Below are 55,633 nucleotides of genomic sequence, written 5' to 3'. Positions count from 1 at the left end.
TTCGGCCGGCAAGCCGCTTGAAGACGCGACCGTGCGCCAGGCGATTGCGGATGCGGAAGCGGAGCTTGCGAAATCCGGTCGTCTGCTGATCCGCCCGTCCGGCACGGAGCCGCTTATCCGCGTGATGGCGGAAGGCGACGATCGCGGCCAGGTCGAGCGCATCGTCGACGAACTGGTCAATGTCATCGGCAGCGTGCGCAACGCCGCCTAAGCCGGTACCAATCGACTTCCCTCCAGGGCCGGTGCGAAGCGCCGGCCTCTTTTTTCCCGTTGCCTGTTGCTTTTGCCCGGTAGTGTCGCCGCGGTCCGGGCCATTTTCCCGTTAGAACTCCGCTGGGGAACAGAACCTGCAACCATCACGACAAAAGAGAGTGTTGTTCTGCCGTTCTATTTAGCTCTACCTTATGTGATCTCGGGCAGCAGCCAGTAAACTGCACGACAACTACAAGAATATGCCGATTCCTTAACAAACGCGGTAAACGTTTGTAGTTAATCGGAACTTAACCTTTGCTCCTCATTATCCACAACAACAACGGGATTTGGGCACCGCTTTCACGGTGATCCAAGCAACGGAATCTATTGGAGTGGGCCATGAAGAGAATTTTGAGTGGCGTTGTTGCGATCTTGCTCAGCGGCACGGCAGCTTTTGCTGCGGATGTCTATCAACCGCCTATCGAGCCGGTGCCGGAACAGCCGGTCGAGGTCATCCAGACCAGCGGCTGGTACCTACGCGGCGACGTCGGCTACGCCTGGAACAATCTGCGCGGCGCGAACTACTACCAAGGGGGGCCTGGCGGCTCCATCACCAGTTTCGAAACCGCCGATATCGATGATTCCTGGGTCGCCGGCGTTGGTGTCGGTTACCAGTTCAACAACTATCTGCGCGCCGACATCACGGCCGACTACTGGGGCGGCGCCGACTTCACTGGCTCGACTTTGGGCAACTGCGGCAGCGTGGTCGGTCCTTGCCGGTCGCGTGACGTCACCTCCGTTTCCGCCTGGAGCCTGATGGCCAATGCCTATGTCGACATCGGCACCTACGGCGCCTTCACGCCTTACGTCGGTGCCGGTATCGGTGCCACCCACGTCAAGTGGGACAAGCTGCGCAACACCAGCTGCAGCATCGCCGATCCCAGCCAATGCGACCCGACGACCGGTCATGACGGCGAGAGCAAGTGGCGCTTCACCTATGCGCTGATGGCCGGTACTGCCATCGACCTCACCTGCAATCTCAAGGCCGACGTCGGCTACCGCTTCCGCCAGGTCGACGATGGCGACATGTTCGGCTACGCCAACGGTGGCGGTCCGGGCTCCGACGAAGGCTTCTACATCCACGAGGCGCGCGCTGGTCTGCGCTACTCGTTCGGCAGTGTCTGCGAAGTGCCCTACGAGCCGGAGCCGATCGTCTACAAGTGATCGGCCAGACCAGATGATACGAAAGGCCACCTTCGGGTGGCCTTTTTCGTTGCCGCCATTCTTTGCTTGTTTCCTAACAGGCATGGTTAACCGGGGGTTAACCAGTCGCTGCCAATAGTTAACGCTGAACGAAGCGGTGACGGCAGTGCGCCATCCCGCACCGATAGCAGTGGTGAAAGGGCATGGGCATGGATTGGCGAAACGGGTTCTGCGGGGCCGCTTTTGGTGCCGGCCTGCTCCTTTCCGGCGCGGCATTCGCTGCCGATGAGGATCTCCTGAATGCGCCGGAGATCACCATCGAAAAAGAATCGGCTGGCGCGAGTGCGATCTATCTGCGCGGCGATATCGGCTATGCGCCTTGGCGTAGCGAAGGCGATCCCTATTACCGGACCTTCGATGCGGGCACGTCGACCTACGACAGCACCACCTTCGACAACGCCCGTTTCGACAAGCCGTTTTCCGGGTCGCTTGGCGTCGGCTACCAGTTTACCGACACGTTCCGCGCTGACCTGACGGCGGAGTATTTCGAGGGCCGGTTCAACGGTTCATCCTCATCGGCAAGCCCGTGCGCGGGGCAAGGGGCGGGAACATCCTGCGCGTTTTCGACCGGGGCCGACTATTCCGCTCTCGGCCTGATGGCGAACGCCTATGTCGACTTCGGCACGCTCGCCGGCTTTACCCCCTACGTTGGCGCCGGTCTCGGCGTGACGCGTCTCAATTGGGATACGGCGGTCGAACGGGCCACCTGCGTTGCCGGTGGCGGCGCCTGCGCCGGAGCGGCCGGCTCCACCTCTTACGAGGGGCGCGACAGCTGGCGGTTCACCTATGCGCTGATGGCCGGCGTTTCCTACGACCTCAGCGATCAGCTGAAGCTCGATGTCGGCTACCGCTACTCCCATATCGCCGACGGCGAGATGTTCGGCTTCGGCACTGAGGCGCTTGCGGGCGCACGTGGCGACAAGGGCTTTGACGACGGTCTTTCCCGTCACGAAATCCGAGCGGGCCTGCGCTTCTCGTTCTAGCGCCATCGGCCGCGGGAAAGTCGAGCAGGTTCGCTGCGTTCTTTCCCTAAGTGATTCAACCTGTTGCCCACATGAAGGCGTTGCCTGGCAATAATCGTTCGGCGGTGGCTGTCTGTATTTTCATATGTTGCCCGCGACGCCATTAATTTTGTCGATTGCGACAAAGCGCTTGACTTCCGATCCCGCCGCCAATATCGACGACGGCGGGACACCCTTCCCCAACGAAGGGCTATCTATCTGGAAGGATAGCACATGGCAAAGCCTGCACAGCCGGACCTCCGTCCGTACAATACCCATTTCTCTTCTGGCCCTTGCTCGAAGCGCCCCGGTTGGACGCTCGACGCTCTCTCCGATGCTCCGCTCGGTCGTTCGCACCGCGCCAAGATCGGCAAGACGAAGCTGAAGCAGGCCATCGATCTTACCCGTGACATTCTTGAAGTGCCGGCCGACTACCGTATCGGTATCGTGCCCGCTTCCGACACCGGCGCCGTCGAAATGGCGCTCTGGTCGCTGCTCGGTCCGCGCGGCGTCGACATGGTCGCCTGGGAAAGCTTTGGCGCCGGCTGGGTGACCGACGTGGTCAAGCAGCTGAAGCTCGCCGACGTACGCAAGTTCGAAGCCGGTTACGGCGAACTTCCCGACCTTTCGAAGGTCGATTTCGACCGCGACGTGGTCTTCACCTGGAACGGCACGACCTCGGGCGTGCGTGTGCCCAACGGCGACTTCATCCCGGCTGACCGCAAGGGCCTGACGATCTGCGATGCGACCTCTGCCGCGTTTGCGCAGAACCTCGATTTCGCCAAGCTCGACGTCGTCACTTTCTCCTGGCAGAAGGTTCTTGGCGGAGAGGGCGCCCATGGCGTCATAATCCTGTCGCCGCGCGCCGTCGAACGGCTGCTGACCTACGTGCCGGCCTGGCCGCTGCCGAAGATCTTCCGCATGACCTCGGGCGGAAAGCTGATTGAAGGCATCTTTACCGGCGAAACCATCAACACGCCGTCGATGCTTTGCGTCGAAGATTACATCGATGCGCTGCTTTGGGCGCAGCAGGTCGGCGGGCTCAAGGGCCTGATGGCCCGGGCTGATGCCAATGCGCAGGCAATCTTCGATTTCGTCGCCGCCAACGATTGGATCGCAAACCTGGCGGTCAAGGACGAGACCCGCTCCAACACCTCGGTCTGCTTGAAGATCGTCGACAAGGACGTGCTCGCGCTCGACGCCGACGGACAGGCGGCCTTTGCCAAGGGCGTGGTTGCGCTCCTCGAAAAGGAAGGCGTCGCCTTCGACATCGGCCATTACCGCGATGCCCCGTCCGGTCTTCGCATCTGGGCCGGCGCCACGATCGAGGCCGCCGACATGACGGCGCTGATGCCATGGCTAACCTGGGCTTTCGAGAGCCAGAAGGCAACGCTGGCACAGGCCGCGGCCTGATCGGACAAAGGGTGAGGACAATGAACTTCGCCCGCATCTCACACTGATTTGAGTGATCCGCTTCGCTCCCCATGGGAGCGAGGCCTGGCTACCCGCATTCCCATTCAGACCTGATCTTTAAGGAGGCCTCCCATGGCACCTCGTGTTCTCGTATCCGACGAACTGTCGGAAACCGCCGTCCAGATCTTCCGCGACCGCGGCGTCGAAGTCGATTTCCAGCCGAAGCTCGGCAAGGACAAGGACAAGCTCGCCGAAATCATCGGTAACTATGACGGTCTTGCCATCCGTTCCGCCACCAAGGCGACGGAAAAGCTGATCGCCGCTGCGACCAACCTCAAGGTCATCGGCCGCGCCGGCATCGGCGTCGACAATGTCGACATCCCGGCCGCTTCGCGCCGCGGTATCATCGTGATGAACACGCCCTTCGGCAACTCGATCACGACCGCCGAACACGCGATTGCGCTGCTCTTTGCCGTTGCCCGCCAGCTTCCGGCTGCCGACACCTCGACGCAGGCAGGCAAGTGGGAGAAGTCCCGCTTCATGGGTGTCGAAATCACCGGCAAGACGCTCGGCGTCATCGGCGCCGGCAACATCGGCTCGATCGTCTGCTCGCGCGCCATTGGCCTGAAGATGCATGTGCTTGCCTACGACCCGTTCCTCTCCAAGGAGCGCGCCGAGGAAATGGGCGTCACCAAGGTCGAACTCGACGAACTGCTCGCCCAGGCTGACTTCATCACCCTGCACGTGCCGCTGACCGACAAGACCCGCAACATCCTGAGCGCCGAAGCGCTTGCCAAGGCCAAGCCCGGCGTGCGCATCGTCAACTGCGCCCGCGGTGGTCTCGTCGACGAGAAGGCGCTTGCAGAAGCGATCAAGTCGGGCCATGTCGCCGGCGCCGGTTTCGACGTTTTCGAGGTCGAACCCGCAACCGAAAGCCCGCTCTTCGGCCTGCCGAACGTCGTCTGCACGCCGCATCTCGGCGCTTCGACCACGGAAGCCCAGGAGAACGTCGCGCTGCAGGTGGCCGAACAGATGTCGGACTACCTGGTCAAGGGTGCGGTCTCCAACGCCATCAACATGCCGTCGATCACCGCTGAGGAAGCGCCGATCCTCAAGCCGTTCATCCGGCTTGCCGATGTTCTCGGCGCCTTCGTCGGTCAGGTGACCGAAAGCGCGATCAAGGAAATCGAGATCCTCTATGACGGCTCGACCGCCGGCATGAACACCAAGGCGCTGACGAGTGCTGTGCTTGCCGGTCTGATCCGGCCGCAGGTCGCCGACGTCAACATGGTTTCGGCGCCGGTCATGATCAAGGAAAAGGGCATCATCCTGTCCGAGGTCAAGCGCGACAAGACCGGCGTCTTCGACGGCTACATCAAGCTGACGGTGAAGACGGCGAACCAGACGCGGTCGGTCGCCGGCACGGTGTTCTCGGACGGCAAGCCGCGTTTCATCCAGATCAAGGGCATCAACCTCGATGCGGATGTCGGCAACCACATGGTCTACATCACCAACACCGACGTTCCCGGCATGATCGGCTTCATCGGCATGACGCTCGGCGATGCGGGCGTCAACATCGCGAACTTCCAGCTCGGCCGCGAGAAGGAAGCCGGTGACGCGATCGCGCTGCTCTACGTCGATGGCGCTGTTTCCGAGGCCGTGCTTGACAAGCTGCGTGCCAATCCGGCAATTCGCCAGGCAAAGCCGCTGGTCTTCAACATCGATTGATACCAGCCCAGCAAGTGGCAGCACGGTCTGCCACTTTGCCGACCCACTCGCGGGACATATCGAGGACGCACCGGCCGACCGCCGGTGCGTTTTCCTGTTTCGAACGCATGTGACGAGATATGACCGAAATGACATTCCGCTGGCGTGAGGCAAGCCTGCCCGACCTCGCATCCGTATCGGAGATCCAGCTCGTGGTTCACCAGGCCTTTCCCGAGGATGACGCCGTGCTCGCCGACCGCATCGCGCTCAGCCCTGCCGGTTGTTTCATGCTGGACTCAAAGGGCCTGTCGCGCGGCTATGTGTTGAGCCACCCCTGGCTTCGCGGTGCGCCGCCGTCGCTGAACAGCATGCTTGGCGAAATCCCTGAGGCTGCCGATACCTGGTACATCCATGACCTCGCCCTTCTGCCCGAAATGCGTGGCTCCGGGGCAGGGGGCGGCGTGTTGCCGATGCTTGCCGATGTTGCACGGACGGAAGGGTTCCGGTCGATGTCGCTCGTTTCCGTCAACGGATCCCGCCGCTTCTGGGAGCGACAGGGCTTCGAGGTTCGCATGGACGAACGGCTGGTGCAGAAGCTTTCAAGTTATGGCGATGATGCGCTCTATATGGAGCGGCATCTCGTCTGAATGAAAATGGCGCCGATTGGCGCCATTTTCGTCTCGGGATGGATCAAGCTGCGCGCTGCGCAGCGGACCGCCATACCTTCTCCTCGACGGTAAACTGGGCGAGCCGACCGGATAGCACGTTGCTTTCGCCGGCGAGCGCCTGGCTTGCGGCCGAGGTCTGCTCGACCATGGCGGCGTTTTGCTGGGTCATCTGGTCCATCTGGTTGACGGCGGTGTTGATCTCCCGCAGCCCGACCGACTGTTCGCGGGCGGCCGTCGCAATGGCGACGATGCGGTCGTTGATCTCGTTGACCCGCCGCTCGATGTCGCCGAGCGCCGAGCCGGTCGCCTCGACCAGACGCACGCCGGCCGAAACCTCGACACCCGACGCGGTAATGAGCCCCTTGATCTCCTTGGCCGCCGTTGCCGAACGCTGCGCCAGTTCCCGCACCTCCTGCGCGACAACGGCAAAGCCCTTGCCGGCATCACCGGCGCGTGCCGCCTCGACGCCGGCGTTCAGCGCCAGGAGGTTCGTCTGGAAGGCGATGTCGTCGATGACGCCGATGATCTCGCCGATCTTCGAAGACGAGTTTTCGATGCGGCCCATGGCGGTGATTGCGTCGCGAACGACCTCGCTCGAGGTGGCCGCACCCTTGCGGGCCTCCGCGACCATGCGGGTCGCCTCCTCGGCGCGGTTGGTGGAGTTCTGAACTGCTGAGGTGATCTCGTCGAGGGCGGCTGCGGTTTCTTCGAGCGACGCTGCCTGCTGCTCGGTGCGCTGCGACAGGTCGTTGGCTGCCCTGCTGATCTCATTGGCATTGCCGGTGACAACTGAGGTGGAATCGGCGATCGCGCTCACCGTCGAGCGAAGTGCGGCGACGGCGGTGTTGAAGTCCTGGCGCAGCTTTTCGTAGTCGGCGCCGAGATCGGGGACATGGGTCGTCAGGTCGCCGCTCGCGAGCCGCTCGAGCGCACCGCCGATCGTGCTGACGACATGGGCTTGCACGCGGGCGGTCGCCTGCTGCATTTCCTCGTTGGCGCTGCGCTCGCCGTCGAGCGCCACCTGCTGTTCGCGCTGGCGAACTTCGAGCGCGTTGCGCTCGATCACCGAGGCGCGCAGCACGACGAGGGCATCGGCCATGTGGCCGATCTCGTCGCGGCGGTCGGTATCCGGAACTTCCGAACGGGTGTCGTTGTTCGATACTTCGAGCATCACGTCTTTCAGCCGGTTGATCGGCCGGCTGATCGAGCGGCCGATCGCCATGGCGGCAGCAAGCGTCGCGATCGCGGCGATCGCCGTGGTGATGATCGTCATCAGCAGAGACGCATTGTACTTGGCGGCGAGATCGTCGGCATAGACACCGGTGCCGACGCCCCAACCCCAGGGTTTGAAGCCCTGAATGTAGGAGTACTTCTCGACCGGCTCCTCGTGGCCGGGCTTGTCCCAATAGTAGTTGACGATGCCGCTGCCGGGGTTCTGCGCCAACGCGATGAGCTCGACGTTAAAGGCTTTGCCGTTGGTATCCTTGAGGCCGCGCACGTCGGTGCCGACGAGCTTCTTGGCGAGCGGGTGGGCGATCATCATGCCGTCGAAGCCGTTGATGAAGAAGTAGCCGTCCTGGCCGAAGCGCATGGCCATAACGGCGGAAATAGCGCGGCTCTGGGCTTCCTCATGCGAGAGCGTGCCATTGCGCTCCTGCTCCTCGAAGCTTGCGATCGTCGAGATCGCCGCTTCGGTGACGTTGCGCAGCATCTGCCGGCGCTCGTCGCTGACTTCCGAGTTGGCGACTTGAGTCTTGTAGGCCATGGCGGCTGCCATGAAGACCAGCGCCATCGCCGTCAATAAGTAGATACGTGTCGAAATTCTAATATTTTTCACTGCCTTAGCCCCAAGGAAAATCCTGGCGGCGACAGAAACACCCATCTGCTAATCAAGCCTTAAGTCGCCTCCCGAGTTCTAGCGATTGCATCGCCCGAAACTTGCCCGGCAGGCGCGAGACTTCTCTAGCGCGGGCGACCTTTTTCGGCGATCGCGATCCCGCCGAGCACCAAGAGCAGGGCGACGAGGTGGAAGAGGTGGAAGGTCTCGCCGATCAGCATCACCGACAGCAGCGTGCCGAAAACGGGAATGGCGTTGATGAACAGGCCGGCGCGGTTGGCGCCGATCATCTCGACACCGCGCACATAAAGCACCTGCGACATCAGCGACGGGAAGATCGCGGCATAGAGAACGATGACCCAGCCCGTGGTATCTGGGACTATCGCCGTGCCTGTGCCGATCTCCCAGAACAACAGCGGGATGGCGCTCAACAGCGCGCCGAAGGCGGGGGCGGCGATGAAGCTCTGCCAGTGCATGGTCGGCTTGTAGCGCAGCGCCACGGTGTAGCCGGCATAAACGATGCAGGCCGCGATCATCAGCGCATCGCCGAAGTTGAATTCGAGCGACAGCAGGCTGGTGACGTCGCCATGGGCCGCCGTCACCAGCACGCCGACGAGGGTGACGGTAAAGCCGATCACTTGGGCGATCGACGCCTTGGTGCGGAAGAGCACGAAGTTGAAGAGAAAGATCAGCATCGGGATGCCGGCCTGCAGAATGACGGCATTGATGGCGCTCGTATATTTGAGCGCCGAGTAGAGCAGGGCATTGAAGGTGGTGAAGCCGATCGCGCCATAGGCAAGAAGTTGCAGCCAGTGCTTGCGGATCTTGTCCCAGTCGCGGCGGATCTGCGGCGTCATCAGCACCAGGATGACGATGAGCGCGAAGACCCAGCGCAGGGTCGTCAGCATCATTGGGCTCACATGGCCAACGGCCATCTTTCCGGCGACGGAGTTGCCGCCCCAGAAGAGAGCGGTGATGCACAGATAGAAGTAGGCCCTGGAATTCACGATGCTCAGACCTGCATGGGGATGGCGACCGGCTGTCGCGATGGCGGGAGAGCGCAAGATATAGGCTCTAAATCCCGGCCTTGTCATGCAAAAAGGGCGGAACGCCCGACATAACGGGGTCGCTTTCCAGATGACAACACAGTATAGATGCGCGGGTTTGAGAACAGCGCAGCCTCGGTTGCGCGCCTGAACAGGAAGAGAATTATGACGAATGTCGTAGTGGTCGGCTCCCAATGGGGTGACGAAGGCAAAGGCAAGATTGTGGATTGGCTCTCCGAGCGCGCGGATATCGTCGTGCGCTTTCAGGGCGGTCACAATGCCGGCCATACCCTGGTGATCGACGGCGTCAGCTACAAGCTGTCGCTCCTGCCCTCCGGCGTCGTGCGTCCCGGCAAGCTTGCCGTCATCGGCAACGGCGTCGTGATCGATCCGCACGCGCTGATCGCCGAAATCGACAAGCTCGGCAAGCAGGGCATTGCGATCACGCCGGACAATCTGCGCATCGCCGACAATGCCACCCTGATCCTGTCGCTGCACCGCGAGCTCGACGGCATCCGCGAGGACGCCGCCTCCAACAGCGGTACGAAGATCGGCACCACGCGCCGCGGCATCGGTCCGGCTTACGAAGACAAGGTCGGCCGTCGCGCCATCCGCGTCATGGATCTTGCCGACCTCGACACGCTGCCGGCCAAGGTCGATCGCCTGCTGACGCACCACAACGCGCTGCGCCGCGGCCTCGGCGAAGCCGAGATCAGCCATGACGCGATCATGCAGGAGCTTTCGTCGGTCGCCGCCAAGGTGCTGCCGTTCATGGACACCGTCTGGGTGCTGCTCGACAAGGCTCGCCGCAAGGGCGCCCGCATCCTGTTCGAAGGCGCGCAGGGCACGCTGCTCGACATCGACCACGGCACCTATCCGTTCGTCACCTCGTCGAACACGGTCGCCGGCCAGGCTGCCGCCGGCTCGGGCATGGGTCCGGGTTCGCTCGGCTATATCCTCGGCATCACCAAGGCCTATACGACGCGTGTCGGCGAAGGTCCGTTCCCGACTGAGCTTACCGATGAAATCGGCCAGTTCCTCGGTGAAAAGGGCCATGAATTCGGCACGGTCACGGGTCGCAAGCGTCGCTGCGGCTGGTTCGATGCGGCTCTGGTGCGCCAGTCGGTCGCCGCCAACGGCATCACCGGCATCGCGCTTACCAAGCTCGACGTTCTCGATGGTCTCGACGAACTGAAGATCTGCATCGGCTATACTCTGGATGGGCAGCAGATCGACCATCTGCCGGCAAGCCAGGCGCAGCAAGCTTCGGCAAAGCCAGTGTATGTTACGCTTGAAGGATGGAAAGAATCGACGGTTGGCGCGCGCAGCTGGGCAGATCTTCCGGCGCAAGCGATCAAGTATGTCCGCCAGGTGGAAGAACTGATCGGTGCACCGGTTGCTCTTCTTTCGACCAGCCCGGAGCGGGACGACACAATACTTGTGACGGACCCCTTTGAGGACTAGTGTCGGCGAACTGACATTGCGTCGTGATCGCAAAGACATACCTGGGCGTATGAGAAAGTACTAATGGCGGACTTTGTTGCAGTTATTCGCAGGACCGTTGACGGCCTGTCGGAAAACACACCTGAAATGCGGGACAGGGTATACGAGAAGGCGCGCGCGGCCGTGCGCCGCCAACTCGAAAACATGAACCCGCGTCCGTCGGACGACATGATCAATCGCCAGCTGGCGAAGCTCGAAAATGCGATCGCCGAGGTCGACAGCGAACATGCCGAGGCCCTGCCGGCGCTCGACGAGCCGGAGGTAGCCGAGGCGGAGACCGTCGAACCGGTTGCCTCGGACGCTGCAGTAGACGAGCCCGTTCCGGAACCGGAACCGGAACCGGAACCGGAACCGGAACCGGAACCGGAACCGGAACCGGAAGCTCAGTCTGCGCCGGTTGCCGAAAGCGAACCGGTGGCCGTTGCCGAACAGGTCGAACAGCCGGCCGCGGAACCGGAAAGCGCCGCCGAGCCCTACCACCATGTCGAGGCTTATGAGGAACCGACGCATGTCGTCGAGCCTCATGCTGAACTGGCCGAGGAAAGTCCGGTCGAGCCGGTAGAATACGAACCGGTCGTTGAGCCTGCCGAAGCCGTTGCGGCGCCGCTGGACGAAAATCCCGTCGTGGCTCTGCCGCACGAAGACGCGCCAGCCTACGAAGTGCCCGAGTATTCGGAGCCGGTGGCAGAAACGCAGGACACATCGGAGCCTTCCCCGTCGGTCGAGGCGCAGCACCATGCCGCGCATGAGCCGGCCTGGGAGGAAGCGCCGGCGGCAAGCGCCGAGCAGAAGCCTGCACTCTCGGAGTGGGACCTGCCCGAGTGGGAGACCGTTGGTCCGACTTCGACCGTCGCCCCGGTTGCCGAACACTTCAGCGACGAGCGTGCCGCCGAGGCCCACGAACCGGATAACGCGCCCGAGCTCCTGGGGATGCACCCGGTTACCGAGCCGGACCAACATGCGCCTGAGGCGACGCCCAAGGCGGACCCGGTGCGCGGCTGGTCGTTCGACGACAATGACCCCTTCGCGGCGATCGAAGAGCGGCGGGCCGAGAAGACTTCCGAACCGGAGATCAGCGACTGGTCATGGCCGGTCGAAAAGCCAGTTCAGGCTACTGCCGCACCGGCGGCACAGAACCAGCAGGAACGCGCTGGTACCGCCTGGGATCATATCGACGACCTGCTCGGTTTCGAGGACGCGGCCAATACTGCTGCGGCGGGAGCCGGAGCTGCGGCCGCAGCACGCGAGCCGGAACGGGCTGGCGAAGCAAGCCCGGTGGCGCCGAGGCCGACATCTTACCGGGCCACGCCGAAGCCGTCGCGCTTCAGCATTAAGCGTCTCGCGATTGCGGGCGTCGCCCTGCTGGCGCTTGGCGGCGGCGGGTTTGCCTACTGGCAGAACCGCGAGGCCGGCAATGCCTGGATCTCCGGCATGGTGGCGTCGATAACCTCGGTGGTGTCAAACATCGGCGGAGCGCCGGCAGAACAAAGCACGCCGCCGCAGCCCGCTGGCGAAACCGCCACGCAGGAACCGGCTGCGCACGACGATACCGTCGCTCCGGACAACAGCTCGACCAAGTTCACGCAGCGCCTGATGGCGGACGGATCGGAGACCGACGACGGCCCGGCCAACCCAACCGGCGAGAGCGCGGCGCAGGAAGGCAAGTCCGTGGCGCCGCAGACGGAGGCAGGCAAGCCTGTCGAAGCGGCCGCCGGGCAGGGCGGCACGGCCGGCCAGGCCGGAGCGCCTGCGACAGGCCAGCCGGCGGGCCAGCCGAACCAGCCTGAAGTCGCGCTTGCGACCGGCGAGAAGATGTTCCTCTACGAGGAGCGTCTTGGCCAGTCTTCGCCCACGGCCGTTCCGGGAACCGTGGCATGGACGGTGAAGGAGGAGTCGCCTGGCGGCGACGCCAAGCCCGAACCGGCAATCCAGGCCCAGATCACCGTTCCCGACCGTGGCCTCACCGCGCTGATGACGATCAAGCGGAATGCGGATCCGTCGCTGCCGGCAAGTCACGTCATCGAATTCGTGTTCTCGCTGCCGTCGAACTTCGAAGGCGGCGCTATCGACAGCGTACAGCGCGTATCGATGAAGCGGACCGAGCAGGACCGGGGAGACGCCTTGATCGCGGTTCCGGCCAAGATCACCGACGATTTCCACATGATCGCGCTGAACGATGCGACGGACGCCATCGGCAACAACACCGAACTGCTGCGTAGCCGCAGCTGGATCGATATTCCGCTCACCTATCGCAACGGCCGCCGCGCGCTGCTGACGCTTGAAAAGGGGCAGAGCGGTACGGATGCCTTCAACCAGGCGATGCGCGCCTGGTCGACGACGGGAACGGCTGCCGAAAGCAACAGCCAGTAAGCTCGATAAGAGCGGTAGATACAGAAAACCCGGCGGAAGCAACCGCCGGGTTTTTTGTTGGTTTTCGCGCTCTTGAAGCAGAACCTTTGTTGAAGTGCTGCAGTCGCCTCAGGCGCCTTCGACGACGCGCAGGGAATTGGCGCGCTCCAGCGCTGCCTTGCGCACGGCATCCTGAACCTTTTCGAAGGCGCGAACCTCGATCTGTCGGACGCGCTCGCGGCTGATGTCGAACTCGGCCGAAAGATCCTCAAGTGTCAGCGGATCTTCGGTCAGACGGCGTGCTTCGAAGATGCGACGCTCACGGTCGTTGAGCACCTTCATCGCGTTCGCTAGCAGCGCCCTGCGGCTTTCGAGCTCGTCCTGCTCGATCAGGATTTCTTCCTGGTTGTCGTGATCGTCGACGAGCCAGTCCTGCCATTGGCCGGAATCGCCTTCGCTCGCCTTGATCGGCGCATTGAGCGAGGCGTCGCCGGACAGGCGGCGGTTCATCGACACGACTTCGTCCTCGCTCACCTTGAGCGTGGTGGCGATTTCCTTGACCTGCTCCGGCTTCAGGTCACCCTCATCGAGTGCCTGGATCTTGCCCTTGAGGCGGCGCAGGTTGAAGAACAGCCGCTTCTGGTTGGCGGTCGTGCCCATCTTGACCAGCGACCACGAGCGCAGGATGTACTCCTGGATCGCCGCCTTGATCCACCACATTGCGTAGGTGGCGAGACGGAAGCCGCGATCGGGTTCGAACTTCTTCACGGCCTGCATCAGGCCGACGTTGCCCTCCGACACGACTTCGCCGATCGGCAGGCCGTAGCCGCGATAACCCATTGCGATCTTGGCGACGAGGCGAAGGTGGCTGGTGACGAGCTTGTGGGCCGCTTTGCGGTCGTCATGTTCCTGGTACCGCTTGGCGAGCATGTACTCTTCCTGCGGCTCCAGCATCGGGAACTTGCGAATTTCGTCGAGGTAACGATTGAGGCCGCCTTCTCCAGCGGCAATGGACGGCAAATTGTTTCGGGCCATATGAAGCACCCCCCTTTTTAGTCTCCGGCCTCCGGTCGGCAAGCCGGGCATGTGGGTCTTCGTCAAGACCCCACGAACGTAGAAAATAAGTACGGCGAAAGCATGATTCAAGGAGTCCGGTTCACAAGCATGTGACGCCGGAGCGACGGAAATGTCACGAATAGAGGCTCGCCTTAAATCGGAATTCTTTCGCCGGATTTCAAGGGGCGGTCACTCCCCGCTGCGCAGCGCGTCGATCAGCGCTGCCATGTCGGCCGGCATCGGTGCTTCGAAATGCATGGTCTCGCCGGTCGAGGGGTGTTCGAACTGCAGCATGAAGGCATGCAGCGCCTGGCGGTGAAACTGGTTGACGACGGTCTTGGCGGCCTCCGGCAGAAGGTTCGCCTTGGTTCTGAAGGCGGCGCCGTATTCGGGGTCGCCGATCAGCGGGTGGCCGATATGAGCCATGTGCACGCGGATCTGGTGGGTCCGGCCCGTTTCCAGGTGGCATTCGATGGTCGAGGCGAGCGAGGTGCCGTCGGGCTTTTCGAGATAGCGCTCGACCACCTCGTAATGGGTAATCGCCTCGCGGGCGTCGTCGCTGTCCTCGCGCTTGACCGCGCGCTTCGTCCGGTCACCGGCGCGGCCGAGCGGCGCGTCGATCGTACCCTTCAGTTGCCGTGGCCGCCCCCAGACGACCGCCCGGTAGGCGCGCTCGAGCGGGCCGGTGCGGCCGTGGTCGGCAAACTGGTCCGAGAGATGGCGATGGGCCGCATCGTTCTTGGCGACGACCATGACGCCGCTCGTCTCCTTGTCGAGGCGATGGACGATGCCGGGGCGCTTGACGCCGCCGATGCCCGACAGGCTGCTGCCGCAATGGTGGATCAGGGCGTTGACCAGCGTGCCGGTCCAGTTGCCGGCGCCCGGATGCACGACAAGGCCGGCCGGCTTGCACAGCACGATCAGGTCGCTGTCCTCATAGAGCACGTCGAGGGGAATGTTCTCGCCCTTCGGCTCGGGATCTTCCGGCTCGGGCAGGTCGATCTCGAAAACGTCGCCCGGTTGTACCTTCTTTTTCGGTTCGTTCACCGGCTTGCCGTTGACTGACACCGCACCCTGTTCGATCAGGGCCTTGATGCGGTTGCGGGAGAATTCACCCGAAAGTGCGTCCGTCAGGAAGGAATCGAGCCGCCCTGCGGCATCCTCGCCCGCCGTCAGGACTTTCCTATTGGCCGTTGCTTGTTTAAAGGGGTCGTTCATTCCGCTAAATATCCGAAAAAAGGCCAGCCATGACCGCAATCGAGCCCGACGACCAGGAAGACAAGCCGCTAGATCCGGCGATGGAAAATGTCCGCCGCAAGATGGTGAAGCTGCAGCTCGTCTCGGCCGGCGTCATGTTGGTCATGCTTATGGCTGTCCTTGGAACGATTGTCTACAAGCTGACACGCACGGATGAGAAAGCGCCGGCCCAGACGTCCGCTGCCGTCGTCCCGAGCGAGGCACCGCTCAACGCCGTTGCCGCGCTGCCCGCAGGCTTCACCGTGACGAATGTCGCGCTTTCGGGCTCGCAGGTGCTGTTCTACGGCAACCTGCCCGGCGCCGAGCCGCGCGCCATCGTCTTCGACATCGGCACCGGCCGCATCGTTGCGGATATTACCGTTCGGACGAACTGACGGCATGCCAGGCGCCCTCCCGCCCGTCTTGCGCATCGACGATCCCGCCGATCCCCGGATCGCCGGTTTCGTCTCGATCAAGGAGCGCGATCTGACGGGGCGGCAGGGTCGCTTCATCGCCGAAGGCACCGTGGTGCTGCGCATGCTGGCTGCCGCGCACGAGACCGGCCGTGGCTTTGCGGCCGAGGCCCTCCTGCTTCTGGAAAACCGTCTGGAGGGCGTTGGCGACATTCTTCGGCGTTTCCCGCCTGACGTGCCGGTCTATGTGGCGAATGCGCAGGTGTTCGACGCGATCGCCGGCTTCAACATGCATCGCGGCGTGCTGGCACTCGGGCGCCGCGAAGGCGAGCCGGATCGCGACGCGCTGATCGCGTCGCTACCCGCGTCGAGCCTGGTGCTGGCGGCCTGCGGCATCTCCAACCACGACAATATGGGTGCGCTTTTCCGAAACGCCGCGGCTTTCGGGGTCGATGCGGTGCTGATGGACGAGACGAGCTGCGATCCGATGTACCGCAAGGCGATCCGCGTTTCCGTCGGTTCCGTGCTGACGGTGCCTTTTGCCCGCGAAGGGTCCGTTGCCGTCATGCTGCAGCAGCTGCAGGATGCGGGCTTTGCAATCTGGGGCCTGTCGCCGGCGGGAACGATCGACATCGGGGCGATCCCGGCGGCACAGCGCACGGCGCTTCTGATGGGGACCGAGGGCGAGGGGCTGCCGCAATCGGTGATGACGGCGATCCAGACGGCGCGCATCCGCCAGCGTCCTGGGCTCGACAGCCTCAATGTGTCGACCGCGGCGGGCATCGCATTGCACCAGGTGGCATTGATCAACGGCCGGATCTGACGGTTCGCACTGGTGTAAGGGCAGGTGATTCCGACCGCTGCGCGCACTACTCGCGCGGCAGGATGTCCTTGACGCGCTTTGCCAGGCTTTTCCTGTTACCGGTGCCTTCTTCCTCGCCCGAGAGCAGGCCGAGGATGGGGGAGGCGGCGCCTTCGTTCGTCGCCGTCAGTGCGACCATGCCCGCGGCGATTGCCGCGACTTCATCACGAAGCGCCTCGTCATGGGCTGCGGACTTGGAGTTGGTCAGGCGCTCCGAAAGGGCGGTGGCGCGATTGCGCAGGTCGTCGGCGGCGACGATGGAGCCGGGCTCCCCTCCTACGGATTGGGCCGGTTCCGCGGCGCCGTTGGCGGCCGGTTCGGATGCCGGCTTGCGGTCGCGGCGCAGGGGAAAGGCGACGCCCGCGGCGCGGAGAGCCTTGGCGGCGTCACGCATTTCCTGGTTGGTGTCCTTGACCTTGGCTTTCAATCTCTCGATTTCCCCGGCGCGCCTTTCGAGCGCGCTCTCGCGATCGGCGCTGGTCGCCATTTCGCGCGCAAGCTTGTCTTCCAACCGGTGCAGGCGGGTCCCGTCGCGCGACAGCCGGAGCTCCATTTCCTTTGCATGGGTGGTCTCGGTCTTCAAGTCGCTGCGCAGGGCTTCGCGCTCGTCGCGCAGCGTGGCAATCCGGCTCTTCAGATGCTCGACCTCGGTCTCGCGCGCAGCCAGATCGATCCGCAGGTTGTCGGTCTGGGCCGCATCCTGGGCGAGCTGGGCGTCGCGCTTTCTGATCTCGTCAGCCTTGCCGGCGTTGTCCCGCTCGACGCTGTCGAGGGTCGCCTTCATGCGTTCCAGCCGCTGTTCGAACTGGCGGATGGCCGAGCGCATGTCTGCCGCCTCAACGTTCATGTCGGCCAGCTGGGCGTGCAGATCGGCGTTTTCGCCACTGAGGCGACGGGCTTCCTGCAGGCTCTTCTCATTTGTGAGCATCAGTGAGACGCCCTTGTCCCGTTCGCGCTTCAGGGCCTGAAGCGTGCGGGCATTCTCGGCGGCAAAGGCGGCGCGGGCAGTATCCTTTTGCGCGCGCACCTCCTGAGGGCTGAGCGGCATCGTCGCTTTCAGCCGGTCCTCGGCGAAACGCACGATCCGGCGATGGATCGCCGGTGCGACCAGGAGACCGATGATGATCGCCGTCAGAAAGCCCAGGGCAAAGAGAAGCGAGAATTGGATCACGAGCTGGCCGTTTCGAAACTGGACCGGAAACCGAACCGCCTGCCCGGCCACAAAGGGCACGGCAGGCGCTCCATCTTCCGCTTCCTTGCACTAAACATGACGTTTCGTGCGCTGCAAGTCTATGGTGCCGGATTTTGCGACAGGCAGGTCCGGCAACGGTCTTAGAAGGGATTCCAGGTGGGGGTCTGGGTCATCTTGAGGTAGCCGACATTGACGCCGAGGCGCGCGCCGATGCCGGTGCGGATCGGCACCACGACGATGTTCTCGTCGGTCAGCACCGTCATGCCGACGCCGGCAACCACATAGGCCGAGCCGGAGACGCCGCCGAAGCGCTTGTAGAGCGCCGGCACGCTCGGCAGATTGTAGACGAGCATCATGGCGCGGCTGCCCTGGCCACCCCAGTCGATGCCGAGCGACGGACCCTGCCAGAAGACGCTGTGCTGTCCGGCATTCTTGGTGTTGAGCTCGCCTTCGCCATAGGTGAGGCCGGCGATGAACGCGCCTGAGCCTTCCTGCCCGAGAATGTAGCCGTTCGGCAGGCCGTAGCGTTCAAAGGCACGTTCGACGACCTTGGCAAGGCCGCCCGAGGTTTCGCCGAAGAAGCCGTGACCGGCATCGACGATTTCCTGCATTGTGTATTGGCTGTTGTTGTTCGCCGACTGGGCGTGCGCAGCGGACAGGGCGCCGGCGACCAGAAACATCGTGGCCAGGACAACACGGCCAGCCGATGTGGCTGCCTTCATGATCTGATGCATCATATCCTCCGTCAGGCGCGAAAATTGCTCGCTTGCGGGTTTGCAGTGGCCGACAGTCAGATCACTGCTCGGCCAGTTGGGGTCTGGACCAATGCCATGCAATTTGAACTGATGGTCTTAACAATCGGTTTACCAAATGTGGTGTCATTATGTTCCACTGATGAACGGCTGCGCCGGGCAGCTCATGACTTGCGTCTTCACGCGTGAGGGTTTACCGGCGTGACCACGGCGCGTGCTCCAGGCGACGGCCGATGGCACCAAACAAGGAACTAAGATGGCAACGAATCCGAACCTGACATTGACGGGACCCGATCTGGCCGCGCTTCTGTGCAGCCGGGTTTGCCACGACATCATTTCCCCGGTCGGCGCCATCAACAACGGCCTGGAACTGCTCGACGAGGGCGGCGCCGATGCCGATGCGATGGACCTCATCCGCACGAGCGCGCTCAACGCCTCTGTCCGGCTGAAGTTTGCGCGCCTTGCCTTCGGTGCCTCGGGTTCGGTCGGCGCGTCGATCGACACCGGCGAAGCGGAAAAGGCCGCCAAGGATTTTGCCGCTGCCGAGAAGAAGACCGAGGTCAATTGGCACGGCCCGCGGGCGATCATCGCCAAGAACCGGGTCAAGCTGCTTCTGAACCTCTTCTTGATTGCCTACGGCGCCATTCCGCGCGGCGGCTCGATCGACGTGACGCTCGAAAATCCGGAATTCGACGCCGCGTTCACGCTCGTTGCGAAGGGCCGGATGATGCGGGTACCGCCGAGGCTGGTGGAACTCCTGTCCGGCACGCCGGAAGAGGCGGTCGATGCCCATTCGATCCAGCCCTATTACACCGTGCTTCTCGGCGAGGAGGCGCGCATGGAAATCGCCGTTACCTCGACCGGCGAGGAAATCATCTTTACGGCCAAAATGCAGCCTGAGGTTTAATTCGGCGGCGCCAGGTATTCCGATTTCGTGACTTCTCGACAGCCGCCGGGTGCCATCGCATCCGGCGGAAACGTATCTGCCATATGCGTTTCGATCTCGCTCGTATTCTGGAAAATTTAATGTTTTCAGCGTGTTGATCCTGCTCGGAAAAGCTTCGTTAAGCAAACTCCGTAACGAAATCTTTCCCAAATTTGTATAGAGTTGTTTCAAGAATGCCGATACGCGTATAGGTAAGTGGCGAAGGGAGTTGGACATGCGACGTTTGATGATTGCCGACGGCTCGGATGTCGTGCGGAAAGTTGGAAAACGTATCCTCTCCGGCATGGGCTTCATGGTTTACGAGGCGTCGAACAGCCTCGAGGCGCTTGTGCGCTGCGAAGCGGAACTCCCGAACATCCTGATCATCGACGCGGGCCTCGAAGGCGCGCTCGAGCTCATCGGCAATATTCGGCGGTTGCCGAACGGCCCTTCGGTGCGGATCTATTACTGCGTCGTCGAGGCAGACCTGAAGAAGATGATGGCCGGCAAGCGCGCTGGCGCGGACGACTTCCTGCTGAAGCCTTTCGACCGCAAGATCCTGACCAGCGTTTTCGCGAGCCAGTCGATGGCGGCCTGAGCCGCCTTATCCTGATCTGTTTGCAGCAAAATCAAGCCGTGGCGTTTGCCGCGGCTTTTTGTTGTGTGCGGAGCGGGCGAGCGGATCAGATTTTCGAGCGTCGGGGAAGGGGAGGGTGCAGGCGCGCGCAACCCTGGCATCCGCCGGGCATTGCAGGACCGGCAAGCGTGGTCGTTTGCGCGCAAAACAAAACCCGCCTCATAGGCGGGTTTTGCGAAACTCTTGAATGTCGGGCCCGCATCATGCGGGGATCGGTGCAAGCCCTGGCGGGGAATCAGGCAGTTTCGGCGTATTCGGCACCATCCGGCTCGCGCAGCACATAGCCGCGGCCCCAGACGGTTTCGATGTAGTTGGCGCCGCCGGCGGCGTTTGCAAGCTTCTTGCGCAGCTTGCAGATGAAGACGTCGATGATCTTCAGTTCCGGCTCGTCCATGCCGCCGTAGAGGTGGTTCAGGAACATTTCCTTGGTGAGCGTCGTGCCCTTGCGCAGCGAGAGCAGCTCGAGCATCTGGTATTCCTTGCCGGTCAGGTGGACGCGCTGTCCGCCGACTTCAACCGTCTTGGCATCCAGGTTGACGATGAGCTCGCCGGTGGAGATGACCGACTGGGCGTGGCCCTTGGAGCGGCGGACGATCGCATGAATGCGAGCGACCAGTTCGTCCTTGTGGAACGGCTTGGTCATGTAGTCGTCTGCGCCGAAGCCCAGGCCGCGAACCTTGTCTTCGATGCCGGCCATACCCGAAAGAATCAGGATGGGTGTCTTCACCTTGGAAAGACGCAGCGTTCTCAAGACTTCGTAGCCGGACATGTCCGGCAGATTGAGGTCGAGAAGGATGATGTCATAGTCATAAAGTTTGCCGAGATCGACGCCTTCTTCACCGAGATCGGTGGTGTAGACGTTGAAACTCTCGGACTTGAGCATCAGCTCAATGCTCTGAGCCGTTGCACTGTCGTCTTCAATTAATAGAACCCGCATATTCTTCCCCTTTTCCGCCGCCCAAGGTTGTCGTGGCACCCTTACGCGATACGGATCCAGTCGTTGCCTGATTTGGAGGCTGCCACCAAATGGTTAACAAATTCTGATTCCCTCTGGCAAGGTGTATCGAGTTTGTTAAATATTTTTAGCAGTCTCCTGATTTCAAACGTGAATCCAGAACGGCTAATCTCATGTGAAACATGAGGAAATGCCGTTATCTGACTCTTCTGACTCGTTAATGCCGGGGCGGTCACATTTCGTGCCTCAGCATTTACGGAGCCTTAAATCATCACGCCTATGATTAACGATGCCCGTAAACGAAAGGTTACCAGCGGTAGGCTTTTGTTAATATCGCTGAAGATTTTTCGTTTCCGGCCCTGTTCGGGCCGGCTCGCGGGCAAATCAGTAACCGGGGTCTCGTTATCCACGGGAGTATTGCGTATGAAAGCACGTGAGAGCCTTGTCCGCCTGAAGGAATTTCAGGTCCGGGAGAAGCAGCGTCAGCTGAACCAGCTTCAGATGATGATGGCTGAGTTCGAACGGATGACCAAGGATCTGGAAAATCAGATTATTTTCGAGGAGAAGAAGTCGGGTATCTCCGATCCCCAGCACTTCGCCTATCCCACCTTCGCCAAGGCCGCACGTCAAAGAGCCGACAATCTTCAGGTTTCCATTCGCGAACTGAAGACGCAGCAGGATGCTGCCGAACTCGCGCTCGAAGAAGTGCAGGCTGAATACGCGAAGGCGGCGGCCCTCGAAGAGCGGGACACGTCGACCCGCCTGCGGGCATAGCTGCGGCTCCTGCGCCAAAATCCGGCGCAGCGGGCCGTAACGCCTTGTTCCAAAGGGTGATTTGAACCCCGAGCCGGATCCGGCAAGGGGGATTTGTCCGTTGGACGGGCCGATTGCCCGTTTCGGAGCAGATGGTTCCATCCTTGACGGATCATGCGGCTGGCATGATCCGATCCGGCACGATCGTGACAAGACAAAAAGACCCGCCCGATGCCTCGGCATCCGGGCGGGTCTTCTCATTTTGGGGCCTGCAGGGCCGCGCCTCTTTCAAGACGCGCCAAGGTCGCGATTTCGATTTAAGATTTGTGCGGTGGCTGCCGCGGTTGTCTCAACCCTGGATGACATCCTGCCATTCGGGATGTCGCATCGCCTGGGCCTTCATGAAAGGGCAGAGCGGAATGATCTTCCAGCCGCCCCTGCGGGCTTCCTCGATCGCATGCTTGGCCAGCGCCTGGCCGACACCCTTGCCGCGCAGAGCATCCGGAACGAGCGTATGATCGACGATGATCAGTTGAGGCGAGGTGCGCGAATAGGTCATTTCACCGGTATGGCCTTCGACTGATGTCGAATAGCGGCCGTGCGATCCGGTTTCCTCGTGCATAATTTCCATGGCAGCCTTCCTTGATGAACGGGTTTGTCTGCGTGGAAGCTAGCGCAGTTTTCCGCAAATCGGAATCGCCTGCCCCGCCATCGCCGGAGGACAGAGCGTTCGTTAAACGCAACCAATGCCGGTGCGCGCGGGACCTGGAAAAACGACGGCGGCGGCCCCGGGAAACCCGGAGCCGCCGCGCGACCTATGGCCCTGTGATGGGCGAACTAGTGGCGATACTGCTGGATGCGAGTGGTGCGCAGGCCGGCGAGACCGTGATCGTTGATCGAGGACTGCCAGGACAGGAACTCCTCGACGGTAAGGGTATAGCGTTCGCACGCCTCTTCCAGGCTCAACAGGCCACCGCGCACGGCGGCAACAACCTCAGCCTTCCTGCGGATCACCCAGCGCCGGGTATTAGCCGGCGGCAGATCCGCAATCGTCAGAGGGCTGCCATCGGGGCCGATGACATATTTCACGCGTGGTCGCATCATTTCGGTCATGGGACTCTCTACACAAACTCAAGACCATATGACCGTGACCTTAGCCTGCCACATTTAACATTTGCCTAAGCGTCAAGTAACAATTTGCTCATAATTTGAGACACTTCCGGCGGGCTTTTATCCGCGTGTGGCGCCCCTTAGATCTTGGGGCAATATTTCCCCGACTTGTGGAAACGCTTGAGAACAATCCGGATTCTCCCGGAATTGACATGGGAGCCATGCAAATACCACATTTCACTTTAACTAAAATTTTTGGTAACGAAGCCCCGAAATAAGGATGAGCGTCGTATGTACGCTCCCGCATTCATTCTTGGTGCATCGTCATAGTTTTCACAACCGGGCGCGTTTCTTTCGCGGGCAGGCCGGGAGCGGCAGTTTTATTTCGCCTGTCGGGTGAATTTCATGCTCCTGAAGATGTGGGGCGTTGTTTGTATTTCTCTCGACCGGTGCGGTGGCGCCGGGGATGTGGTGATCGCAGATGAAGGAATCGCATGAACCGGCCTTGCTGCGCGAGGCTGAAACGGTGGAGATGTTTTCGGACATCGATCCGGCCACCGTCCGCACCGAGTACGAACTTCTGCATCTCATGCGGCGGTTGATCGCGCGCTATGGCTTCGGCCATTTCATGATCGCGCGCATGCCGCTGGCCGAACAGCAGCGCTTTTCCGAGCGGCTGGTGCTCAGCAACTGGCCGTCCGAACTGGTGCGCCAGTACGACGCCTGCGAGACTTTCCAGTCGAGCGGGCTGGTCGAAAAGTTGCGGTTCACCAAGCTGCCGGTGACCGGCGGGGCCGAGCTGCTCGATGTTGCGGCCAAGCCCGCGGACGAGGCCATGGTGCACCGCCTGCTGGCCCATCCGGAGATGGCGCGCCATTTCGCGGTGCTGCTGCACACGAGTGGCGGCGATCCCTTCATCGCCATGCTTTCGGGCCGCCGCGAGGCACCTGCCGGCGTCGAGCGGGCGACGCTGTATCTCACGCTGGTCCAGCTTTTCGAATGCCTGGAGCGCACCTTCGACACCGGCAATACGGCACGTGAAAAACTCTCGAGCCGCGAGTTGGAATGTCTGCGCTGGGCGGCTGCCGGCAAGAGCAGCGACGAGATCGGCATCATCCTGGGGATCTCGACCTACACGGTCAGCAGCTACTTCAAGAGCGCGACCCGCAAGCTCGATGCCGTCAACCGCATGCAGGCGATTGCCCGCGCCATGCGATTGAAGCTGATCTGACGCCTTTAAGGCCGGGCAGCGGCAGCGGCCGGCCTTGCCGCCGGACGGACAAGTTTCTATATGTCGCGGAACTGAAAGTGCCGCGACGCGCTCTATGCATCCGATTGATGCCGGCCGCCGCGGAGCCGAAGATGCCGTGGGCCGAGAGTTCCTCGGCAAAGCATCGCATGAAGCGTGAAACAGGGCAGGCGCAAGGTTGCCGCCCGAAGGCCGGATTGGATCCCGTGAACAGTCTCGATTTTGACCGCAAGCCCGAAGATACGCGTGTCGTCGTTGCCATGTCCGGTGGCGTCGATAGTTCCGTCGTTGCCGGCCTGCTCAAACGCGAGGGCTACGACGTTCTCGGCATCACGCTGCAGCTCTACGATCACGGCGCCGCCGTGCACCGTGCCGGCTCCTGCTGTGCCGGCCAGGACATCGACGATGCACGCCGCGTCTGCGAAACCCTCGGCATTCCCCACTACGTGCTCGACTACGAAGCGCGCTTCCGCGAAACGGTGATCAATCCCTTCGCCGAAAGCTATATCGCCGGCGAAACGCCGATCCCTTGCGTTGCCTGTAACCAGACGGTCAAGTTTGCCGACCTGCTTTTGACCGCCAAGGAGCTTGGCGCCGATGCGCTGGCGACCGGCCACTACATCCGCTCGCGCCCGAGCCCGAAACCGCGCTATGCCGGCCAGCGGGCGCTCTACCGGCCGACGGATGCCGATCGCGACCAGAGCTACTTCCTCTTTGCAACGACGCAGGAGCAGATCGACTATCTGCGCTTCCCCTTGGGGCATCTCTCCAAGGCCGAGACCCGCAAGCTCGCCGAGGAGATGGGCCTCGTCGTCGCCCAGAAGGCAGACAGCCAGGACATCTGTTTCGTGCCCCAGGGCAAGTACAGCGACATCGTGTCGAAGCTGAAGCCGAATGCAGCGCTTTCCGGCGAGATCTTGCATCTCGACGGCCGCGTGCTCGGCACGCATGAGGGCATCCTGCACTACACGATCGGCCAGCGCCGCGGCATCGGCGTTGCGACCGGCGAGCCGCTCTACGTCGTCTATCTCGACGCCCGCTCGCGCCGCGTCATCGTCGGCCCCAAGGAGGCGCTGGAAACGCGCCGCGTCTACCTGCGCGACGTCAACTGGCTGGGTGATGAGGACGTCGAAGTGGCCGCTGCGCGGGGCTTTGAATGTTTCGCCAAGGTGCGCTCCACCCGCCAGCCGGCGCCTGCCGTGCTCGCGATGGACGAAGAGGGCATCTATGTGGAGCTTGCGGAAGGCGAAGCCGGTATTGCACCCGGCCAAGCCTGCGCGCTCTATTCCGGCGTCGGCGAGGATGCGCGCGTTTATGGCGGCGGATTTATTCGCAAATCGGAACGCGAAGCCGGCGCAGAAGCCGCGCTGAAGGCGCTGCTTTCGGCGCAGGCAGCCGCCTGAAGCCCTTGATTTCCGGGCTGTTGTGAAAACTTCACATTTTCCCGGAGACTTGGGTTGACAGTGGGCGGAAGCGGGCCGTATAAGCCGCCCGTCCAGTCAAGACGGCTTCCACTTCGAAGCCCTGACGCGGTACCCGGCGGAGTAGCTCAGTAGGTTAGAGCAGAGGAATCATAATCCTTGTGTCGGGGGTTCGAATCCCTCCTCCGCTACCATTCGTTCCCGAAGGAATCGATAATAGTTTGCTTGTACGGCTGTAGCTCGCCGCGATTTTCCGGAATTTTGACACCCAAAACCGGAAAAACGTAAATTCCGCTAAAGCTGTCAAAAAAGCCACTGCCGCGTCGTCGCGGTTCGCGACGATGCCGAGATTGTAGCAGGCGATCCAGAGCGACTGCAGCTTGCTGGCAAAGCGACCAGTGAGCTTGGCACGACCGTTCGGCCGAGAAGCGCTCGGCGCCGGTTGGAAACCTTCGTTTCGGAAGACGGCGAGCACTCTCTGACGTTCTTGCTCTGTCATGTCTTTGGTCGAGGCCTTGCCGGTGATGTGAGTGAGCTTGGCACGGTAGGTGTCATCGTCCAGGCCGAGTTTCTTCTTGGCGACATGAATGGCAGCAAGGGAACTGCTCATCTGACACCTCCCACCAGAGCGCAGCAGTCGTGACTTGCACTGCCGCATGCCTTATTTTTGCAGCTAGGGGTTATTCTACGGGGAAGGGGGAAGCGATGAGCGCCGATCGCGGATCGAGAGTGGTTACGCATGTGGTGGTGATAATACTTGCCGCCACGTTGCCCGTGGCAATGTTTGGGGAACCTGGCGACGGGTACTTCGAGTTTCTCAAAGAATTTCAGACGCTGCTGACAGGCTTGTTGGCAGTGGGCGCCGCGGCGTACACGATCAGCGAGATGATCAAGAGTGATGCCAAGCAAGAGCAACGACATCGAGAAATGGTCGAGATCTCCATGCTTCCATCGAAACTCGCTGTCGCGAGGGTCGCCGAATATCTGCCTAAAAGCCTTCGGCACTACTGCGAGCAATTTCGCTTGTTCAGTGAGCTTTTGGACAAAGATACATTGCAACCTGCCTGGGACAAAGAAAGCGTCAGGCAGGTCATCCGGGCGTGCATGAGTGCTCACAATCTTCGCAAAGATTTGTTGAGCGAGCGGGTCACCTCTTGTCACTACCTCTTCGATCACGACGTCATGCAAAACCTCGAAGAGCTTCGTGGCTGGAGTGGTAGTCTTCTCGCGCGTCTGCCGGATGACTTCGCCATGCCAATCCTTGCTGAGGAGGAAGTGCCTGCCCGGCCGGCATGGTACAATCGCGGCCTCTATGCTTACCTGGAGGTCATGAGCCACTCGGCCGGAGTGCTTGCCGACGAAATCGATGAATGGGCGGAGCAATTTCATTTGCCGCCTCGGAAGGCGCCAGACAGGTCGGGTTGGATGATCCCCATGGATGCCGTATTTCCTAAGAAGCCGACTGACGGCTGAACCCAAGCTAGTTCGGCCAGCCGACCGGCTACCTTTCACCGTCTCGAAAGCAATCCTGTGCATTCTGCAATCGGCAATTGTCCCGAGAGGTTTATGATGTCGGCTGGCTACCGGGCGTATTTCGTGGCGCTCGCGATTGTTATCGCCACAGCGGTTTTTGTGTTGATCTTTACCGGCGAGGCTCGAACGCTCGATGGATCCTCGGATAATTTTTTCCGGAACGTCCTGTACGATTTCCAGACGCTGATTACCGGCGTTCTTGCGCTTGGGGCCGCCTGGTGGACCGTGCACACGATGCAAATTGCGGACGTCAAAGTTAACCGGCGACACGAGCAGGCGATGGAACTCGGTCTGCGAGGTGACAGACTTAGGATTGAACGGGCGCTTAACCCTCAGGGTTTTGAGCTGGGCGCTTGGCACGGGAAGCTCCCCGAGCTTCAGCGACGCACAGAAACTTCGGATCTCGCGAAAGTTTATTGGGACATATTTCATCTTCAGCGAGGGATTGCTGATATCCTCAGCCGCACGCAGTTCATCGCCGGCGCCGAACTTTTTGGCGGAGACCTGGCGCACCGCGTCCTGGACATGCAGAGGTGGACCGAGAACATTTCCGGACCGGTAGACAACTGCTATCGGTTCTTTAATGACCCGATGCCTAAGTCGGACAAAGAAGAGTGGGAATTCAGTTGCTGGCTTGATGATCACGGCATCGAAGCGAAGCTCTACGATTATGTGAAGTACTGCCGAAACTTGATCCCGTCGCTGTTGGAGGGGTTGGAGACGGTCGGCGCTCAATACGGCGTGAAAGTAAGCCATATTAGGCCCTCGCTAGATCGATTGTGACGGCCTGCCAATTGGCCGCGATCGACGATCGCTCGTAGCATCGCACATACGTCTTGGAACCGACGACGCGCATGGCATCGCGGATCGCATCCATGGCCCGCTTCCAGCGCTCATCCTCGATTTCCAAGCGGAGCAGCATGAAGATCTCGGCCCGGTTGATCTGGCCGGCTCTGTCAGTGTTGAACGCCCGCGTCACGATCGCGCGTATCTCCGGCCGACTATCAGCTGACCATTCGTTCAAGCACTCGTCGACGAGACCCTTGGCGATTTGGAGCTGAGGTCCGAAATCCACCGCGTCCTGCACTTGTACTTGAACCTTCATCAGGCCGTCGAAGGTCATGAAGGTCTTGTTGCCTTTAGCGCCGCCTTTCGATGCTCCGTACTCCTGAGCAAGTAGTGCTTCAAGGGACGGTTCCATTCCGCAATCTGGAGATGACTGCTCGTAGCTGGCCGGTTACGGCATCAATCTCTAACGATTTTAAGATTGCAATGATTGATGAGGTAGATCTGACGCGAAAGCGCTCGTCTGAGGCACGCACAATCGCCGTCAATGGTGCGGCGGCTTCAAGGGCAATGTCAGCGCCGGTCCGCTCTTGACCCCGAACTGTCTGCGGAACTGCCTTGACGCGCTGCCGTCAAAGAGCGATTGCGGCAGCGGGGCGCCGATGGCCCATTTGTATTTGGCGTCCTGATCGTTGCTCAGCGCCTGATGCGCCACGGCGCTCAGGGGCAGGACGTATTCCGGCTTGCGCAGGCCTCTTTCGGAATTGCCGAGCCAGGTCAGTACCACCAGGATTTCGCCGCCGAGTTCCAACGCATCGAGTGCGAGCGGTTTTCCGCCGACGGAGGCGCGGACGGCCTGCTCGTGGAACTTGAACGCGCTGAGTTTCAGTTCGTTTTGCGGATCCGTCATTTCGGGCCTTCCTGGATATGTTGCTACGCTGTCTTGAGCGGCGATTCGTTCAGTCAGCGTCCCCTATCATAATCCCTCTGGCCATACATGGGGCTGATGATCGATGCAAAAAGGCGCCGCCATCGTCGATCGCAGCGCCTGCAGATGCGGCTTGAGAGGGTGTGCGTAGAAACCAGTCAGGCATGCTGCCCGGCTGCCGCCGCGGGGTAGGTCGCTTCAGCGATGAATCGACGAAGTGATCGTCGTGTAGTCCGGCAGGTCGATGTTGGCGATTTCGGCTGCGCGATATTGGGACAGGGCGAAGTGCATGATGGCGATCACGGTGATCGAGAAGACCAGTACGGTGACGTTGACGCCGAAAGCGGTTTTGATCATGTCCTTGTCCTCCAGTCCCTGCGTTCGTTGATGTGTGGCTAAGAACCGTGACATGGAGACTATCGTGTGGCGTCAATCGTGCTGTTCCCCGGGGAACATGGAATATGGTTGCTGAATTCTTAACCGGCGTGGCCTGAAAACCGCAGGTGCGGAGATCGCTTGCGATCGTCGGGGCTGCGGATAAGGTGCGCGGTCCGGGACCGGATCAGGACCGGACATCTTCACAGGCTGACGCCCTCGCAGAGTCGCGTTGGCCACAGCCGGACGCGCGGCACGCCTCGCGCTGCCACATTTTCAGAAGCGATTGCATCATGACCATCTCCATCCGCCCCTCCCGTCCATCCGATTTTCCGCGCACCTTCGAGATCTGGCGCAGCGCCGTTGTCGCCACCCATGATTTCCTGACGCCGGAGGATTTTGCTGCGATCGAGGTGCTGGTGCGCGACCAGTATCTGCCGGCCGCCGAGTTCTGGATCGCCGCGGATGAAAATGACCTGGCGCTCGGTTTAATGGGCATGAGTGGGGCGCAGATCGACTCGCTCTTCGTCCAGGCCGAGGCGCGCGGCGCTGGCGTCGGTCGGCGGCTTGTCGAGCATGCGATGAGCCTGCATCCGGTGCTGACGGTTGACGTCAACGAGCAGAATGTGTCCGGCGCCGGTTTCTATCGGCGAATGGGTTTTGAGGTGGTCGGGCGTTCGCCTGTCGACGATGCAGGCCGGCCCTATCCCCTGCTGCATCTGAGGCGCGGCTGAACGACGCGAGACGGCGCCCGATCAGGCGGCCGGCTTGTCGATGGTGATCAGGAAGAGGACGGCAGAGGCCGCCGGTTCGATGGTTAAGGAGGCTGCACCCGTCAGCACGGCCGTGTCGCCCGCTGCCAGTTCGGCCGTGGCGTCACTTGCGGTCAACCGCACGGCGCCGCCGTGGCAAAGCACGAGGGTCGTGCCCCCCAGGCTTTCTGCCCTGTGCGGATGATCGAGTGCCAGTCGCTGAACCGAGTGCGTGAGCCTGCCGCGCCGTGTCATGACGTTGAGGTCGACGATCGGACCGTCGACGAGGGTCGCTGATGTCGCGACGTCGGCCGGGAAGGGGAGCGGCGCCGTCTCGCCGGTCAACAAAGCGGGCTTGCGACCCTCGATCATCAGCCGCATACCCTTGCCCTGAAGGATCGACAGCGTGCGGTCGATACCGGGGAAGCTGGAGAAGGGGCCATCGGTGGCGACGGTCGCCATGCTGACGCGCCAGTCGAAATCGGCAAGCGACGCCTTCTCGGGGAAAATGGCGATCTCCACCGTCTCACCGCCGCCGTTCTTCCAGGGCATGCGCTTGTAGTCTTTCGCGCAAAGCAGCTTCATGGCGTGCCTCCTTCGATCAGTGTGCGCATGCGGGCGAAGTCGCCGTTGAGCGGCCGGTCGTCGGCATAGGTGGGGATTTCCGAGCGAATGCGCCGGTAAAGCGCGTCGGTGCGTGCGGCGCGGCCACGCGGCTGCAGGTCATAGGCCTGCGACGCCGCAAGCAGTTCGATCGAAAGGATCGTTTCGAGGTTGTCGGCGATGGCAAGTGCCTTCCAGGCGGCCGGCGTCGCATGCGTCAGGATGTCCTCCTGCAGCGCCGAGGTGATGCCGCCATCGAGGCTGGCGGGGGCCGCGAGGCGCCGGTTTTCAGCGGCAAGTGAGGCGGCGGTGTACTGGGCGATCATCAAGCCGGAGGCAACACCGCTATCGCCGGCGAGGAAGGCCGGCAGGCGGCTCACCAGCGGATTGACGAGCCGGTCGATGCGGCGCTCGGAGATGGCAGCGACTTCGGCAACGGCGACGGCCAGGCTGTCCATGGCAAGGCCGAGTGCAGCGCCCACCGCATGGGCCTGCGAATGCACCTCCGGCGCTTCGGGCGTGCCCGACACGGCCGGGTTGTCGGTGAGGCTTGCAAGCTCGCGGTCAACGACTTCGGCGACGTGGGCCAGTGCATCGCGGGCAGCGCCATGCACATGCGGCACGGCACGAAGGCTTAAAGGATCCTGCGTGCGGGTGCCGGCGGTCTCGGCGAGCATCGGGCTGCCGGCAAGAAAATCGCGCAAGGATGCTCCGACCTCATCCAGCCCCTTGGAGCGGCGAAGCGCCAATGGACCGGCGGCAAAGGCATTCGCCTGGCTGCCGAGGTTTTCATAGGTCATCGCGGCGGCGGCATCCGCCCAGTCGAAGAGGTGCGTAGCGCGCGACAGTGCCAATGCCGCAAGGCCGGTGGCGCAGGGCGTGCCGTTGACAAGGCTCAGGCCCTCCTTGGCTTCGAGCCTGAGCGGCTTGAGGCCGATCCGCGCGAGCGCCTCGACGCCGCTGATCTTGCCCTTGCCGTCATCGACGGTGCCGTGGCCGATCAGCACGAGGCCGATCGCGGCCGCATGGGTGAGATAGCCGACCGAGCCGCGCGAGGGGATGTCGGGGATGAGGTTGGCGTTGAGCAGTGCCAGCAGCGCCTCGACTGTCTCGATGCGCACGCCGGAATAGCCGTGGGCGAAGTTGGCGATCTGGGCGGCCATCACCGCCCGGGCTTCGGGCCGGGCGAGCGGTTCGCCAACGCCGCAGGAATGGCTGAGGATGATGTTGCGCGATAGCGCCTGCTGGTTCTCGCGGTCGATGACGACGTCGCAGAGCGCGCCGACACCGGTGTTGATGCCGTAGCCGCGGATGCCGCGCTCGACCAGAGCGTCGACGACCCGGCGAGCGTGGACGATGCGCTGGCGTGCTGCATCGGAAAGCGCGAGCGGTGCGCCATTGGCGACCGCTGCGATTTGCTTCCAGGTCAGTGGTGCATCGAGGACTACATTCTCACTCATGGGCTTCCGGTCGTCCCTGTCGGCGTTGCACGAAGCGGGCAACGTAATCGTTGGCCGGCCGTTCCAGAATATCGTCCGGCGTGCCGACCTGCACCACCTGGCCGTCCTTGAGGATGGCGATTTCCGAACCGATGCGCAGCGCCTCGTCGAGATCATGGGTGATGAAGACGATGGTCTTTGAAAGGTTCTGCTGCAACTGCAGCAACTGGTCCTGCATGTCGGCGCGGATCAAGGGGTCGAGTGCCGAGAAGGCCTCGTCCATCAGGATCACATCGGTATCGGCGGCCAGCGCCCTAGCCAAGCCGACGCGCTGCTTCATGCCGCCGGAAAGCTGATGCGGGTACTTGGCGTCGTAGCCGGCAAGGCCGACGGTCTCGATCCATTTCATGCCGATGTCGCGGGCCTCGGCCTTGGGCAGGCCGCGCACGCGCTGGCCGTAGATGACGTTCTGCAGCACGGTGCGATGCGGCATCAGCGCGAAGCTTTGGAACACCATGCTCACGCGGTGCATCCGGAAGGTGCGCAGCGCTTTGGCGTCGAGGTCCAGGATGTTGCTGCCGTCGAAGGCCACTTCGCCGCTGGTCGGCTCGATCAGCCGGTTGATATGGCGCACCAGCGTCGACTTGCCGGAGCCGGAAAGCCCCATGATTACAAAGATCTTGCCGGCGCCGATCGTCAGGCTGACATTGTTGAGACCGACGCTGCAACCGGAGCGGGCGAGGATTTCGGACTTGTTGAGCCCTTCCTTGGCCATGGCGAGTGCGGCTTTCGCGTCCTGCCCGAAGATCTTGTAGACGTTGCGGATCTCGATATCAGCCATTGCGGGGATCCTCCGTCCGGCTCTTGCCGAAGCCTTGCGTGATGCGGTCGAGAACGATCGCGAGAATGACGATGCCGATACCGGCTTCCAGCCCCTTGCCGACGTCGAGCGTCTGGATGCCGTTCAGCACCTGCTCGCCGAGGCCGCGGGCGCCGATCATCGAGGCGACGACCACCATCGACAGCGCCATCATGATCGTCTGGTTGAGGCCGGCCATGATTGTCGGCGTAGCGAGTGGCAGCTCGACACCGAAGAGGATCTGGTTGGGGCTGCCGCCGAAAGCGGTCGCTGCTTCCACCACTTCATGGTCGACCTGGCGGATGCCAAGATCGGTAAGGCGAATGAGTGGCGGCACGGCATAGATGATGGTGGCGAGGATCGCCGGGACCTTGCCGAGGCCGAAGAGCATCAAGGCCGGGATCAGGTAGACGAAGCTCGGCATCGTCTGCATGACGTCGAGCACCGGCAGGGTGATGCTGCGCACGGTCCGGCTCTTGGCGACGAAGATGCCCATCGGCACGCCGATGACGACGGAGACGATCGTTGCCATCAGCATCAGGGCGAGCGTCTGCATCGTCAGGTCCCAGAGGCCGAGCACGCCGACGAAGAACAGCAGCACGCCGACGGCGACCGTCAGGGTCCAGCGCTTCGAGCTTTGCCAGGCGAGCGCCATGAAGATCAGGATGACGACCCACCAGGGCAGGCCGCGCAGGATCCATTCGATGAATAGAACGGCTTTCAGAATGACGGCGCTGATCGCCTTGAAGACCCAGCCATAACCGCTGACCAGCGCCTGGATGAAATCGTTCACCGGCCCGCGAATGGAGAGATTGAGAGAATCCGGAAACATCGGATGCGTTCCTTGCTCGGGCTGCCAGCGGACACAGATCGGCCGCCGGCGGCACTTGCCACGGGTATGTGGCCGGCCGCCGGATCAGGATTCATCGCCGCGCTAGACGCGGCGATGAAGCCCAAGTCAGCGGCTGGTCGCGATTACTTGAGGCTGGCTTCGATCTTGCCGCGGGCTTCGTCCGAAACCCACTTGCCCCAGACATCGGCCTTGGTTTTCAGGAACTCGGCGGCCGCTGCCGTCGCGTCGACCTTGTTGTCGGCCATGTAGGCGAGGCTGCCGTTGACGGCGTCGAGCGGGAAAGTCGCCTTTTCGAGGATGGCGATGATTTCAGGGGCTTCCTGCGCGAAGGTGCTGTTGACGCCGTAGGAGACGTCGACCGACGGGAAGGCGCAGCCCTGCTCGCGCTTGCCGTTGGCGCTCGAAAGCTCCTTCCAGCACTCTTCGCTATAGGCCGGCTCTTCGAGTTGCACGAGCTTGAACTTGCCCATGATCGCCGTCGGCGACCAGTAGTAGAAGAGGATCGGTTCGCCCTGGAGGTAAGCGGACGTGATGGCGGAATCGAGCGCCGTGCCGGTGCCCGGGCGGAAGTTCACATAGGTTTCGCCGAGCTTGTAGGCTTCGAGCTTGGCGGAGCTGACGCCCTCGCAGGTCCAACCCGAGGGGCAGTTGAGGAAGCGGCCCTTGCTGGGCTCTTCCGGATCGGCGAAGAGCTCGACGATCTTGGGGTCGGAGAGCTGCGACACGCTCTTCAGGTCCGGCGCCTTGGCTTCAAGGCTGCGCGACGCATCGCCCTTGATGACGTATTCCGGCACGAACCAGCCTTCGCTGGCGCCGACGAAGGTCTTGCCGACGGCGACGACCTTCTTTTCCTCGACCGCCTTGTTCCAGACGTCCGAACGGCCGAGCCATTCCTCGGCGAAGATCTGGACGTCGTTGTTGGCGGTTGCCTGTTCCAGCGTCACCGAGTTGCCGGGGATCGAATCCACCTGGCAGTCGTAGCCCTTGGCAAGAATGGTCTTCATCACTTCGGTGATGAAGGCGCCGCTTTCCCAATCGATGCCGGCGAACATGACGGTCTTGCCGTCGCCGCAATACGAAGCGCTGGCGCTGCCGGTGGAGGCCGCGAGCACGAGGCCGGTTGCGGCCAGGGTGAGTTTCAATTTGTTGATCGACATTAAGCTGTTCCCTGATTTGATTTTTGGCTTTGACGATTACTTCAGTTTCATCAGCACCCGCGCAAAGGCGCGGTCGATATCGTCCTCCCGGTCGTGGCGTCCGTTCCGGATCTTCCACGCGCCCGCGACCATGACGTCGCGGACAGTCTCGCCGCCGAGTGCAAAGAGCCAGCGGTCGAGGATCTGGTTGTCGGTGGCGGCGGCGATGTAGGGATTGCTGCCGTCAAGCACGACGAAATCTGCGCGCGCGCCGACGGTGATGCCGGCCGCCTTCTGACCGGCGGCCTGGGCGCCGCCCTTGAGCGCCGCGTCGAAGATGGTTCGGCCGATCGAGGCGCCCGGCCCGGTGGCCAGCCGGTTGCGGCGGCGGTCGCGCAGGCGCTGGCCGTATTCGAGCAGCCGCAGTTCCTCGGCGACGCTGGTCGCCACGTGGCTGTCGGTGCCGACGCCGATGACGCCGCCTTCGGCCATGAAATCGACCGCCGGGAAAATGCCGTCGCCGAGATTGGCCTCGGTCGCCGGGCAGAGTCCGGCAACGGCGCCCGAACGCGCCAGACGCTGCCGTTCGCTTTCCGTCAGATGCGTTGCGTGGATTGCGCACCAGCGTGCGTCGACGGGCATTTCATCGAGCAGCCACTCGACCGGGCGGCGGCCGCTCCAGGCGAGGCTGTCGTCGACTTCCTTGGTCTGCTCGGCCACATGGATGTGGATCGGACCGGCAACGGGTGCGGCATCGAGGATGATGCGCATCTCCTCGGGCGTTGCGGCGCGCAGCGAATGGATGGCGTAGCCGAGCGTATGGCCGGCGTCGCGGCAGAGCGGCGCGAGCCGCTCAAGCAGTGCGAGGAAATGATCAGGATCGTGCAGGAACGGCCGCTGGCCGGGATTGGGCGCGACGCCGCCGAAATTGGCGTGGGCGTAGAAGACAGGCAAATGCGTGAGGCCGATGCCGGTCGTGCGGGCGGCAGCGAGAATGCGCAGCGACATTTCGGCCGGGTCGGCATAGGGGGTGCCGTCGGCCTGGTGGTGCAGATAGTGAAACTCGGCGACGTGGCCGAAACCACCCTTCAGCATTTCCATGTAGAGCTTGGCGGCGATCGCCTCGACGTCGTCAGGGTTTACCAGCCCGACGGTGCGATACATTTCCTCGCGCCAGGTCCAGAAGCTGTCGTCGCCGCTGCCCGCCACTTCGGCAAGGCCGGCCATGGCGCGCTGGAAGGCGTGGGAGTGAAGGTTGGCGATCGCCGGGATCAGCGGCCCGGCCGTGCGCTCGTCGCTGCTAGCGGCGGCGCTGCCGGTTTCGATCGCTGCGATGCGACCGGAAGCGTCGAGCGAAATCGCGACGTTTTCGGCCCAGCCGCCGGGCAGGAGAGCCCGTTCTGCAAAGATCCGGTTGACGGGAAAACTAGCCATGTGCATTTTCCTGTACGTAGTTGTATATGGAACTATAGATATTTTACGCTGGCGCGCAAGCGTGAAATGAACGAAAAGATTCGAGGGCGAATGCGCATGATTTGTTCGGCGGCGCGGAAAGGCGGGGCTTGAGTTGATGACGGCACTGGGAAAACGGAACGAGACAATCGCTTTCGAAGACGGCCCGATGCCGCGCTACGAGGCGGTCAAGCAGTTCATCCGCAGCCGCATCGAGAGCGGTGAATGGCCCGCTCATCATCGGATCCCCTCGGAAAACGAGATCGTTGCCGACCTCGGCGTCAGCCGCATGACCGCCAACCGGGCGCTGAGGGAACTGGCAACCGAAGGCGCGATCACGCGGGTGCAGGGCGTCGGTTCTTTCGTCGCCGCGCACAAGGGTAGCACTGCGCTGCTCGAAGTCCGCAACATCGCCGACGAGATCCATGAACGTGGCCACGCCCATACGTCGTTGATGACGCTGCTCAAGGAAGAGGTCGCGACGCCTGACATCGGCTATGCACTCGGGCTTGCCACCGGCGCCCGCGTCTTCCATTCGATCATGGTGCACTCGGAAAACGGCCTGCCGATCCAGATCGAGGATCGTTTCGTCAATCCGGCGATCTGCCCGCGCTATCTGGAACAGGATTTCCAGGCGATGACGCCGAACGCCTATCTGACGGCGATGGCGCCGATCACCCGCACTGAGCAGATCGTCGAAGCGGTCGCACCGCAGCTCTGGGAATGCAAGTTGCTCGGCATCGACCGCAACGAACCGTGCCTGATGATCCGGCGCCGCACGTGGTCGGACGCAGGCAATGTGACGACGGCGCGGCTGCTCTATCCCGGCACGCGCTATCGGCTCGAAGGCATGTCGCAGTAGGTTGCGGGTGGGTGTAATCGGGAAACCGCACATCTTTTCCTTGATCCCGCTCTATTCTCGACAACATTCCGGTCGATTCGGAGGATCGACCGCCTAAGGGGAGGATGACGAGATCATGGTTGAGGACCCGCTGAAGCTTCGCACCGAGCTCCCGAGACCCGATGTCGGCGCCGAGGAGGCGCGTTCGCTGCTCGCCGAACACTATGGCCTGTCGGGCACGATCAGCGAGCTCGGCAGCCAGCAGGACCGCAACTACCGTCTCGACACCGGCGAGCGGCGCTATGTGCTGAAGATCTGCCGGGCGGAATACGAACCGCTGGAACTGGAAGCGCAGAATGCGGCCTTGCGGCACCTTGGCAAACGTCTGCCGACGGCACGCGTTGCTGAGGTCGTGCCCTCTCTCAAGGGCGAGGCGATCGAGAGCGTTGCCGTCCGCGGCGCGGATTATCGCATCCGCTTGCTCACCTATCTCGAAGGCGAACCGCTCACCCGGCGCAAACATCTGTCGCGCGAAGCCGTGGCTGCTCTCGGCGGCCTGGCGGGTCAGCTCGCGTCGGCATTGGAGGACTTCGAGCATCCGGGGCTCGAGCGGGAACTGCAATGGGATCTGAGGCGCGCCGGCCCCGTCGTCCTGCATCTGCTTACCGATATGGCGGACCAGCAGCGCAAGAAGCGCATCGCTGAACTGATGGTCGGTGCCATGCGGCGGTTGCAGCCGCTTACCCCTGAGCTCAGAACCCAGGCGATCCACCATGACGTCACCGACGACAATGTGGTCAGCCGGCTCGACGTGGCCGGCCGGGCGATGCCGGACGGCGTCATCGACTTCGGCGATATCCTCAATGGCTGGCTGGTTGCAGAACTCGCTGTTACCTGCGCCTCGCTGCTGCATCATGCGGATGGAGACCCCTGGTTCATCCTACCCGCGGTCAAGGCGTTTCATGCGGCATGCCCGTTGACCGAGGTGGAACTGAAGGCGCTTTGGCCGCTGATCGTCGCGCGCGCTGCGGTGCTGGTCGCAAGCTCCGAACACCAGCTCTCCCGCGAGCCCGACAATGCTTACGTCGAGGGCAATGCCGCGCATGAGCGGGAGATCTTCGAGGTCGCGTCGTCGGTGCCTTCGGCATTGATGGAGCACGCCATTCTTTCGGCCGTCGGCTTCGCACCGGACTCGGCCCGAGTGACCGGTGAGAGCCTGATCCAGGGGCTCGGCCCCACTGACGTGCGCCAGATCGACCTCTCGATCCTGAGCCCGCTGTTGCCAGAGGAGCGCTGGCAGCACCAGGGATTGCCGATCTCGCTGCTGCAACACGCCGCCCATGCAATCGGCATCGCGACGACGCGCTATGGCGAATACCGGATGACGGAGACCCAGCTGCGGTCACCGAAGCCCGATGCCACCTTCGCACTGCATGTCGACATCTGCCTGGAGGCCGGTCGCGAGATTGTCGCTCCCTTTGCCGCCCGTATCGTCCGGCAGGACGGGCTGCTGGTGCTCGAAGGGGCCGAAGCCAGCCTGTTTCTCGAGGGCGTGGGAGCCGGTGCCGACCTCGAGGAGACGATCGTTGCTGGTGCCGTGCTGGGCGTCGTCTCTGGTGAACAGCACTCCTACGGCCTGATCCGCGTCCAGCTTTGCCGCGAGCATGGTCTCGTGCCTCCGCTTTTCGTCGTGCCGCGTCAGGCGGCGGCGTGGAAGCACTTGTGCCCGTCGCCGGCCGGCGTCCTCGGCTTCGAATGCGATGGGCCGGAGCCGCACAGCGAAACACTGCTTGCCCGCCGCCAGCAGCACTTCGCCAGGCCGCAGAAGAACTACTACCTGAAACCACCGCAGATCGAGCGCGGCTGGAAGGACCATTTGTTCGACATCGAGGGCCGCAGCTATCTCGACATGGTCAACAACGTGACCATTCTCGGCCATGGGCATCCGCGGCTTGCAGCCGCGGTGGGGCGGCAATGGTCACTGCTCAACACCAATTCGCGTTTTCACTATGCCTCCGTCGCCGAACTCTCGACGCGGCTTGCAGCGCTCGCGCCGGATGGGCTCGACACGGTGTTTCTGGTCAACAGCGGCTCGGAGGCGAACGATCTGGCACTGCGGCTCGCCTGGGCCTATTCCGGCGCGCGCAACATCGTGAGCCTGCTCGAGGCCTATCACGGCTGGACGGTCGCGAGCGACGCAGTGTCGACCTCGATCGCCGACAATCCGCAGGCGCTCGAAACCCGCCCGGCCTGGGTGCATCCGGTCACCGCGCCCAACACCTATCGCGGCGAGTTCCGCGGCGCCGACACGACCGACAGCTATGTGCGCTCCGTCGTCAAGAAACTGACCGAGCTGGACGCGGCGGACGAGAAGCTCGCGGGCTTCATCTGCGAACCGGTCTACGGCAATGCCGGCGGTATTCCGCTGCCGAAGGGCTATCTCGACGCGGTCTATGCCATGGTGCGGGCCCGCGGCGGCGTCTGCATCGCCGACGAGGTGCAGGTCGGTTATGGTCGCCTCGGAGACTATTTTTGGGGCTTCGAGGAGCAGGGCGTCGTGCCCGATATCATTACCGTCGCCAAGGGCATGGGTAACGGCCATCCGCTCGGCGCCGTCATCACCCGCCGCGAGATCGCCGATGCGCTGGAGAAGGAGGGGTACTTCTTCTCGTCCTCGGGCGGCAGCCCGGTGAGCTCCGTCGTCGGGCAGGTGGTCCTGGATATCCTGACCGAAGAACGGTTGCCGGAAAACGCACAGGTGGTCGGCGGCTATCTGAAGGCGCGGCTCGAAGCGCTAGGGCAGCACTTCCCGCTGATCGGCGCGGTGCATGGCATGGGACTCTATCTCGGCGTCGAATTCGTGCGCGATCGGGAGACCCTGTCGCCGGCGACCGAGGAGACGGCGGCGATCTGCGACCGCCTGCTCGATCTCGGCGTCATCATGCAGCCGACCGGCGACCACCTGAACGTGCTGAAGATCAAGCCGCCGCTCTGCCTATCCTGCGAGAGCGCCGACTTTTTCGCCGACATGCTGGGCCGGGTGCTGGAGGAAGGCTGGTAAAGGCGAAAACGCCGCGGGGAGGGCCGCGGCGTCTCGTTGGCGCTTTTCCTTGGATGAGCAATTCCAAACGGGAGACTTTGCCGGAACTGCTCCTGGGAGATCAGCGTGCCGGCGGGGCGTACATCAGGCCGCCCTGGCTCCAGAGTTTGTTGAGACCGCGATCGATCTTCAGCGGGCTGTCCTTGCCGAGGTGGCGTTCGAAGACTTCGCCATAGTTGCCGACGGCGGAAACCACCTGGTAGGCCCACTTCGGATCGAGCCCCAGCGACTTGCCGGCTTCGTTCTCGATGCCGAGGAAGCGCTTCTGGGCGTTCGTGCCGCTTTCGAGAAGCTTTGCGGCATTGTCCTTGGTGATGCCGAGTTCTTCGGCTTCGGTCAGCGCGAACAGCGTCCAGCGCACGATCTTGAACCACTGATCGTCACCCTGGCGGACGGCCGGACCGAGCGGCTCCTTGGAGATGACTTCCGGCAGCACGACGAAACGATTGGGGTCGTTCAGCGTCAGGCGCTGGGCATAAAGCGCAGAAGCGTCGGTCGAATAGACGTCGCAGCGGGCGGTGTTGAAGGCCTGGATCGTTTGGTCGGCCTTTTCGAAGGCGACGACCTGGTACTGGATGTTGTTGGCGCCGAAATAGTCGGCCATGTTCTGTTCGGTCGTCGTGCCGGTCTCGGTGCAGACGGAGGCGCCCGAGAGTTCCTTGACGCTCTTCACGCCGAGGTCGTTGCGCACCATGAAGGCCTGGCCGTCATAGTAGTTGACGCCGACGAAGCTCATGCCGAGATCGGTGTCGCGCGACAGCGTCCAGGTGGTCTGGCGCGAAAGAAGGTCGGCCTCGCCCGACTGAAGGGCGGTGAAGCGCTCCTTGGTCGACAGCGGTACGTATTTCACCTTGTCGGGATTGCCGAGCGCTGCGGCAGCCACAGCGCGGCAGAAGTCGATGTCGAAACCGGTCCATTCGCCCTTGTCGTTGGGCGCGGAAAAGCCGAGCACGCCCTGGCTGACACCGCAGCGAAGTTCGCCGCGTTCCTTGATGACGTCGAGCATGCCGGCGTTGGCGGCGGTGCCGGCAAGAAATGCCGTGCTCGCCAGTGCCAGAACTCCAAGTTTCATTCCAAGTTTCATTGTCCTGTTCTCCTCATTGATGTTTTTAGGGCATGCGTCTTCGTGCCGGGATGCGTGTCGGGCATCCCGGTCATTGCGTTTGGTTTTTCTGCTGTTCGACCCGGCCTTAACCGAGCGTCCTTGCGACGTCCGCAAAAGTCTCTTCGAGCACGGCGAGCAGGTGATCGGCATCGCGTTTCGAGAAGATCATCGGCGGGCGCATCTTCAAGATGTTGTCATGCGGGCCTTCGGTGCCCATCAGCACGCCGCGGCGGCGGGCGCCGTTGGAGACGGCGCGGGCGAATTCGGTTGACGGTGCTTTGGTCTTGCGGTCGGTGACAAGTTCGATGCCGAGGAAGAGACCCATGCCGCGCACATCGCCGATCACCTCGTAGCGGGTCTGCATGGCGCGGAAGGCATCTATCAGATAGTTGCCGACCGAAAGCGCATTGCCGCGCAGATCCTGCCCTTCGATCACGTCAAGCACCGCGAGACCGACGGCGCAGGAGACCGGGTTGCCGCCGAAGGTATTGAAATACTCCATGCCGTTGTTGAAGCTGTCGGTCACCTCGCGGGTGGTGACGACGGCTGCGAGCGGATGGCCGTCGCCGATCGGTTTGCCCATGGTGACGACGTCAGGCACGACGCCTTGGGTCTCGAAGGCCCACCAATGGCTGCCGACGCGGCCGAAACCGACCTGCACTTCGTCTGCGATGCAGACGCCGCCGGCCTCGCGTACGAGGCGATAGACTTCCTTCAGGTAGCCCTCCGGCAGGAACACCTGGCCGGCGACGCTCGGGATCGATTCCGCGATGAAGAAGCCCGGGCCTTCGCCCTTGGCCTTCATGGCCTGGATCAGTTCGGCGACGCTTTCGGCAAAACGCTTGCCGTGTTCCTCGGCCGGCCAGTCGGCCGGCGCATGGTAACTGTCGGGAATGGTTGCCACATGCACATGCGGCTTCGGACCCTTGCCGCCCTTGCGGCGGAACTTGTAGGGGCTGATGTCGATCAGCTCCTGCGTCGTGCCGTGATAGGACCAGTCGAGCGTGATCGCATTCTCGCGGCCCGTATGGGCGCGCATCAACCTCAGCGCCAGGCTATTGGCCTCCGAACCGCTGTTGACGAAACCGGCGACCGTCAATTCCTTCGGCAGCGTTGCCGTCAGCCGCTCGGCATAGGCGACGATGTTGTCGTGCAAGTAGCGGGTGTTGGTGTTGAGGATCGCCGCTTGCTTTGCCATCGCCTCGACCACTGCCGGATGGGCGTGACCGATGTGGCAGACGTTGTTGAAGCAATCGAGATAGGCGCGGCCGCTGTCGTCGATCAGCCAGACGCCTTCGCCGCGCACGAACTTGATCGGCTTGTCGTAGGAGATCGAAAGGTTCGGCAGGAGCAATTCCTTGCGGCGCTTGACGATCTCCTCGTGCGAACGACCTTTCTTCTCGTAGAACTCCTCGGCGATGCCGGCGAAAGTGCGCGCATCGGGGAAGAGTTCGGTCCAGACGTCGAGGAACTGCGGCTCGCCGACGCCGAGGATTTCGGTCGCCGACAGAGCGGTGTCGGTCGAAAGCTGCAGGTGCAGATGCGGCGCCCAGCCGCCATTTTCCTTCGGCGCTCCCATCTCGCCGACAAGCGCGCCGGCCGCAAGCCGGTCGCCGGCCTTGATGCGTCCCATGGCTTCGTGCGCCATATGACCCCAGAGCGTGACGAAGGGCGGGCATCCCTCGGGCTCATGGCGAAGTGCTATCAGGCAGCCATAACCGAGCGGGTCCTTCTCGATCTCGACGCTGACGACGGTTGCGGCAAGCGGGGTGTAGAGCCTGGTGCCGGCGGCCATGAACAGGTCGAGCCCGAGATGGCGAGTGCGGCGGGTGTGGTCGATGAAGCGCGAGACGAACATCTCGCCGGCATAGACGGTGCGTTCCTCGCCAAAAGGTCCGATGCCGAGTTCGACGCCATGCGCGCGACAATAGTCTTCCCAGATCGCCTGGGCTTCATCCGGCTGTTCGCCAGCGGATTTTATCGTCATCGGGTGGGTGGGGTCGCCATAGGGGACGAGCGCTGCCGGATAGGTGGCGGCGGGGCGTTCGAGCAGTGGCTTCAGCGACTTGCGGTTCGCGTTGATCCAGGCGGAAACCTTGCGGGCACCGGATGTTGCCTCGAAGCCGCAGGCATGCCGCAGGATGGCGGTGGCGAAACGCGGATTCATCCGGTCGAGCTTGCGCAAAAGCGTCCAGGCCGGCCGTTCGCTGATGGCGAGATAGGGATTGTCGTCGGTATGGGCGCGACGGGACGCCGAGATCGTGACCGACGTGACGAGGCGCATGGCGATGAGATCGAAGAGCAGATCGACCTCTTCTTCCGCCAGCGGATACTCCGCATGGAAGCCGCGGGCGATTGCCGCAGCGGCGCCGATCGGATCGGGATGGTCGAGCCCGGCATAGGCGGCGGCGATCGCCACCTCTGCAATCACGGGCGCATGCAGGGCGTCGCCGAAATCGATGAGGCCGGAAATGGTGTCGTGATCGACTTTATCGACCAGGACGTTCCAATCGTTGGCGTCGTTGTGAATGACGGCGGCGCGGAGGGTTGCAAGCCGTGGCGCCACGGACTTTTCGAAGCGGACAAGGAAGCGTTCGAGCAAGGCACGGTCTTCGGCCGAGGTGACGTGGTGCAGCCGGTCGGTCGAGCGGCCGGCATGGCGGATATCCCAGTCGAGATCGCGTAGCGCGCCCGGATGCATGAAGCCCTTGAGCGAGGCATCGAAGCGGCCGAGCATCCGTCCGAGCGACTGTAGCGCCGCATCGTTGCGCCCGGTTTCGGCAAGCGGCAGGCCCTCGACCCAGCTGACGAGCCGCAGGCGGTGGGTGACGCCGCGCGTGCTCGTGGTCGAAGCAAGGCTCGCGCCTGACAGCGTCGGGCGGATATGCGGCACCGGCAGGTCGGCGGCATGGGCGCCGACGTGGCTGAGCAGTGCGGTCTGGAAATCGCTTTCGACCTCGGGCTCGGCACCATTGATGATCTTCAGAATGGAGATGCTGCCGTCCTCAGCCTCGACCTTGAAGTTCTGATCGCGTTCGCTGGCAAGCAGCGACAGCGTAGCGGAGAGGCCGTAATGCTCCTTCAGCAAGGCGGCTGCCGCTTCGGTCGAAAAGTCGGGCGTGGTCTTCAGCATATCGTTCATGGGGATCCTCATCTCGATGACGAGATTTGCATGGGCTGTGCTCCGATGCATCCGGCAATATGCCGGTTGCACCGGCACTATGTTTATAATAACCGTCATCTTGTCGGCAGGCACGGAGGAGGGGACATGCAGGACATCGACGCGATCGACCGCACCATCCTCAGCATTCTGTCGCAGGAGGCGCGGATCCCGATGAAGTCGCTGGCGGGCCGGATCGGGCTCTCCAGAAGCGCGACGACCGAGAGGGTCACGCGACTGGAAAAGGCCGGCGTCATTCGCGGCTATCGCGCCGATATCGGCCAGCTGGACGAGGGCACGATTCAGGCCTTTCTGCTGGTGACGCTGAAGCGCACGCCATCGATCGGCGTGCTCGACCGGCTTGCCGGTTTCTCTGCGGTCCGCAAGGTGTCCTCCGTCAGCGGCCAGCTGGATCTCGTCGTCGAGGTCGAGGTCGGCTCGATCAATGCGCTCAACGAGCTGCGCAACGAGGTGGCGACGATGGACAATGTCGAGGATCTGACCACCTCGATCGTGCTTAGGCGGGATATCGAGCGAAGCTGATACGCCGCCAGCGGAACCGAGGGCGCCTCGTCAGCCCTCGCTCAGCATCTCCGCTTGCGGAGCAAGCCGTTCGAGCAGCGAGCGGCGCACGCGGCCGATGTCGCGCATCGGTGGCTCGCCGAAATGGCGGGCATATTCGCGACTGAACTGCGACTGGCTTTCATAACCCACCTGATGGCCGGCATCGCCGGCGTCGAGACTCTCCTCCAGCATCAGCCGCCGGGCCTCCTGCAACCGAAGCTGTTTCTGGTATTGCAGGGGGCTCATCGCGGTGATCGCCTTGAAGTGATGGTGTAGCGACGAGACGCTCATGGAAACACGGTTGGCGAGATCGTCGATCCGCAAGGGCCGCGAATAGTGTTCCTTCAGCCAGGCGACTGCGCGGCCGACCTGATGCGGCTGGCTGTCGGTCGTCGCCATCTGTCTGAGGCGATGGCCGTGCGGCCCGGTCAAAAGCCGGTAGAGGATTTCCTGCTCGATCAGTGGCAGCAGCGCAGGGATATCGTCCGGCCGCTCGAGCAGACGCAGCAAGCGAAGTGCGGCATCTTCGAGTTCGACAGTGATCTTGCTGACGCTCATGCCGCGCACGGAGGCGGCGGGTGTCGGCAGCTGCGACAGGGACGCAAGCAGCGCCTGGATCTTACCGGGATCGAGCGTGAAGGCCATGCTGAGATAGGGCTCGTCTGCAGAGGCCTGGCAGACTTGGGACAGAACCGGCAGGTCGATCGACGTCAGCAGATAATCCGAGGCGCCGTAGATCAGCGTCTCTTCGCCGAGCACCACGCGCTTTGCTCCTTGCACGATGATCGCCAAACTCGGCCTGTAGGCGGAGCAGTTGACCGGGGCGTCGCCGCCGTGGCGGTGCAGGCTCAGGCCGGCAATCTGCGTCATGTGATCACCGTCGGTTTTGGCAAACCGGGCAATGACGTCGATCATCTCGGGACGGGCGGTCTGTCGCGTGGCTGTCATAATCTCAGGTCTTTCCAGCGGCTTAGCGTTGTGCGAGGCAACGCTCAGATAGGGTCTCGACGTGCCATCTCCAGGATGTCGCTGTCAATCTTGTAGGATCGTGCAAAAACTTTGCAGGATCGCTCTAACGCTTGCAGCGTGCGCACCCTCATAGTTCTGATGCGTCAGGCCGGGCTCCCTCCGGACCTGCACCCTTTCCCAAAATGAGGACAGACTGATGGCCATTGCAAGAGGATATGCGGCGACCGATGCGTCGAAGCCGCTGACGCCCTTCACCTTCGAACGCCGCGAACCGCGCGACGACGACGTGGTGATCGAGATCAAATATTGCGGCGTCTGCCACTCGGACATCCACCAGGCCCGCAACGAATGGGGCAACTCGGCCTTCCCGATGGTTCCGGGCCACGAGATCGTCGGCATCGTCACGGCGGTCGGCTCCAAGGTGACCAAGTTCAAGGTCGGCGACCGCGCCGGCGTCGGCTGCTTCGTCGATTCCTGCACCACCTGCGCTACCCGCGATCTGGATCTGGAACACTACATGCCCGGCCTGGTCGTGACCTATAACGGCGTCGAAGCCGACGGCAAGACACCGACCCAGGGCGGCTACTGCGACAGCATCGTCGTCAAGGAAGGCTACGTTCTGTCGATCCCCGAGAACCTGCCGCTCGACGCTGCGGCACCGCTGCTTTGCGCCGGCATCACGCTCTATTCGCCGCTGCGCCACTGGAAGGCCGGTCCCGGCAAGAAGGTCGCGATCGTCGGCATGGGCGGTCTCGGACATATGGGCGTCAAGCTGGCGCATGCCATGGGCGCAGACGTGACCGTTCTCAGCCAGACGCTTTCCAAAAAGGAAGACGGGCTGAAGCTCGGCGCCGATCACTACTATGCCACCAACGACCCCGAGACCTTCACGGCGCTGGCGGGCACGTTTGACCTGATCATCTGCACGGTTGCCGCCGAGATCGACTGGAACGCCTACCTCAACCTGCTCAAGGTCGATGGCGATCTGGTGCTGGTCGGCATTCCGGAGAACGCCGTGCCGGTGCATGCCTTCTCGCTGGTGCCGGCGCGCCGCAGCATTTCCGGCTCGATGATCGGCTCGATCAAGGAGACCCAGGAAATGCTCGACTTCTGCGGCGAGCACAACATCGTCTCGGAAATCGAAACGATCCGCATCCAAGAGATCAACGAAGCCTATGAACGCGTCGTCAAGAGCGACGTGCGTTATCGATTTGTCATCGACATGGCATCGCTGCAGGACGCCGCCTAAGCTGAAAGCAGACGGCCCGGGATCTGTGTAGATCCCGGGCCGTTCTTTTATTTTTCTGCGACAGAGGCTCACACCAGCGGCAGCGGCCCGTCGTTCTTGATCTCTTCCATGACAGCATAGGTGCGGGTCTCCTTGACGCCCGGGAGCGTCCAGAGAACCTGGCCGAGGAAGTTGCGGTAGGCCGCCATGTCCTCGAACCGCGTCTTGACCAGATAGTCGAAGCCGCCTGCCACCATGTGACATTCGAGCACGGCCGGCGCCTGTTTGACGGCGGCGGCGAACTGGTCGAAGACGTCGGGCGTCGTCTTGTCGAGCATGACCTCGATGAAGACCAGCAGCCCGAAGCCGAGCTTCTGCGGGTCCAATCGCGCGCCGAAGCCCGAGACGTATCCTTCCTTCAACAGCCGGCGCAGACGTTCGCTGGTCGCGGTCGGCGACAGGCCGATGCGATCGGCAAGCTCCAGATTGGTGATGCGGCCGTCCGCCTGGAGAATGTTGAGAATTCGTCGGTCAATCTTGTCGATCTGATGCATCGTGCCTCCCAACCGTGCCTCAGGCGGCAAGCCGCGTTTCCGCGAGCTTCACCCAGTAGGAAATGCCGTGCGGGATCGCCTCGTCGTTGAAGTCATAGGCCGGGTGATGCAGCCCGGCGGTGTCACCGTTGCCCATGAAGATAAAGGCGCCGGGGCGGGCAAGCAGCATGTAGGAGAAATCCTCACCGCCCATCATCGGATCGAGCGACGGCTGGACATTGCCGGCACCGGCAATCTCGGCTGCCGCCTGCAAGGCATAACCGGTCTCGTCGGCATGGTTCACAGTTACCGGATAGTTGCGGTTGTAGGAGACCTGGACGGTCGCGCCGTAGATCTGGGCAACACCCTCGGCAATCGTGCGGATGCGGCTTTCGCCGATCTCGCGCACCTCAGGCATGAGGGTGCGCACGGTGCCGCCAAGCACGGCTTCCTGCGGAATGACGTTGTGGGCGAAACCGGCATTGAACTTGGTGACGGAGACGACGACGGAGGCGAGCGGATCGACTGTGCGCGACGCAATCGTCTGCAAGGCGGTCACGATCTGCGTTCCGACGATGATCGGGTCGATCGTCTTGTGCGGCTGGGCCGCATGGCCGCCGCGGCCCTTGATGGTGATGGTGAACTCGTCGGTCGAGGCCATGATCGGGCCGACGCGGCTGCCGAACTGGCCGACGGGCATGCCCGGCATGTTGTGCATGCCGTAGACTTCGGCAATGGCAAAGCGCTCCATCATGCCGTCCTTGACCATCTCGTTGCCGCCGCCGCCGCCTTCTTCTGCAGGCTGGAAGATGACCGCGACTTGGCCGGCGAAGTTGCGGGTTTCGGCGAGATACTTCGCCGCGCCGAGAAGCATGGCCGTGTGGCCGTCGTGGCCGCAGGCATGCATCTTGCCGGATGTCTCAGAGGCCCAGTCCTTGCCGCTCGTCTCGGTGATCGGCAGCGCGTCCATGTCGGCGCGCAGACCGATGGTGCGGCCCGCGCCGAGATTGCCGCGGATGAGGCCGACGACGCCGGTGCGGCCAAGCCCCGTCACGATTTCGTCAACGCCGAACTCCTTCAGTTTCTTTTCGACGAAGGCTGCCGTATTTTCGACCGCGAACAGGAGCTCCGGATTCCTGTGCAGGTGGCGCCGCCATTCGGTGACTTCATTCTGGAGCTCGGCGGCACGGTTAAGTATCGGCATCGTTTCGTCCTGTCGGTCTGTTCGATCACTAATTGTATCTGCGTATCGGTGTGGATTGGCACGACTGCCCGTGAATGGGCTTTGCCATCTCCTCGCCATATAGGCTAAATAGCCGGACGAGACGAGGCAACAGCGGATTTTCGAGGTCCTATCGTGGTGACAGCAGGATTTTTCACGCGTGGCAAGATGAAGGCGCTCGGAGTGACGGCGGCGACATGCGCCACACTTCTTGCGGCGCTGCCGGCTGCGGCCAATCCAAGGCTGGTCGTCGACGTCAATTCGCTGAAGGTTTACGAGCACCAGGATATCTTCCAGAAATGGTATCCGGCGTCGCTGACCAAGCTGATGACGGCCTACACGGCCTTCCGCGCCATCAAGTCCGGTCAGCTCACGCTCGAGAGCCCGGTCATCATGACCAAGAACGCCGCCGCCGAGCCGCCGAGCAAGATGTTCTACAAGCCCGGCCAGGCGATGACGCTCGACAGCGCGCTGAAGATGATGCTGGTGAAGTCGGCAAACGATGTTGCGGTCGCGATCGCCGAAACGGTCGCCGGTTCGGAGCCCGCCTTCATCGAGCGGATGAATGCCGAGGCCCGCCGCATCGGCATGACCTCCTCGAACTTCATCAATCCCAACGGTCTGCCTGGTCCCGGCCAGTACACGACCGCCCGCGACCTTGCGGTACTCGCGATCACGCTCAAGCGCGAGTTTCCGCAATACGCCTCCTATTTCTCGCTGGAAGGTTTCACCACCGGCAAGAAGGATTATCCGAACTACAACATGCTGATCGGCCGCTTCGAAGGCGCTGACGGCATGAAGACCGGCTTCATCTGCGCCTCCGGCTTCAACCAGGTTTCATCCGCCACCCGCGAGGGGCGCAGCGTCGTCTCGGTCGTGCTCGGCGAGGACAGCCTCGGTGCGCGTGCGGATGAGTCCGCACGGCTCCTGCAGATGGCACTGACGACGAACGGCAACGGCAAGCCGTCGCTGGTGCAGATCCCGGCCTATGGCGAGACGCGCGACATGGTGGCCGATGTCAGCAAGCAGATCTGCTCGAAGGCGGCCGCGAAGGTTCGCAGCGAGGGTCGCGACGAAGCCGGCCGCCAGAAGCTGCTCTCGCCCTATATCCACGAAATCAACCGGCCACTGAAGCTTGCCTTCGCCGGGCTGATCGCCGGCAGCGGCGAAAAAGCGCCGAAGCTTGCCGGCGACCCGGCCGGCCAGGGCGATGTCGCCAATGTGCCGATCCCGGTGCCGCGGCCGACCTTCTGATCGGAGTGCATGATGGTTAGTCCCTTGTCGGCGGTGCCGGTCTCGATCCTTACCGGCTTCCTTGGTGCGGGCAAGACGACGCTGCTCAACCGGCTGCTGAAGGATCCCGATCTCTCGGATACGGCCGTTATCATCAACGAGTTCGGCGACGTGTCGATCGATCATTTGCTGGTGGAAGCCTCCAGCGACGGGGTCATCGAGCTTTCCGACGGCTGCCTCTGCTGTACCGTGCGTGGCGAACTGGTCGATACGCTTGCCGATCTCATGGACCGCATGCAGACCGGCAAGATCAAGCCGCTGAAGCGCGTCGTTATCGAAACCACCGGCCTTGCCGACCCGGCGCCAGTGCTGCAATCGGTGATCGGCAATCCGGTCATTGCGCAGAACTTCCGGCTGGATGGCGTGGTCACCGTCGTCGACGCCGTCAACGGCCTGCAGACGATCGCCAATCACGAGGAAGCGCTGAAGCAGATTGCCGTTGCCGATCGCATCGTCATCAGCAAGACAGGCCTTGCCGAAACGTCGGAGCGTGATGCGCTGACGGCGCGGATCCGCGCGCTCAATCCGCGCGCGCCGCTGATCGATGGCGACAGCGCCGAAGCCGGGCACGCAGAGCTGTTCGATTGTGGCCTCTACGACCCCTCGTCGAAGATCGCTGATGTCGGCCGCTGGCTGCAGGACGAGGCGCACCACGACCACCATGATCATGACCATGACCACGGTCACGATCATCACGACCACGATCACCACCATGATCATGGGCACGATCATCATCACCATCACGATGTGACGCGACATGGCGGCGACATCCGCTCCTTCAGCATCGTGCACGACCGGCCGATCGAGCCTATGGCGCTCGACATGTTCATCGATCTCCTGCGCTCGGCGCATGGCGAGAAGCTGCTCCGGATGAAGGCGATCGTCGCGGTTGCCGACAGGCCGGACCGGCCGCTGGTGCTGCATGGCGTGCAGAACGTCTTCCACACGCCGGAGCGGCTCGCCGCCTGGCCGGACCCGAACGACCGTCGCACGCGCATGGTGCTGATCACCAAGGGGTTGGAAGAGGCCTTCGTCCGCGACCTCTTCGACGCGTTCACCGGCAAGCCGCGCATCGACCGGCCAGACGCCCAAGCTTTGTCCGACAATCCGCTCGCCGTGCCAGGCATGCGGTTCTAAATCGCCTCAGTAATCGAAGCGTTGCCGCGCGGCAGACGTGGCGTCTTACGCGCCCTTGCGGATGAGGAACCGGTGGCCGCCGTCGGCGGGTGCGGCCTCTACAAGCTTGTGGCCGTCCTCGTTGCAGAAATGTGGAATGTCGATCACCGCCAGCGGATCGGTGGTCTCAATCTCCAGCAAAGCGCCCGGCGCCAGCGAAGTCATGCGTTTACGCGTCTTCAAAACGGGAAGGGGGCATTTAAGCCCCCTCAGGTCATAGACGATCTTCTGTTCGTCCGGCATCAATTGCCCCAGATCTTCCAGAACGGCCGCTTCTTCGGCGGCTCTTCCGTCATAACAGGCGCTTCGACGGCCGCATCGGCTGACGGTGTCGTTGCCGTGGTCACGGCAGCGGCCTGCTGCTGGGCGGCAGGGGCCGGCGCCTTCGCCTGCTTTGCCGTCGTTGCCGGGGCGGCTTGCGTCAGCGGCGCGGCAGTAGCCTGCTGTTCAGGCGTGATGACGACCGGGGCCGGCATCTGCAATTCCGGCTCGCTCTTGGAGAACAGGCTCCAGAAGGATTTCTTCGGCTGCTCGACGGCCGCCTGCATCACCGGCTGCGGAATGGGATTGGCGGCCGGGACCGGGACGTGCTTGCCGCCATCGGTCGCCTTTTCGAGTTCCTTCTTCTGGATCTCGACGGCCTGCTTGGTTTCTTCCGCTTCCTTCTGCAAGGCGATCTTCTTTTCGAGATCGCTCGCCTTCATCATCTTGCCGGCGTCAAGCGAGTTGCCGGTCGGCGCATAGGCGAGTTCGCGGCCGACGCGCTGCTTGGCGACGATCGCCTTGCGCTCGGCTTCGCTCGGTTCGTACCAGACCATGCCGTCATACTTCTTCATCGCCTTGTCGTAGTCGGTCTGGTAGCTCTTTTCGAAGCTCGCCATCGCCACCTGCAGGGCCGGCGGCGTCGACATGGCGGGGCACTGGCCACCCGGATTGAACGGGCCGGAGGCCTGCTGGTTGAAGACGTACTTCTTCTCGCAGACATTGACTTCCGGCGGACGCTTGGTGACTTCGAACTGGTCGTAGCCGACCTTCAGCATCTTCCAGAAGTCGATATTCGGATTGTCGCGGTGCCGCGCCATGTTCTCCGCGGTCATGCGGAAGGGGAAGGCCTGCAGCTGAACACTTTCCTGGCCGCCCTTGAAGCTATCGCGGGCGAGCGCAAAGATCTCGATCATCTGCTCGTCGGTCATCGAGTAGCAGCCCGACGACGAGCAGGCGCCGTGGATCATCAGGTGTGTGCCCTGGCGACCGTTCGCCTTGTCGTAGGCGTTGGGATAGCCGGTGTTGATCGCCAGATAGTAGTTGGAATTGGGGTTCATCTGGCGCGGGAAGAGCGGGTAGAAGCCTTCCGGCGCCTGCCGGTCGCCTTCCTTCACCTTGGGTCCAAGCTTGCCGGACCAGGCGCAGATCTTGTAGGTCTTCAAAAGCTGGAAGCGGTTGGCGGTATTGGCCTTCCAGACCTCGAGCGTGCCTTCTTCCTTGAAGATGCGCAGTGCGATCGGGGCTTGCTTCTGCATCCCGAGCTCGCTCATCTTTTTGACCATCGGGGCAGAGACCTGATACTCGGTCTTGTTCCTGACGGACTTGATATCGACCGATGTCGTCGCATCCAGCGTTTCGTTGGTGCAGCCGGCAAGCGCGGCGACAATGGCGGCGGAAGCTAAAAGGTTCCAGAAACGCATCAGCAGAGGCCCGTTCAAACCCAAACTCGACTAGGAAAGCCCAAGTCCGCGAGGGTGGGCCTTTTAGAGAATCACTAAGCGATTATACTTCACGAATTCTTAACCCTGCAGGGTGGCCCTGCCGATGCGCTGTTCATGACCTCATGAATATGGCCAAGATTTGGCCACACTCCGCTTTGCAGTTGCGAAATCCGCTTCCGCAATCGCGGGCCATCAGATCGGGCGAGGGGAAGGTCGTGGGATTTCCACCCCGCTCCCGCTTAAGGACTGCCGATCCGGCTTAGAGGTTACGGCCGATATTCAGATATTTTTGTCGGCGATCGGTGCGCAACTGGTCGCCATCGCGTCCGGAAAGTTCCTTGAGCGCGTCGGCGATCACGGTTCCGGTGCGGCCGATGACCGCGTTCGGGTCGCGGTGCGCGCCGCCGACCGGTTCCTGAATGATGCCGTCGATGACGCCGAGCGCTTTCAGATCCTCGGACGTGATCTTCATGTTGCTGGCCGCTTCCTTGGCGCGGGTGGAATCGCGCCACAGGATAGAGGCTGCACCTTCCGGCGAGATGACGCTGTAGATCGCATGCTCGAGCATGTACACGCGGTTGCCGGTGGCGATCGCAATCGCACCGCCGGAGCCGCCTTCGCCGATGACGACGGTGACGATCGGCACGCGAACGTTGAGGCACATCTCGGTGGAGCGGGCAATCGCTTCCGCCTGGCCGCGCTCTTCGGCGTTAACGCCCGGGTAGGCGCCTGCGGTATCGACCAGCGTGATCAGCGGCAGGCCGAAGCGGTCAGCCATTTCCATGACGCGGATCGCCTTGCGGTAGCCTTCCGGACGGGGGCTGCCGAAATTGTGCTTGATGCGCGACTTGGTGTCGTTGCCCTTTTCCTGGCCGAGAACGGCGACCGGCATGCCGCGGAAGCGCGCAAGGCCGGCCTGGATGGCGTCGTCGTTGGCGAAGTTGCGGTCGCCGGCAAGCGGCGTGAACTCGGTGAAGAGCTCGGCGGCATAATCCAGGAAGTGCGGGCGCGAGGGGTGGCGGGCGACCTGGGTCTTCTGCCACGGCGTCAGCTTCGAATAGATCTCGACCATCGCGTCGCGGACGCGCGTCTCCAGGCGTTCGATCTCATCCGAAGTGTTCACGCTCTCGTCTTCGCCGGCGAGCTTCTTCAATTCGAGAATCTTGCCTTCGAGGTCGGAGATGGGCTTTTCGAAATCGAGATAGTTGTGCATGAGATGCGTTTCCGATCATTTTGCGACAAGGGTCTGCGGGCCGAAACCAGCCTGCCCGGCGGTCCTAATCCTGTTTTTTCGCCTGTTTGGCAAGAGGGTGATGGTTTTGCACCAGGTTGTGCAGCCGTTCTTCCAGAACATGTGTATAGATTTGTGTCGTTGAAATGTCCGAGTGACCGAGCAGTTCCTGCACCGCGCGAAGGTCGGCGCCATTGGCCAGCAGGTGGCTGGCGAAGGCATGTCTAAGCACGTGCGGGGAGATCGTGGCGACGCGAATGCTGGCGCGCGCGGCCAGCGATTTCAGATCGCGGGCAAAAACCTGGCGCGGCAGGAATCCCTGCTTGCCCGAGGAGGGGAAGAGCCACGGGCTCTCTCGGTTGCCACTTTCCTCGCGCGCAATCTCCTCGGCGAGCGCCTCGCCATAGGCCCGCATGGCCCGGATCGCTGCCTGTGATAGCGGAACGAGGCGGTCCTTGTTGCCCTTGCCGCGGATGACGAGGAAGCGGCCGTTCTGGGCGAGCACGCTTGCGGGCAGCGACATGAGTTCGCTGACGCGCATGCCGGTCGCATAGAGCAGTTCGATCAGCGCATGCATGCGCAATTTGGCGAGGTGGTCGGTACCGCCGGCTGCCGCCTCGGTCTCCGCCTGGCCGATCAGGCGCGAGACGTCGTCGACGCTCAGCGTCTTCGGCAGGCTACGTCCCTTCTTCGGCGCGTCGAGGATCCCGGTCGGGTCGTCGCCGCGCATGCCTTCGGCGTAGAGGAATTTGTAGAACTGCCTGAGCGCCGAAAGCCGCCGCGCTTGCGAGGAGGCCTTGAAGCCCTGACCGGCGAGATGGGCGAGATACCCGCGAAGGTCATCTGGTGTCGCCCCGGTCAGCCCGGTTCCGAGCGTGCGCAGATGCGAGGAGGCATCTTCGAGGTCACGCTCGTAGGATTGCAGCGTATTGACCGCTGCACCCCGCTCGGCGCTCATCATTTCGAGGAAAGCCTCGACATGGGCGGCGGAAAGATCGCTCATTGGGTCTTGTTCACCCGTTCGGACGGGATCTTCACGGTGACGTCGCGCTCCGTCGGCTCGACGAAGGTGACGAGAGAGATCATCGTGCCGTACACTATCCCGGCAATTACGGCGCAGAAGAACAGGAACCGGAAGAGGGTCGGCATTTCAATCTCCTCTGCATGTGCCTTTCGATCGAAGCGGACGTAAGGATACATGCAGGCGTTCAAACGGCCAGTGCGTTTCAGGCGCTCGGAATGAGCGCGC

Annotated in this window: 51 protein-coding genes, 1 tRNA gene and 2 pseudogenes (1 of these 54 cut by a window edge); 25 read left to right on the top strand and 29 right to left on the bottom strand. The window is 62.5% G+C overall.

Annotated elements, in window-relative coordinates; genetic code table 11:
* The 6 genes from glmM to ASD63_RS05510 form a co-directional block, all read left to right on the top strand.
* Positions 1 to 211: the 3' portion of a phosphoglucosamine mutase gene (gene glmM / locus ASD63_RS05535; RefSeq protein WP_034806266.1), read on the top strand. It extends 1,142 nt beyond the left edge of the window; only the last 211 of its 1,353 coding nucleotides appear in the window; its start codon lies off the left edge, out of view; the stop codon is at positions 209 to 211.
* A gap of 380 nt (positions 212 to 591) precedes the next feature.
* Positions 592 to 1,416, top strand: coding sequence for an outer membrane protein (locus tag ASD63_RS05530; RefSeq protein ID WP_034806269.1), 825 nt, complete (start codon positions 592 to 594; stop codon positions 1,414 to 1,416).
* A 188-nt stretch (positions 1,417 to 1,604) separates the two neighbouring features.
* Complete coding sequence (locus tag ASD63_RS05525; RefSeq protein ID WP_034806661.1) at positions 1,605 to 2,438, top strand: outer membrane protein; 834 nt, start codon at positions 1,605 to 1,607, stop codon at positions 2,436 to 2,438.
* Between the two features lie 252 nt (positions 2,439 to 2,690).
* Positions 2,691 to 3,869 carry a phosphoserine transaminase gene (locus ASD63_RS05520; RefSeq protein ID WP_060528857.1) on the top strand — a complete coding sequence of 393 codons (1,179 nt, stop codon included), beginning with the start codon at positions 2,691 to 2,693 and terminating at the stop codon, positions 3,867 to 3,869.
* Positions 3,870 to 4,001: 132 nt separating this feature from the next.
* Complete coding sequence (serA, locus tag ASD63_RS05515) at positions 4,002 to 5,597, top strand: phosphoglycerate dehydrogenase (RefSeq protein WP_034806426.1); 1,596 nt, start codon at positions 4,002 to 4,004, stop codon at positions 5,595 to 5,597.
* A gap of 119 nt (positions 5,598 to 5,716) precedes the next feature.
* The gene (locus ASD63_RS05510; RefSeq protein WP_060518566.1) at positions 5,717 to 6,223 is read left to right on the top strand and encodes a GNAT family N-acetyltransferase; all 507 of its coding nucleotides are present in this window, start codon (positions 5,717 to 5,719) and stop codon (positions 6,221 to 6,223) included.
* Positions 6,224 to 6,266: 43 nt separating this feature from the next.
* On the opposite strand, the gene ASD63_RS05505 is transcribed toward ASD63_RS05510, so the two are convergent.
* Both ASD63_RS05505 and ASD63_RS05500 read right to left on the bottom strand, forming a co-directional pair.
* Positions 6,267 to 8,081 (bottom strand): methyl-accepting chemotaxis protein, encoded by a 1,815-nt coding sequence (locus ASD63_RS05505; protein ID WP_034806432.1) that lies wholly within the window; start codon positions 8,079 to 8,081, stop codon positions 6,267 to 6,269.
* 125 nt (positions 8,082 to 8,206) lie between these two features.
* Entirely contained in the window at positions 8,207 to 9,088 is an 882-nt protein-coding gene (locus tag ASD63_RS05500; RefSeq protein WP_034806435.1) for a DMT family transporter, read from the bottom strand.
* 204 nt (positions 9,089 to 9,292) lie between these two features.
* Between ASD63_RS05500 and ASD63_RS05495 the strand changes: the two genes are divergently transcribed.
* Together ASD63_RS05495 and ASD63_RS05490 are read left to right on the top strand one after the other, a co-directional pair.
* Positions 9,293 to 10,591 (top strand): adenylosuccinate synthase, encoded by a 1,299-nt coding sequence (locus tag ASD63_RS05495; protein ID WP_034806437.1) that lies wholly within the window; start codon positions 9,293 to 9,295, stop codon positions 10,589 to 10,591.
* 63 nt (positions 10,592 to 10,654) lie between these two features.
* Positions 10,655 to 13,000 carry a hypothetical protein gene (locus ASD63_RS05490; protein ID WP_060528856.1) on the top strand — a complete coding sequence of 782 codons (2,346 nt, stop codon included), beginning with the start codon at positions 10,655 to 10,657 and terminating at the stop codon, positions 12,998 to 13,000.
* 108 nt (positions 13,001 to 13,108) lie between these two features.
* Here the strand turns inward: ASD63_RS05490 and rpoH are convergent, their stop codons facing one another.
* The gene (gene rpoH, locus ASD63_RS05485) at positions 13,109 to 14,014 is read right to left on the bottom strand and encodes an RNA polymerase sigma factor RpoH (protein WP_034806441.1); all 906 of its coding nucleotides are present in this window, start codon (positions 14,012 to 14,014) and stop codon (positions 13,109 to 13,111) included.
* Between the two features lie 210 nt (positions 14,015 to 14,224).
* Positions 14,225 to 15,253: an RluA family pseudouridine synthase gene (locus ASD63_RS05480; protein WP_034806444.1), complete on the bottom strand. Its 1,029-nt coding sequence runs from the start codon at positions 15,251 to 15,253 to the stop codon at positions 14,225 to 14,227.
* Between the two features lie 29 nt (positions 15,254 to 15,282).
* Here ASD63_RS05480 and ASD63_RS05475 point away from each other — a divergent pair, with 29 nt between their 5' ends.
* Together ASD63_RS05475 and ASD63_RS05470 are read left to right on the top strand one after the other, a co-directional pair.
* Positions 15,283 to 15,666 (top strand): hypothetical protein, encoded by a 384-nt coding sequence (locus ASD63_RS05475; protein ID WP_034806447.1) that lies wholly within the window; start codon positions 15,283 to 15,285, stop codon positions 15,664 to 15,666.
* A gap of 4 nt (positions 15,667 to 15,670) precedes the next feature.
* Positions 15,671 to 16,507, top strand: coding sequence for an RNA methyltransferase (locus tag ASD63_RS05470; RefSeq protein WP_034806450.1), 837 nt, complete (start codon positions 15,671 to 15,673; stop codon positions 16,505 to 16,507).
* A 46-nt stretch (positions 16,508 to 16,553) separates the two neighbouring features.
* Here the strand turns inward: ASD63_RS05470 and ASD63_RS05465 are convergent, their stop codons facing one another.
* Positions 16,554 to 17,717 (bottom strand): hypothetical protein, encoded by a 1,164-nt coding sequence (locus tag ASD63_RS05465; protein WP_034806704.1) that lies wholly within the window; start codon positions 17,715 to 17,717, stop codon positions 16,554 to 16,556.
* Positions 17,718 to 17,878: 161 nt separating this feature from the next.
* On the bottom strand, positions 17,879 to 18,472 hold the full coding sequence (locus ASD63_RS05460) for an EipA family protein (RefSeq protein ID WP_082572792.1): 594 nt from the start codon (positions 18,470 to 18,472) through the stop codon (positions 17,879 to 17,881).
* Between the two features lie 274 nt (positions 18,473 to 18,746).
* On the opposite strand from ASD63_RS05460, the gene ASD63_RS05455 reads away from it, so the two are divergent.
* A complete protein-coding gene (locus ASD63_RS05455) occupies positions 18,747 to 19,397 on the top strand; it encodes a histidine phosphotransferase family protein (protein ID WP_034806457.1) in 651 nt (216 codons plus the stop codon).
* Positions 19,398 to 19,650: 253 nt separating this feature from the next.
* A complete protein-coding gene (locus ASD63_RS05450; RefSeq protein WP_034806707.1) occupies positions 19,651 to 20,013 on the top strand; it encodes a response regulator in 363 nt (120 codons plus the stop codon).
* Between the two features lie 274 nt (positions 20,014 to 20,287).
* Here ASD63_RS05450 and ctrA read toward each other — a convergent pair whose 3' ends face one another.
* Positions 20,288 to 20,989 (bottom strand): cell cycle two-component system response regulator CtrA, encoded by a 702-nt coding sequence (ctrA, locus tag ASD63_RS05445; RefSeq protein WP_025424706.1) that lies wholly within the window; start codon positions 20,987 to 20,989, stop codon positions 20,288 to 20,290.
* Between the two features lie 441 nt (positions 20,990 to 21,430).
* Here ctrA and ASD63_RS05440 point away from each other — a divergent pair, with 441 nt between their 5' ends.
* Entirely contained in the window at positions 21,431 to 21,781 is a 351-nt protein-coding gene (locus ASD63_RS05440) for a flagellar export protein FliJ (protein ID WP_034806460.1), read from the top strand.
* 328 nt (positions 21,782 to 22,109) lie between these two features.
* Here ASD63_RS05440 and ASD63_RS05435 read toward each other — a convergent pair whose 3' ends face one another.
* Together ASD63_RS05435 and ASD63_RS05430 are read right to left on the bottom strand one after the other, a co-directional pair.
* Complete coding sequence (locus ASD63_RS05435; RefSeq protein ID WP_034806461.1) at positions 22,110 to 22,391, bottom strand: GNAT family N-acetyltransferase; 282 nt, start codon at positions 22,389 to 22,391, stop codon at positions 22,110 to 22,112.
* 206 nt (positions 22,392 to 22,597) lie between these two features.
* Positions 22,598 to 22,873, bottom strand: a complete 276-nt coding sequence (locus ASD63_RS05430) for a DUF1153 domain-containing protein (RefSeq protein ID WP_003527546.1) — start codon at positions 22,871 to 22,873, stop codon at positions 22,598 to 22,600.
* Positions 22,874 to 23,351: 478 nt separating this feature from the next.
* Here ASD63_RS05430 and ASD63_RS05425 point away from each other — a divergent pair, with 478 nt between their 5' ends.
* The 3 genes from ASD63_RS05425 (at position 23,352) to ASD63_RS05415 (ending at position 25,734) form a co-directional block, all read left to right on the top strand.
* On the top strand, positions 23,352 to 24,101 hold the full coding sequence (locus tag ASD63_RS05425; protein ID WP_060528855.1) for a LuxR C-terminal-related transcriptional regulator: 750 nt from the start codon (positions 23,352 to 23,354) through the stop codon (positions 24,099 to 24,101).
* A gap of 167 nt (positions 24,102 to 24,268) precedes the next feature.
* A complete protein-coding gene (mnmA, locus tag ASD63_RS05420) occupies positions 24,269 to 25,522 on the top strand; it encodes a tRNA 2-thiouridine(34) synthase MnmA (RefSeq protein ID WP_060528877.1) in 1,254 nt (417 codons plus the stop codon).
* A 135-nt stretch (positions 25,523 to 25,657) separates the two neighbouring features.
* Positions 25,658 to 25,734, top strand: a tRNA-Met gene (locus tag ASD63_RS05415).
* Positions 25,735 to 25,865: 131 nt separating this feature from the next.
* Here the strand turns inward: ASD63_RS05415 and ASD63_RS05410 are convergent.
* Positions 25,866 to 26,150: pseudogene (locus tag ASD63_RS05410) on the bottom strand (regulatory protein GemA); the annotation flags it as partial.
* Positions 26,151 to 26,245: 95 nt separating this feature from the next.
* Here ASD63_RS05410 and ASD63_RS05405 point away from each other — a divergent pair.
* Complete coding sequence (locus ASD63_RS05405) at positions 26,246 to 27,013, top strand: hypothetical protein (RefSeq protein ID WP_034806463.1); 768 nt, start codon at positions 26,246 to 26,248, stop codon at positions 27,011 to 27,013.
* 96 nt (positions 27,014 to 27,109) lie between these two features.
* Entirely contained in the window at positions 27,110 to 27,856 is a 747-nt protein-coding gene (locus ASD63_RS05400; protein WP_127889450.1) for a hypothetical protein, read from the top strand.
* On the opposite strand, the pseudogene ASD63_RS05395 reads toward ASD63_RS05400, so the two are convergent.
* From ASD63_RS05395 to ASD63_RS34910, 3 genes and pseudogenes are all read right to left on the bottom strand, one after another.
* Positions 27,831 to 28,305: pseudogene (locus tag ASD63_RS05395) on the bottom strand (DUF3164 family protein); the annotation flags it as partial. The gene ASD63_RS05400 and the pseudogene ASD63_RS05395 sit on opposite strands and share 26 nt — an antisense overlap.
* A 98-nt stretch (positions 28,306 to 28,403) precedes the next feature.
* Complete coding sequence (locus ASD63_RS05390; protein WP_034806483.1) at positions 28,404 to 28,769, bottom strand: hypothetical protein; 366 nt, start codon at positions 28,767 to 28,769, stop codon at positions 28,404 to 28,406.
* A gap of 216 nt (positions 28,770 to 28,985) precedes the next feature.
* A complete protein-coding gene (locus tag ASD63_RS34910) occupies positions 28,986 to 29,144 on the bottom strand; it encodes a hypothetical protein (protein WP_156133954.1) in 159 nt (52 codons plus the stop codon).
* 311 nt (positions 29,145 to 29,455) lie between these two features.
* Here ASD63_RS34910 and ASD63_RS05385 point away from each other — a divergent pair, with 311 nt between their 5' ends.
* Entirely contained in the window at positions 29,456 to 29,896 is a 441-nt protein-coding gene (locus ASD63_RS05385; protein WP_034806719.1) for an acetyltransferase, read from the top strand.
* 21 nt (positions 29,897 to 29,917) lie between these two features.
* On the opposite strand, the gene ASD63_RS05380 is transcribed toward ASD63_RS05385, so the two are convergent.
* The 6 genes from ASD63_RS05380 to hutF all read right to left on the bottom strand — a co-directional run bounded on the left by ASD63_RS05380 (position 29,918) and on the right by hutF (position 36,238).
* On the bottom strand, positions 29,918 to 30,499 hold the full coding sequence (locus ASD63_RS05380; protein WP_034806486.1) for a HutD family protein: 582 nt from the start codon (positions 30,497 to 30,499) through the stop codon (positions 29,918 to 29,920).
* Positions 30,496 to 31,977: a histidine ammonia-lyase gene (hutH, locus tag ASD63_RS05375; protein WP_034806489.1), complete on the bottom strand. Its 1,482-nt coding sequence runs from the start codon at positions 31,975 to 31,977 to the stop codon at positions 30,496 to 30,498. The genes ASD63_RS05380 and hutH overlap by 4 nt, the downstream gene beginning before the upstream one ends.
* The gene (locus tag ASD63_RS05370) at positions 31,970 to 32,797 is read right to left on the bottom strand and encodes a betaine/proline/choline family ABC transporter ATP-binding protein (protein ID WP_051659742.1); all 828 of its coding nucleotides are present in this window, start codon (positions 32,795 to 32,797) and stop codon (positions 31,970 to 31,972) included. The genes hutH and ASD63_RS05370 overlap by 8 nt, the downstream gene beginning before the upstream one ends.
* Positions 32,790 to 33,647: a proline/glycine betaine ABC transporter permease gene (locus tag ASD63_RS05365; RefSeq protein ID WP_034806492.1), complete on the bottom strand. Its 858-nt coding sequence runs from the start codon at positions 33,645 to 33,647 to the stop codon at positions 32,790 to 32,792. The genes ASD63_RS05370 and ASD63_RS05365 overlap by 8 nt, the downstream gene beginning before the upstream one ends.
* Positions 33,648 to 33,790: 143 nt before the next feature.
* On the bottom strand, positions 33,791 to 34,825 hold the full coding sequence (locus ASD63_RS05360) for an ABC transporter substrate-binding protein (RefSeq protein ID WP_034806494.1): 1,035 nt from the start codon (positions 34,823 to 34,825) through the stop codon (positions 33,791 to 33,793).
* Between the two features lie 36 nt (positions 34,826 to 34,861).
* A complete protein-coding gene (gene hutF, locus ASD63_RS05355; protein ID WP_034806497.1) occupies positions 34,862 to 36,238 on the bottom strand; it encodes a formimidoylglutamate deiminase in 1,377 nt (458 codons plus the stop codon).
* Positions 36,239 to 36,374: 136 nt separating this feature from the next.
* On the opposite strand from hutF, the gene hutC reads away from it, so the two are divergent.
* The gene (gene hutC / locus ASD63_RS05350; RefSeq protein WP_034806500.1) at positions 36,375 to 37,118 is read left to right on the top strand and encodes a histidine utilization repressor; all 744 of its coding nucleotides are present in this window, start codon (positions 36,375 to 36,377) and stop codon (positions 37,116 to 37,118) included.
* Positions 37,119 to 37,233: 115 nt separating this feature from the next.
* The gene (locus ASD63_RS05345) at positions 37,234 to 40,158 is read left to right on the top strand and encodes an aminotransferase (protein WP_034806503.1); all 2,925 of its coding nucleotides are present in this window, start codon (positions 37,234 to 37,236) and stop codon (positions 40,156 to 40,158) included.
* A gap of 100 nt (positions 40,159 to 40,258) precedes the next feature.
* On the opposite strand, the gene ASD63_RS05340 is transcribed toward ASD63_RS05345, so the two are convergent.
* Positions 40,259 to 41,269 (bottom strand): amino acid ABC transporter substrate-binding protein, encoded by a 1,011-nt coding sequence (locus tag ASD63_RS05340; protein ID WP_034806725.1) that lies wholly within the window; start codon positions 41,267 to 41,269, stop codon positions 40,259 to 40,261.
* A gap of 118 nt (positions 41,270 to 41,387) precedes the next feature.
* A complete protein-coding gene (locus tag ASD63_RS05335) occupies positions 41,388 to 44,444 on the bottom strand; it encodes an aminotransferase class III-fold pyridoxal phosphate-dependent enzyme (protein WP_034806506.1) in 3,057 nt (1,018 codons plus the stop codon).
* 126 nt (positions 44,445 to 44,570) lie between these two features.
* Here ASD63_RS05335 and ASD63_RS05330 point away from each other — a divergent pair, with 126 nt between their 5' ends.
* The gene (locus tag ASD63_RS05330; RefSeq protein WP_034806510.1) at positions 44,571 to 45,005 is read left to right on the top strand and encodes an Lrp/AsnC family transcriptional regulator; all 435 of its coding nucleotides are present in this window, start codon (positions 44,571 to 44,573) and stop codon (positions 45,003 to 45,005) included.
* A 30-nt stretch (positions 45,006 to 45,035) separates the two neighbouring features.
* Here ASD63_RS05330 and ASD63_RS05325 read toward each other — a convergent pair whose 3' ends face one another.
* Complete coding sequence (locus ASD63_RS05325) at positions 45,036 to 45,974, bottom strand: AraC family transcriptional regulator (protein ID WP_034806513.1); 939 nt, start codon at positions 45,972 to 45,974, stop codon at positions 45,036 to 45,038.
* Between the two features lie 217 nt (positions 45,975 to 46,191).
* Between ASD63_RS05325 and ASD63_RS05320 the strand changes: the two genes are divergently transcribed.
* The gene (locus ASD63_RS05320; protein ID WP_060528854.1) at positions 46,192 to 47,244 is read left to right on the top strand and encodes an NAD(P)-dependent alcohol dehydrogenase; all 1,053 of its coding nucleotides are present in this window, start codon (positions 46,192 to 46,194) and stop codon (positions 47,242 to 47,244) included.
* A 68-nt stretch (positions 47,245 to 47,312) separates the two neighbouring features.
* On the opposite strand, the gene ASD63_RS05315 is transcribed toward ASD63_RS05320, so the two are convergent.
* Positions 47,313 to 47,777: an Lrp/AsnC ligand binding domain-containing protein gene (locus ASD63_RS05315; RefSeq protein WP_034806518.1), complete on the bottom strand. Its 465-nt coding sequence runs from the start codon at positions 47,775 to 47,777 to the stop codon at positions 47,313 to 47,315.
* Positions 47,778 to 47,796: 19 nt separating this feature from the next.
* Complete coding sequence (locus ASD63_RS05310; RefSeq protein ID WP_034806520.1) at positions 47,797 to 48,960, bottom strand: M20 aminoacylase family protein; 1,164 nt, start codon at positions 48,958 to 48,960, stop codon at positions 47,797 to 47,799.
* A gap of 186 nt (positions 48,961 to 49,146) precedes the next feature.
* On the opposite strand from ASD63_RS05310, the gene ASD63_RS05305 reads away from it, so the two are divergent.
* Together ASD63_RS05305 and ASD63_RS05300 are read left to right on the top strand one after the other, a co-directional pair.
* Complete coding sequence (locus ASD63_RS05305; RefSeq protein WP_089044556.1) at positions 49,147 to 50,232, top strand: D-alanyl-D-alanine carboxypeptidase family protein; 1,086 nt, start codon at positions 49,147 to 49,149, stop codon at positions 50,230 to 50,232.
* Between the two features lie 12 nt (positions 50,233 to 50,244).
* Positions 50,245 to 51,408 carry a GTP-binding protein gene (locus ASD63_RS05300; protein WP_060528853.1) on the top strand — a complete coding sequence of 388 codons (1,164 nt, stop codon included), beginning with the start codon at positions 50,245 to 50,247 and terminating at the stop codon, positions 51,406 to 51,408.
* A gap of 45 nt (positions 51,409 to 51,453) precedes the next feature.
* Here the strand turns inward: ASD63_RS05300 and ASD63_RS05295 are convergent, their stop codons facing one another.
* From ASD63_RS05295 to ASD63_RS35590, 5 genes are all read right to left on the bottom strand, one after another.
* Entirely contained in the window at positions 51,454 to 51,690 is a 237-nt protein-coding gene (locus tag ASD63_RS05295; RefSeq protein WP_034806524.1) for a sulfurtransferase TusA family protein, read from the bottom strand.
* Positions 51,690 to 53,132 carry a murein L,D-transpeptidase family protein gene (locus tag ASD63_RS05290; protein ID WP_034806527.1) on the bottom strand — a complete coding sequence of 481 codons (1,443 nt, stop codon included), beginning with the start codon at positions 53,130 to 53,132 and terminating at the stop codon, positions 51,690 to 51,692. The genes ASD63_RS05295 and ASD63_RS05290 overlap by 1 nt, the downstream gene beginning before the upstream one ends.
* 280 nt (positions 53,133 to 53,412) lie before the next feature.
* The gene (locus tag ASD63_RS05285) at positions 53,413 to 54,366 is read right to left on the bottom strand and encodes an acetyl-CoA carboxylase carboxyltransferase subunit alpha (RefSeq protein WP_034806530.1); all 954 of its coding nucleotides are present in this window, start codon (positions 54,364 to 54,366) and stop codon (positions 53,413 to 53,415) included.
* Positions 54,367 to 54,430: 64 nt separating this feature from the next.
* Positions 54,431 to 55,387 carry a site-specific tyrosine recombinase XerD gene (locus tag ASD63_RS05280; protein WP_034806533.1) on the bottom strand — a complete coding sequence of 319 codons (957 nt, stop codon included), beginning with the start codon at positions 55,385 to 55,387 and terminating at the stop codon, positions 54,431 to 54,433.
* Positions 55,384 to 55,533 carry a hypothetical protein gene (locus tag ASD63_RS35590; protein WP_034806731.1) on the bottom strand — a complete coding sequence of 50 codons (150 nt, stop codon included), beginning with the start codon at positions 55,531 to 55,533 and terminating at the stop codon, positions 55,384 to 55,386. Before ASD63_RS35590 ends, ASD63_RS05280 begins: the two co-directional genes overlap by 4 nt.
* Positions 55,534 to 55,633 lie beyond the last annotated feature (100 nt).

It is taken from the genome of Ensifer sp. Root558 (genome assembly GCF_001427045.1).
Lineage (GTDB): Bacteria > Pseudomonadota > Alphaproteobacteria > Rhizobiales > Rhizobiaceae > Ensifer > Ensifer adhaerens.
This window is presented reverse-complemented; position numbering and strand designations above follow the sequence as displayed.

What these genes read in the sequence shown, in the direction of transcription:
- ASD63_RS05530 (WP_034806269.1), top strand. Translation starts at nt 592, where the DNA reads ATGAAGAGAATTTTGAGTGGCGTTGTTGCGATCTTGCTCAGCGGCACG.
- ASD63_RS05525 (WP_034806661.1), top strand. Translation starts at nt 1,605, where the DNA reads ATGGATTGGCGAAACGGGTTCTGCGGGGCCGCTTTTGGTGCCGGCCTG.
- ASD63_RS05520 (WP_060528857.1), top strand. Translation starts at nt 2,691, where the DNA reads ATGGCAAAGCCTGCACAGCCGGACCTCCGTCCGTACAATACCCATTTC.
- serA (WP_034806426.1), top strand. Translation starts at nt 4,002, where the DNA reads ATGGCACCTCGTGTTCTCGTATCCGACGAACTGTCGGAAACCGCCGTC.
- ASD63_RS05510 (WP_060518566.1), top strand. Translation starts at nt 5,717, where the DNA reads ATGACCGAAATGACATTCCGCTGGCGTGAGGCAAGCCTGCCCGACCTC.
- ASD63_RS05495 (WP_034806437.1), top strand. Translation starts at nt 9,293, where the DNA reads ATGACGAATGTCGTAGTGGTCGGCTCCCAATGGGGTGACGAAGGCAAA.
- ASD63_RS05490 (WP_060528856.1), top strand. Translation starts at nt 10,655, where the DNA reads ATGGCGGACTTTGTTGCAGTTATTCGCAGGACCGTTGACGGCCTGTCG.
- rpoH (WP_034806441.1), bottom strand. Translation starts at nt 14,014, where the DNA reads ATGGCCCGAAACAATTTGCCGTCCATTGCCGCTGGAGAAGGCGGCCTC.
- ASD63_RS05480 (WP_034806444.1), bottom strand. Translation starts at nt 15,253, where the DNA reads ATGAACGACCCCTTTAAACAAGCAACGGCCAATAGGAAAGTCCTGACG.
- ASD63_RS05475 (WP_034806447.1), top strand. Translation starts at nt 15,283, where the DNA reads ATGACCGCAATCGAGCCCGACGACCAGGAAGACAAGCCGCTAGATCCG.
- ASD63_RS05470 (WP_034806450.1), top strand. Translation starts at nt 15,671, where the DNA reads ATGCCAGGCGCCCTCCCGCCCGTCTTGCGCATCGACGATCCCGCCGAT.
- ASD63_RS05460 (WP_082572792.1), bottom strand. Translation starts at nt 18,472, where the DNA reads ATGCATCAGATCATGAAGGCAGCCACATCGGCTGGCCGTGTTGTCCTG.
- ASD63_RS05455 (WP_034806457.1), top strand. Translation starts at nt 18,747, where the DNA reads ATGGCAACGAATCCGAACCTGACATTGACGGGACCCGATCTGGCCGCG.
- ASD63_RS05450 (WP_034806707.1), top strand. Translation starts at nt 19,651, where the DNA reads ATGCGACGTTTGATGATTGCCGACGGCTCGGATGTCGTGCGGAAAGTT.
- ctrA (WP_025424706.1), bottom strand. Translation starts at nt 20,989, where the DNA reads ATGCGGGTTCTATTAATTGAAGACGACAGTGCAACGGCTCAGAGCATT.
- ASD63_RS05440 (WP_034806460.1), top strand. Translation starts at nt 21,431, where the DNA reads ATGAAAGCACGTGAGAGCCTTGTCCGCCTGAAGGAATTTCAGGTCCGG.
- ASD63_RS05435 (WP_034806461.1), bottom strand. Translation starts at nt 22,391, where the DNA reads ATGGAAATTATGCACGAGGAAACCGGATCGCACGGCCGCTATTCGACA.
- ASD63_RS05430 (WP_003527546.1), bottom strand. Translation starts at nt 22,873, where the DNA reads ATGACCGAAATGATGCGACCACGCGTGAAATATGTCATCGGCCCCGAT.
- ASD63_RS05425 (WP_060528855.1), top strand. Translation starts at nt 23,352, where the DNA reads ATGAAGGAATCGCATGAACCGGCCTTGCTGCGCGAGGCTGAAACGGTG.
- mnmA (WP_060528877.1), top strand. Translation starts at nt 24,269, where the DNA reads ATGAAGCGTGAAACAGGGCAGGCGCAAGGTTGCCGCCCGAAGGCCGGA.
- ASD63_RS05405 (WP_034806463.1), top strand. Translation starts at nt 26,246, where the DNA reads ATGAGCGCCGATCGCGGATCGAGAGTGGTTACGCATGTGGTGGTGATA.
- ASD63_RS05400 (WP_127889450.1), top strand. Translation starts at nt 27,110, where the DNA reads ATGTCGGCTGGCTACCGGGCGTATTTCGTGGCGCTCGCGATTGTTATC.
- ASD63_RS05390 (WP_034806483.1), bottom strand. Translation starts at nt 28,769, where the DNA reads ATGACGGATCCGCAAAACGAACTGAAACTCAGCGCGTTCAAGTTCCAC.
- ASD63_RS34910 (WP_156133954.1), bottom strand. Translation starts at nt 29,144, where the DNA reads ATGATCAAAACCGCTTTCGGCGTCAACGTCACCGTACTGGTCTTCTCG.
- ASD63_RS05385 (WP_034806719.1), top strand. Translation starts at nt 29,456, where the DNA reads ATGACCATCTCCATCCGCCCCTCCCGTCCATCCGATTTTCCGCGCACC.
- ASD63_RS05380 (WP_034806486.1), bottom strand. Translation starts at nt 30,499, where the DNA reads ATGAAGCTGCTTTGCGCGAAAGACTACAAGCGCATGCCCTGGAAGAAC.
- hutH (WP_034806489.1), bottom strand. Translation starts at nt 31,977, where the DNA reads ATGAGTGAGAATGTAGTCCTCGATGCACCACTGACCTGGAAGCAAATC.
- ASD63_RS05370 (WP_051659742.1), bottom strand. Translation starts at nt 32,797, where the DNA reads ATGGCTGATATCGAGATCCGCAACGTCTACAAGATCTTCGGGCAGGAC.
- ASD63_RS05365 (WP_034806492.1), bottom strand. Translation starts at nt 33,647, where the DNA reads ATGTTTCCGGATTCTCTCAATCTCTCCATTCGCGGGCCGGTGAACGAT.
- ASD63_RS05360 (WP_034806494.1), bottom strand. Translation starts at nt 34,825, where the DNA reads ATGTCGATCAACAAATTGAAACTCACCCTGGCCGCAACCGGCCTCGTG.
- hutF (WP_034806497.1), bottom strand. Translation starts at nt 36,238, where the DNA reads ATGGCTAGTTTTCCCGTCAACCGGATCTTTGCAGAACGGGCTCTCCTG.
- hutC (WP_034806500.1), top strand. Translation starts at nt 36,375, where the DNA reads ATGACGGCACTGGGAAAACGGAACGAGACAATCGCTTTCGAAGACGGC.
- ASD63_RS05345 (WP_034806503.1), top strand. Translation starts at nt 37,234, where the DNA reads ATGGTTGAGGACCCGCTGAAGCTTCGCACCGAGCTCCCGAGACCCGAT.
- ASD63_RS05340 (WP_034806725.1), bottom strand. Translation starts at nt 41,269, where the DNA reads ATGAAACTTGGAGTTCTGGCACTGGCGAGCACGGCATTTCTTGCCGGC.
- ASD63_RS05335 (WP_034806506.1), bottom strand. Translation starts at nt 44,444, where the DNA reads ATGAACGATATGCTGAAGACCACGCCCGACTTTTCGACCGAAGCGGCA.
- ASD63_RS05330 (WP_034806510.1), top strand. Translation starts at nt 44,571, where the DNA reads ATGCAGGACATCGACGCGATCGACCGCACCATCCTCAGCATTCTGTCG.
- ASD63_RS05325 (WP_034806513.1), bottom strand. Translation starts at nt 45,974, where the DNA reads ATGACAGCCACGCGACAGACCGCCCGTCCCGAGATGATCGACGTCATT.
- ASD63_RS05320 (WP_060528854.1), top strand. Translation starts at nt 46,192, where the DNA reads ATGGCCATTGCAAGAGGATATGCGGCGACCGATGCGTCGAAGCCGCTG.
- ASD63_RS05315 (WP_034806518.1), bottom strand. Translation starts at nt 47,777, where the DNA reads ATGCATCAGATCGACAAGATTGACCGACGAATTCTCAACATTCTCCAG.
- ASD63_RS05310 (WP_034806520.1), bottom strand. Translation starts at nt 48,960, where the DNA reads ATGCCGATACTTAACCGTGCCGCCGAGCTCCAGAATGAAGTCACCGAA.
- ASD63_RS05305 (WP_089044556.1), top strand. Translation starts at nt 49,147, where the DNA reads ATGAAGGCGCTCGGAGTGACGGCGGCGACATGCGCCACACTTCTTGCG.
- ASD63_RS05300 (WP_060528853.1), top strand. Translation starts at nt 50,245, where the DNA reads ATGGTTAGTCCCTTGTCGGCGGTGCCGGTCTCGATCCTTACCGGCTTC.
- ASD63_RS05295 (WP_034806524.1), bottom strand. Translation starts at nt 51,690, where the DNA reads ATGCCGGACGAACAGAAGATCGTCTATGACCTGAGGGGGCTTAAATGC.
- ASD63_RS05290 (WP_034806527.1), bottom strand. Translation starts at nt 53,132, where the DNA reads ATGCGTTTCTGGAACCTTTTAGCTTCCGCCGCCATTGTCGCCGCGCTT.
- ASD63_RS05285 (WP_034806530.1), bottom strand. Translation starts at nt 54,366, where the DNA reads ATGCACAACTATCTCGATTTCGAAAAGCCCATCTCCGACCTCGAAGGC.
- ASD63_RS05280 (WP_034806533.1), bottom strand. Translation starts at nt 55,387, where the DNA reads ATGAGCGATCTTTCCGCCGCCCATGTCGAGGCTTTCCTCGAAATGATG.
- ASD63_RS35590 (WP_034806731.1), bottom strand. Translation starts at nt 55,533, where the DNA reads ATGCCGACCCTCTTCCGGTTCCTGTTCTTCTGCGCCGTAATTGCCGGG.